The organism is Ruegeria sp. YTSC230 (genome assembly GCF_059609665.1).
Window position 1 is genome coordinate 113,418 of record NZ_JBXWMC010000008.1, and the last position, 54,233, is coordinate 167,650.

Genomic DNA, 54,233 nt, shown 5'->3' on the forward strand with positions numbered 1-54,233 from the left:
AAAACTCACCTTCGCCTGTCCCAACGAACCTTAGTTCATCTGCTTTCGACAGAAAATCCTGCAACTCGTCAGTATTCTTCTTGGTTCTGAGTATTTCATACCAACGCCTCGAAACTGCCAGCAGTTCAGGTGAGGAACGTATCATCACAAATTACTCGAGACGCTAAATGGAATGAGACTTACAAAGTCTTGCAACCGGGATCTCCATTTTCGAAAGATGCAGGTCAATGCTGCCGCTGAGGTTTGTTCAGATCAAGACTTTTGTATTTCTCCAGAACGGAGCGCATCAGACGCATATCAAAAGACGCGCGTCGGTTCAGAGCGAACTATCGACAGAGTTTCTGAGTTCGATTCCGGATCACAGGGTATCGAATCGCTTCGCTGTCTGAGAGCTACTCGACGCTGTACTGACCCGCAAAATAAGATGTATCAGTGTATCGGGCACACGCTAAGCTAGAAGGTTCCCAGAACTACGCGGTGAATTTCTAAGTGCAGCACGCTCTGTCTTGACATGGTTATGCGAACTGGTTCAGCTTTCGGTCATGACGTTAACACGCATCCACTGCCATCGAATATCGGCCTGAGGTCGATAACCCACGCAAAATCCGTGGGAGGCAGCATTGGTATGCGGGCGAGGCTTATATCCTTGTAATTGCTCCAGATTAGAGTGCACGAGTCGGTTCGATTCCGACGCCTCCTACCATCCTCAGGAGGTGTCCGACATGGCGGACGAAGTTACGAACGCAATTGATTTCAAAGACATCAAGCAATCGGTCGAGGAGAGCCTCGGACGCACACCCGAAGGCTGGTCCGGCTTGCCAGATCTCGAGAGGGGTCTTCCATCTCAACAAGACCAAGTTCTGGAGAATGTGATTGATGGATGATGTCGAAAAGAGCTGGAAGGAATTCCGAGAAAAGGTTCGAGGTGTGATCGAGGACCATGGAGCTCCAGATGACCTCCGCTCATTTGACGCCTGGTACGCCGAAGAGATGCGTTTGGTGATGGCGCACAGACCATTCTAAAACAACGAGAAAGGATCAAACGAAAGACCATCGAAACCCGGCGCTTGCTTCACCGCAAATCCGCCGCATAATCACAACAACCAGTTGAGCCAGACCCTCTCTTAGATCAGGCGGCCATCTGTCCCAAAATCCCTGACGACGGACACGACAAGGGTCTGGTGACTTTTTAGGACGACGGGACACCTTGGTTTTCGAGTAAACTGTCCGCGCCGGCAATGAGCTCGTTGTCCGGACATTCCAAGCGGATCTCTGGTCTAACTGCTGGGCACAAGGAAAACCTGATCTGGCATCGCGATCAGGTGTTCAATCCTTGAGAAACTGAAATCTATCCTTTAGCACCCGCATAAGGCGATTTACCTGCTCTTCTCTGCACTATTATCGCGAAACAATGCAAACTTATGGGCAAATCTTGCAAACTTATGGGGTGCATGAAGGTTTGTGCGCGTCCCTACAAAAATCCTAGAAATCCAGGTTCTCCACGCTCAGAGCATTTTGTTGGATAAACTCGCGGCGAGGCTCCACCACGTCGCCCATCAGTTTGGTGAATAGGTCATCCGCTTCAACCATGTCGTCCACCCGCACCTGCAAAAGCGTACGTGCGTCCGGGTCCAGCGTTGTTTCCCAGAGCTGATCCGGGTTCATCTCACCCAAACCTTTGTAGCGTTGCAGTGACAAGCCCTTTTCACCTTCTTCCAGAATGGCGCGCAACAGATCCAGCGGGCCGTGAATTGCCTGCGACCGGTCGCGACGGACCAGCGTTGCCGGGGTGTTGTAGATCTCTTGCAGACTTTGGGTAAAGCTGCCGGTCTTGCGCGCCTCGCCCGAGCGCAGCATCGGACCGTCCAAGGTACGCACCTCTTCCACGCCGCGCAAAATACGGGCAAGACGAATTCCGTGATCCTGTGTGATCCGGCCCTGCCAACCGCGTTCGTATTCCAGCGCAATCAGGTCGAGACGCGCGGCGACTTTGTCTGCAACGCCTTGCAAATCCGCATCAACCGCGCCCGGCACAAAGGCACCTGCAACGGCGGCCTGTTCCAGGATGTGGCGTGGATAATGGGTTGGGAAGGCGTCCAAGACGCGCTTCAACTGACGCGCTTCGTCGACAATGCGCGTCAGATCCTGACCCAGGATCTCTTCACCAGAACCGAGCTTCAGAACTGCCCCTTCGACACCTTGGTTGACCAGGTATTCATCCATCGCGGCCTGATCTTTCAGGTACACTTCGGATTTTCCGCGCGCCACTTTGTAAAGCGGCGGTTGGGCGATGTAGAGATAACCGCCCTCAATCAGCTCGGGCATCTGCCGGTAGAAGAACGTCAACAGCAATGTCCGGATATGCGCACCGTCGACGTCCGCATCGGTCATAATGACGATTTTATGATAGCGCAGTTTTTCGATATTGAACTCGTCTCGCCCGATCCCGGTGCCCAGCGCCATGACGAGGTTGCCGATTTCCTGAGATGACAACATCCGGTCAAACCGTGCACGTTCAACGTTCAGGATTTTACCCTTGAGAGGCAAAATTGCCTGAGTTTGCCGGTCGCGGCCCGTTTGCGCTGATCCGCCCGCGGAATCACCCTCAACCAGGAAGACTTCGGTTTTGGTCGGGTCCTTTTCCGAACAATCCTTGAGCTTACCGGCCAGAAAATTCACATCCATCGCCGTTTTGCGACGGGTCAGCTCGCGCGCCTTGCGAGCGGCTTCACGGGCCAAAGCGGCCTCGATAATTTTGCCAACGATAATCTTGGCCACGTTCGGGTTTTCTTCAAACCATTCAGCCAGCTTTTCGTTCATCAGACCTTCGACCGCAGGGCGCACTTCTGATGACACCAGCTTGTCCTTGGTCTGGGACGAGAATTTAGGGTCGGGAACTTTGACCGACAGCACACAGGTCAGACCCTCACGCGCATCGTCGCCGGTAAAGCTGACCTTTTCCTTTTTCGCGATCCCGCTGGTCTGGGCGTAATTGTTGATGGTACGGGTCAACGCACCGCGGAAACCGGCGATATGGGTTCCGCCATCGCGCTGTGGGATGTTGTTGGTGAAGGGCAGGACTGTCTCGTGATAGCTGTCGTTCCACCACATGGCGATTTCGACACCGATATCGTCGCGCTCACCCTTGATATAGATCGGTTCGGGCATCGCTGACGTTTTGGAGCGGTCCAGGTATTTGACAAATTCCTTGACGCCGCCTTCGTAAAACAACTCGGTCTCTAACCGTTCTGCCGGGCGTTCATCAATCAGGATGATCCGCACGCCCGAGTTCAGGAAGGCCAGTTCGCGCAGACGCTTTTCCAGTGTCTCGAATGAATATTCCAGGTTTGAGAACGTATCCAACGACGCCAGAAACCGCACTTCGGTTCCGGTCCGATCACCGCATTCAGCGACAACTTTCAGATGCTCGACCGTCTCACCACCTTCGAACCGCGCAACGTGCTCCTTACCATTGCGCCAGACACGCAATTCCAGCCAGTTGGACAGTGCGTTCACCACCGAAACGCCCACGCCATGCAGACCGCCGGACACCTTGTAGGAATTGCTGTCGAACTTGCCGCCAGCATGCAGCTGGGTCATGATCACTTCTGCTGCGGACACACCTTCTTCGGGGTGAATATCGACGGGAATTCCGCGGCCATTGTCGCTGACAGAAACGCTGGAATCCGCGTGGATTTTGACGGTTACATGGTCCGCGTGACCGGCCAGCGCTTCGTCAATCCCATTGTCAACGACCTCATACACCATATGGTGCAGACCCGAGCCATCGTCCGTATCCCCGATATACATGCCGGGGCGCTTTCGAACTGCCTCTAACCCTTTGAGAACTTTGATGGAATCTGCACCGTATTCCTGGGGTGCCTGTGCGTCTTCGGACATGCCGTCAGTACCTATATTATTTTGGTAACTTATACGTTTTCTGGGGGGGATTGTCACGCGCTACCCCAACATTTTGTGTCGGTCTTGCGTGATTTAGTTTCTTTCGGCAGCTGACTGCCGAATCCCTACAAACGGTCGATATCGGCCGCTATATCCGCTGCGATTTCATGGGCGTCGACATCACTGCGCTCGGCCGACAAACGCAGCCCCAAAAGGTCAGATTGATAACGCGTCGCCAGCCGGTTCGGATCGTGGCTTAGGGCGATATCCCCGGCCTCTTGCGCCTGACGGAACAGCTCTGCAAAGCAGGCCTTCATCTCGGACATGAGAACACCCGCCCGACCGGCGAGCTCGTGATCCTTGGCCTGCAATTCTGCGTAGGTCTTGGCCAACATACAAGCCTTCGCTGGCGCTCCGCTTGACTCGATAACCAAACGCGGCTGCGCCTTTAAAGCCTCGAGCGGACCTACCCGGTCAACCAATGCCCTCAGCCGCGCGACACCCTCTTGCGCGTAGCGGTCCAACGCCAGCCCGTAAAGCGCATCCTTGGACCCAAATGCCGCATAGAAACTGCCGGGTTTCAACTTCAACTCGCTCTCAAGGTCTTTCAGGGATGTGCCAGCCCAACCCTGACGCCAAAAGATATCCCTGGCTCGGGCAATCAGGTCATCTCGGTCATATTCGGGTTTGCGTGGCATAACCTTCACCAATTCTTGAACGATTGCTCAAATATATACTTGAGTGATCACTCAAGAAAGACTATTTCTGCCTTACCCCGCCAGAAAAGGAGTTCCAACATGGCCAATTTCCCGTCACATGATCTCGAATCCGCCCCCGAAGGGTCCAAACCGCTTCTGGAAAAATCGCAAGCCGCTTTTGGCCGCCTGCCCGGCCTGCACAAGGTCATGGCCGAAAGCCCCCAGCATCTGGAAGGCTATCAGGTGCTGCATGGCCTGTTCATGCAGACCGATTTCGACAATGATGAGAAAACCGTCGTCTGGCAGACCATCAATGTGGAAAACGAATGCCACTATTGCGTGCCCGCTCATACCGGCATCGCCAAGATGATGAAGGTTTCCGACGAAATCACCGAAGCCCTGCGCAATGAAACCCCGCTACCTTCGGCCAAGCTTGAAGCACTGCGCACCTTCACCCTGCAAATGATGGAAACCCGCGGCAACCCGACCGAAGCACAGCTGCAGGTATTCTTTGATGCGGGCTACTCTCACCGCGCTGTGTTGGATGTGGTGCTGGGCCTCGCGCAAAAAACCATGTCGAACTACGTGAACCACATGGCAAAAACCCCGGTCGACGAAGTCATGCGCGGCTTCCTGTGGGAACGTAAGGTCGGCGAGCCGGCCTAAGCGGACACGACCGAGCCCTCAAAGCCATCACTCACGATCAATGATTGGGCTCGGTCGCCCAGTTCCGCAAACAGCTCAGGCCCGGTGCCCGTCATCCAGGCCTGAGCACCCAGCGCACAAATCTCATCATACAGCGCCGCGCGCCGATCCGCGTCCAGATGCGCCGCCACCTCGTCCAACAACACGATCGGGGGCGCGCTGATCATACTCGCCAAGGCTCGTGCGTTCGACAGGATCAATGAGACCAATAAAGCCTTCTGCTCACCGGTCGAGCAATCTTTGGCCGGTACGCCCTTGGCAGCGAACACCCCGTACACGTCCGACCGATGCGGCCCCACCAGCGTACGTCCAGCCGCCAGATCCCGGAACCGGCTTTCACTTAGCGCTTCGCGCAGATCCGCTTCCGTTTCCGGCATCGCACCTTCGGTCTGTACCAGCTCCAATTCCGCAGATGGAAACGCAGTTTCCGCCTGATCCTGCGCCGCGCGCAGATGATCCAGCGCCGAAAGCCGCGCCGCGTGAATACGATACCCCGTCTCCGCCATCTGCGCTTCAAGTGCTGCATACCAATGCGCATCGCGTACCTGCTCTTTCAGCAGACGGTTCCGTTCGCGCATGGATTTTTCGTAAATCAAAGATGCCTCAGCATGGGCCGGATCGAAACTCAGCGCGATGCGGTCCAGAAAACGCCGGCGTCCTTCGGCCCCCTCGATCCAAATCCGGTCCATCGACGGGATCAGCCAGACAATCCGCGCCAGTTTGCCCAGATCAATCTGGCTGGACGCCTTGCCATCAATGCGAACCTGCCGCGCGACACCGCCCTCGGACCAGGTTTCTATCTCGTATTGTCGCCCCTGCGCCCGCAGCAACCCGGACAGTTTCCAACCTAGCGCCTCGGGGCGTCGGGTCATCTCGGCCGCGCTGGCCCGCCGCATTCCGCGACCGGGAGAAAACAGGGACACCGCTTCCAGGATGTTGGTCTTGCCCGCCCCGTTCGGTCCGTGAATCGCAACAGGTCGACCATCCAAAGATAGTCGCGCCAGCTTGTGGGACCGAAAATGCGAGACGGTAAGCTCGGTCAGGGCCAAACCCATGACCCCTCCCTTCATCTTTTCAAAAATACTCCTGCCGGAGGCATCGCACGTCCGTGCGATCAGACGCGCATCGGCATGACGACGTATACCGCGCTCAGATCATTGCCTTCGCGCATCAGGGTCGGATCAGCTGCTGAATTGAACAGGAACACAGCGTTCTCACGATCCACCTGAGAGGCGATTTCCAGCAGGTACTTGGCGTTGAATCCGATCTCCAGCCGCTCGTCGCCATAGGCCACGGCCAGTTCTTCCTCGGCCGCGCCGCTATCCGGGGCGTTGACGGAAAGTACCAGTTTATCGGTATCCAGCTGCAGCTTTACCGCACGAGAACGTTCAGAGGATACAGTTGCAACCCGGTCCACGGCCTTTGCGAACTCGGCCGCATCGACTTCCAGCTGGCGCGTATTGCCCTGAGGAATCACACGTGTGTAATCCGGGAACGTCCCGTCGATCACTTTTGAGGTCAGCGTGATGTCCGGGGTTGCAAAGCGCACTTTCGTTTCACTGACCGACACGGCGATATCCATCTCATCGTCGTCCAGCAGCTTGCGTAGTTCGCCTACGGTTTTGCGCGGTACGATCACACCGGGCATGTCTGCAGCGCCATCGGGCAGATCCGCGTCGATGCGTGCCAGTCGGTGGCCATCGGTGGCCACACAGCGCAGCACCTTGCCGCCTTCGGACCCGTCGGCCACATGCATATAGACGCCGTTCAGATAGTAACGCGTCTCTTCGGTCGAGATGGCGAATTTCGACTTGTCGAACAACCGGCGCAGCAGGGCTGCCGAGGCAGTAAAGTTCGATTGGTATTCCGAAGACGCCATCACAGGGAAGTCTTCCTTTGGCAGCGTCGCCAATGAGAAATTCGACCGGCCTGCTTCAACCGTCAGACGCCCTGCGGCGCTGTCGGCGGTCAGTGTCACCAACGCTCCATCCGGAAGCTTGCGCACGATCTCATGCAACGTCGTTGCGGCCACCGTTGTGGCCCCGGCCTTTTCGACCTGTGCGGGCGCTTTGTCGACAACTTCGATATCCAAGTCGGTCGCCCGGAACATGGCTTGATCGCCCTCGGCTTCGATCAAAACGTTGGCAAGTATGGGAATGGTGTTGCGACGTTCGACAACAGATTGGGCCTGGGAAACGGCCTTGAGAAGGGTGCCGCGTTCGATGCTGATCTTCATACCCTTAATTCCTCTGACTTGCGTGCCGAAATGGGCGGGACTGGCACGTTAGCGGTTCCGCCCTGAGGCACAAGGATTTTTTATGGATTTCTCGGTCGGATTGCCCAAAGCGTCAAGGGCCGCGTGGCCCTGCAAGCACAGTTCATTTCCAACCGTGGAAAATAGCGCACAAGAAAACGCCCCGGGCGTGAGGGTCCGGGGCGTTTCTCAAGTGATATGAGTAGGAGCTCAGGCTTCCAGCGCGCGCCGCAGCATTTCCACATCTTCGGCAATCTGGCCGTCCGTGGTTTTCAGCTCTTCGATGCGTTTTACGCCGTGCATGACAGTCGTGTGGTCACGTCCTCCGAACCGGCGCCCGATTTCCGGCAGGGACCGGCTGGTTAGTCGCTTGCACAGATACATCGCAACCTGACGCGGGCGGGCATAAGACCGCAGGCGTTTAGGTCCAATGATGTCGGACAGGCGGATGTTGTAATAGTCCGAAACCTTGCGCTGAATCTCTTCGACAGTGATCTTGCGCTCGGATGCGCGCAGCACATCGGCCAGACAGTCCTGCGTCAGCTCCATGTCGATCTCGCGCCCCACCAACGAGGCAAAAGCGAACAGACGGGTCAGAGCACCTTCCAGCACGCGAACATTGGTCGAGATCCGGTGCGCCAAGAATTCCAGGACACCATCGGCAATTGTCAGGTCGGGATATGTGCTGCTGTACTGCTGCACCTTGTTTTGCAGGATGCCCAGGCGCAGTTCATAGTCGGTTGGGTGCAAATCGACCACCAGACCACATTGCAGACGCGATTTCACCCGATCCTCTAGGTCCTTGATCTCACCCGGGGCGCGGTCGGCCGAGATGATGATCTGCTTGTTCTGGTCCACCAGTGCATTGAATGTGTGGAAGAACTCTTCCTGCGTCGAATCTTTGCCCGCGATGAACTGCACATCGTCCACCATCAACACGTCAACCGACCGGAACAAATGTTTGAAGTCCATCATCCGGCGCTCGCGAAGGGCCTGCACGAAACGGTACATGAACTGTTCCGCCGACAAATATAGCACGTTCAACTCGGGGTGTTTTGTTTTCAGCTCCCATGCGATGGCATGCATCAGGTGCGTCTTACCCAGACCAACGCCACCGTAAAGAACCAACGGGTTGAAGGTCACAGGACCACCTTCAGACACACGACGCGCCGCGGCATGGGCCAATTCGTTGGGTTTACCAACAACAAAACTGTCGAAGGTAAAGCGGGAATCCAATGGCGCGGCCTGCAAGGATTCAAACGCGCCATTCGCGGCTTCCATCTGCGGCGCAACAGGTGCATCCCGCACAACAGTCGGCTCGGATTCGGTGTCTACTTTAGGGCGCGCCGGTGAGTTAGCAGCGACGCGAAAGGCCAGTCGTTGAACCGTTTCCCCTGCGGTGTTCATCTCATACAGTATGAGATCCGCAAAGTTCTGACTGACATAGTTGCCCATGAAATTAGTCGGCACGGAAAACACCGCTACGCCGTCCTGCAACTCTTGGAATTCAAGAGGTTCAATCCAGGTCGTGTAGTTGTTTTTTCCGATAGCCTTGAGCAACTTGTTACGTAGTAGTCCCCATTTCTCTTGTGTCATTAAGCGCCTCACGCATCCCATTCTTTATTGGCCTGTCGGCCTTATTGCTATTTTCCGGTTGCCCGGATTATGCTTTCACACGCAAAGGGATACACGACGCCAAACCGCAGAAGTTTGGCGGGTGTGTTTTAGAAAGTCCGCACATCCCTACTTGCCGGCGCTCCATACCCGGAACGCCCTGAAAACAGGGTTGCGCAACGCAATCTCAAATTCGACAGGGCTTGGTTCCCTGGTGACCCAAGGACCGCAGCAGATTAGCAAACCAGTTGCCAACATTCGTTCCTGACCGTCCTGATGCCCGTCAGTTTAGTCGTTGGAACAGCCTGTCCCCCCAAGCGAGTGAATCGCTGTAACAGTGGTAGCAAGAGGCCAAGGCATCCGGCAACGAAACTCTGATATTGACTCGTATCTTTCACCGAAAGAATCTCTCGGTTTTGTGAAGGCGCGGCTTTCCGGCAACAGCAAAAAAAAAGCGCCGCAGGACGCGGCGCATTTTCTACCATTTCACCTTGTTTGGTTGACCCTAGGTCAACCCGGGCCTTAGCCCAGCGCTTTTACACGAGCCGACAGACGCGACATTTTACGCGACGCTGTGTTCTTGTGGAAAACGCCTTTTGTGACGCCGCGCATCAGTTCAGGCTGAGCTGCGCGCAGTGCTGCGGTTGCAGCGTCCTTGTCGCCGGATGCGATCGCTTCTTCTACCTTACGCAGGTAGGTACGGATGCGCGAACGACGTGCTTTGTTGATTGCGAAACGGCTCTCGTTCTGACGAGCGCGTTTTTTTGCTTGGGGCGAATTAGCCATGTGTGTCTCTGACCTTTGGTTCGGTACGTTGTCTAGGGTTGCGCGCCACGGAATATCCGCACCAGATCAGAAATCACGAGTGTGAGTCGGGCCAAGCGGGCCGCACGCGCATGTATGGTGGCGGTTACTACCCAAGTTGGCCGGGTTTGCCAAGGCGATTCTTTTGATGCGCATAGCTGGTATGAAAAAGGCGGGCAAAGGCCCGCCGGTTTCGATTTGATCAGGGAACCGCTTATTTGTCGCGGAATTGCGCGGCGCGTTTTTCCAGGAACGCGGCCATACCTTCTTTTTGATCCTCGGTCGCGAACATTGAATGGAACACGCGGCGTTCGAACAGCATGCCTTCGCTCAGCGGCAGCTCATAGCTGCGGTTTACCGACTCCTTGGCTGCCATAGCGGACAGTTGGGATTTTTCGGCAATCTTCTGGGCTGCGCCCATCGCCTCATCCGTCAGCTTCTTGGCGGGAACGACGCGGCTGACAAGGCCAGCGCGTTCAGCTTCTTCTGCGTCCATGAAACGGCCGGTCAGGTTCATGTCCATGGATTTGGACTTGCCAACAAACCGCGTCAGACGCTGGCTGCCCCCAAGCCCGGCAATGACGCCAAGATTGATCTCAGGTTGGCCAAATTTGGCAGTGTCCGCTGCGATGATGAAATCGCACAACATCGCAAGTTCGCACCCTCCGCCCAACGCATATCCGGCTACGGCAGCGATGATGGGCTTGCGGATCGCGCACACGCGGTCGTTCAGAGCACCAAACAGGTTCGAGCTGTAAACGTCCACAAAGCTCATCTCGGACATTTCCTTGATGTCCGCGCCCGCAGCGAACGCCTTGTCCGACCCGGTGATGACGATGCAGCGCACTTTGTCGTTGCTATCCGCATCTTCCAATGCCGAGCACAATTCCTGCGCCAGTTGTGAGTTCAGCGCGTTCAGCGCATCGGGCCTGTCGAGCTTGATAAGGGCGACGTGGTCTTCGATTTCGACGATGATCGTCTCAAAAGCCATGAGGTGAAAGCTTCCGGTTGTTCCGTTCAGGTACGATTCCTTACCACGCGCATTCGCTGGATCAAGCTATCTTTGGCATTGCGCACAGTAGAAGGATGAGCGACCGGACTGGGTGATTCTTTTGATTGGAGCCCCACAACCGTCAGTCCTGCAGGGTTCTCCCTCACGGCCATAAACGTCAAAGCTGTGCTGAAAATATCCAAGTTCTCCATCGGCTTGACGGAAATCGCGTAGGGAAGATCCACCTGCTTCGATAGCGTCCAGCAATACCTTCCTGATGATCGGAACAAGTGCTGCGACTCGGGTCGCAGAAATTTGGCCGGCTTTGCGACGTGGCGACACTCCGGCTCGAAATAGCGCCTCGCACACGTAGATATTGCCCAGGCCGGCGACGATTCCCTGATCCAGCAGCGCTGATTTGATCGGAGCGTTCTTTCCCCGAAACGCATCTATCAGATGTTGTTCGTGAAAATCATTACCCAAAGGTTCAGGCCCGAGGACAGACAGCAGCTTGTGATCGTCCGCAGTTGCTGTCTGCAACAGGTCCATCGCACCAAACCGGCGCGGATCGTTGAACGTGACACGTGCGCCATTGGCCATGTGAAAGACCACATGGTCATGTTTTTGGGTTATCGGATGTTCATGCACGAATTGCCCAAGCGGATCGCCGGATACGGTCATCCGGCCTGACATGCCCAAATGGATCAACAAGGTTTCACCACTGCTGAGATCGGCAAGAATGTACTTTGACCGACGACGCAATTGTAGAACCGTCTGCCCGGTCAACCGCTCGGCCATCCGTTCAGGGAAAGGCCAGCGCAGATCGGGGCGATTCACATCTGCCCGGTCGATCACCACGCCTTCCATCGCTGGGCTCAGGCCGCGTCTTACTGTCTCGACCTCGGGCAATTCCGGCATTACACGGCTCCTATTCCAAAGGGCCGCATTGTGCCCCGGTTCCAGAGCCCTATAACAGAGGCGAAATTCGAAAAACGGCAAGGCTAATGTCCGACAACAGCGACAAGACCACTCATTTTGGGTTCGAAACCGTACGTGAGGCTGAAAAGGCCGGGCGTGTACAGGGCGTGTTTAACTCGGTCGCCTCGAAATATGACGTGATGAACGATGTCATGTCGATGGGCATTCACCGGGTCTGGAAAGACGCGATGATGGACTGGCTTGCGCCGCGCCCAGGCCAGCGCCTGCTGGATGTCGCAGGTGGCACCGGAGATATCTCGTTCCGCTTTTTGAAACGCGCGGGCTATGGCCATGCTACCGTGCTGGACCTGACCGAACCGATGCTGGTCGAAGGCCGACAGCGCGCCGAGGCCGACCAGATGGCCGACAGCCTGAACTGGGTGGTCGGCGACGCGATGGCTCTGCCCTTCGACGACAACACATTCGACGTCTACACCATCTCGTTTGGCATCCGGAACGTGACCCGCCCGCAAGAGGCCCTGAACGAAGCATTCCGTGTGTTGAAACCCGGCGGCCGCCTGATGGTGCTGGAATTCAGCCAATTGCCTAATGACGGGCTGCAAAAGCTATACGATCTTTACAGCTTCAACGTCATCCCGCGTATGGGGAAACTCATCGCCAATGACTACGACAGCTATCAATACTTGGTCGAATCGATCCGCAATTTCCCGGATCAGGAAACGTTTCTGGGCATGGTCCGCGCGGCCGGGTTTGAAAATGCCAAGTACCGAAACCTGAGCATGGGCATCGCCGCGCTGCATTCCGGCTGGAAAATCTGATGCGCGGACCACACAACATCATTCGCCTGATCCGCACAGGCGCCACTCTTGAGCGCACAGGCGCCATGAACGTTGTGCTGGACGCGTTCGAGGCTCCGCGCGCACTGCGGTTTCTGGCGCATGCTTTGGGAAAACCGTTCCAATGGCTGGGTTACAAAGGCGATCCTGACATGCCCCCCGCCACAAGGGCGCTGACGGCGCTTGGACCGGCATACATCAAGTTTGGTCAGGTATTGTCGACCCGTCCCGATGTGGTCGGGGATGAGTTGGCCGAACAATTGCGCGTGCTGCAGGACAAGCTTCCCCCGTTTTCCCGCTCCGAAGCTATGGCCGAAGTGGAAAAAGAACTGGGTCAGCCAGTTTCTGAAATCTTCAGCGAATTCAGCGAACCCATCGCTGCTGCATCCATTGCTCAGGTCCACAAGGCCAAGCTGGTCAGCACCGGCGAAGACGTAGCGGTCAAAGTTCTGCGCCCAAACATTGAACGCGCCTTCCGCAAGGATGTAGACGCATTTTATTTCGCCGCACGCATCGTGCAGCTATTCGCCCCCGGTGCGCGCCGCCTGCGCCCGATGGAGGTGATCGAACATTTCGACGGCGTCGTACGCGGCGAGCTCGACCTGCGGCTGGAAAGCGCTGCCGCGTCGGAATATGCGGCCAACACCAAGAACGACGCAGGTTTCTGGCTGCCCCCTGTCGTCTGGTCCCTGTCAGCCCGCCGCGTGATGACGCTCAGCTGGGCCGACGGAGTTCCACTGGGCGACAATGCCGCGCTGGACGCCGCCGGGCACGACCGTGGCGATCTGGCAGAACGCGTGCTGCGCCTGTTCCTGCTGCACGCACTTCGAGACGGTTTTTTCCACGCTGACATGCATCAGGGCAACCTGAAGGTCGCGGCCAATGGGGACATCATTGCCTACGACTATGGCATCATGGGTCATATCGACGAATATACCCGCCGGGTTTATGCCGAGATCCTCTTTGGCTTTATTCGCCGCGACTACAAACGCGTGGCCGAAGTGCATTTCGAAGCTGGCTATGTCCCTGCCGACAGGGACGTCGATGAGTTTGCCCGCGCCCTGCGCGCGGTCGGAGAGCCTATCTTTGGCATGGATGCCACTCATATTTCGATGGGACGCCTACTGAATTACCTGTTCGAGGTGACAGAACGGTTCGGCATGGAAACCCGCACGGAACTGATCCTGCTGCAACGGACAATGGTGGTCGTCGAAGGCGTGGCGCGGTCACTGGACTCGCGCATCAACATCTGGGAAGTCGCCCGCCCGGTTGTCGAAGATTACATCAAGCAATCCATCGGCCCCCGCGCAGCACTACGGGATTTTGGCAAAACCGCCATGGTGCTGGCCCGCTTTGGCCCGCGCCTGCCTGCTTTGGTGGAAAATGCGCTGATCGCGCAGACGCATAAGGACGACGCCCAGAACAAAGGGCTGTCGGCGGCCATTCTTCCGGCAACCATCGGCGCCGCAGCTGGCGCCGCAATTGTCCTGCTCCTAACAGCCTTCACCTAAGGCAAATCCGCCAGCTTCATCTGGCCAAAACATCCTCGGGGGGAAACGCGCAAGCGCGATGGGGGGCAGACAGCCCCCCCTCTGCCCGATCCGGATCAGATCCGCTCGAAGGCAATGGCGATACCCTGTCCGCCACCAATGCACATCGTGACCAGGCCCTTGGACCCGCCGATGCGTTCCAGCTCATACAACGCCTTAAGGGTGATAATCGCGCCTGTAGCGCCCACCGGGTGCCCCAAAGCAATTGCCCCCCCGTTCGGATTCACCTTGGCGGCATCCAGCCCCAGTTCTTTGTTTACGGCCAAGGCTTGCGACGCGAAGGCCTCGTTGCTTTCGATCACATCGAAATCCTCGATCGACAGGCCCGTACGCGCCAATAGGTTCTGTACAGCCGGAACCGGTCCGATTCCCATGACCTCCGGACGGACACCAGCGTGGCCGTATCCCAGAATGCGCGCCTTGGGTTTCAAGCCAGCCTTTTCGGCAGCTTCTGTCGTTGCCAGAACCATCGCGGCTGCACCGTCGTTGATCCCTGATGCGTTACCAGCAGTCACCCGACCGTCCTTCTTGAACGCCGGGCGCAGACCTGCCAGCGCCTCGGCCGAGGTCTGCTTGGGGTGTTCGTCGACCGTGAAATCGACCATGTCGCGTTTGACTTTGACCTGAACCGGCGCGATCTGGCTTTCAAAATAGCCAGCCCCAATCGCAGCAGCAGCTCGCGCCTGGCTGGTCAGCGCAAATTCGTCCATTTGCTCACGCGTGATCTGATGTTCATCCGCCACGTTCTCGGCTGTCACACCCATATGACCGGTGCCAAAGGGACAATTCAGGGCACCCAGCATCATATCGAGCGAATTAACATCCCCCATCTTCGCACCCCAGCGCGCCTGAGGAACGATGTAGGGGCTGCGCGACATGCTTTCGGCACCTCCGGCCACGGCAAATTCTGCATCACCCAACATCAGAGACTGCACAGCGGACACAATCGCCTGCGCTCCCGACCCGCACAGGCGGTTCACATTCATCGCAGGTGTTTCGTTCGGAATGCCCGCTTGTTTTGCGGCGGCGCGCGACAGGTACATATCGCGTGGCTCGGTGTTGATCACGTGGCCAAAAACAACGCTGCCGATCTGGGTCGGTTCGACCCCTGAACGTTCCATCGCCGCTTCCGTCACCACGGTCGCAAGATCAATCGGCGCGGTTGATGCCAGCGCCCCGCCAAAAGTACCAATCGCGGTGCGGGCACCATCAAGAATCACGATGTCTTTCATGTCTCTACTCCTCCGGAATTTGACGGCACTATGCATCTGCGGCATCAGGCTGTCCCATGGAACGTACCGTCACAAGCAGAATTGACATATGACGGACAAACGCGCATGAGATTCCGTCATGACGGAAAACCCAGATGATATCCTGACACGCCTGCCCGCACGCCTGAAAGAGGCCCGCAGAGCCAAGGGCCTGTCGCTTGAAGCCGTGGCAAATCTTAGCGGCGTATCCAGATCGATGGTCAGTCAGATCGAGCGGGGCGAAAGCAGCCCAACGATCTCGACCCTGTGGAACCTAACCCGTGCGCTACAGGTGGATTTCGCGGGTCTTCTGGAGGAAGCGAACAGCACGAACCAGATCGAAGTCCTTAGGAAATCCGAGGTGCCCAGTATCGACAACATGGGCCAAAACTGCCGGATTCGCATTCTTTCACCGCCCGAGGAAGCAGGTGGTCACGAGGTCTACGATATTGAGTTCGACAAAGACGGCGCTCTAAACAGCCAGCCCCACGCCCGTGGAGCACGAGAGCAGCTGACCGTGCTGGAAGGTGCCGTTCGTGTGACCTCCGGTACGGCTGTCAGTGATCTGCAGATGGGTGATACCGCACGCTATGCGGCGGATGTCGCGCATTCGATTGTTGCCAACGGGGCAGCGCGGGTCTTCCTGATCGTTAAAAACGCCTGACACCTGCAAAATCCGTATTCGCGGAAATTTTTCCCGTATATTGTAATTCCCCTATTTGGGAATTATATCCGCTATGTTAGATATGCGACTCAGACAAACGGAGACCGCCATGGCTGATGCATTCCTGTCCCACATAACGGACACCCTCGCGCAGATCGAATCTGAGGGTCTGTACAAACGCGAACGAATGATCACCTCGCCTCAGGGAGGTGAGATTACGGTGGGCGGTAAGCAGGTGATCAACTTGTGCGCCAACAACTATCTGGGTCTGGCTGATCACCCCGCGTTGATCGAGGCCGCCAAGGGTGCGATGGAACCCAAGGGGTTCGGCATGGCCTCGGTCCGGTTCATCTGCGGCACGCAGGACATTCACCGAGAGTTGGAGCAGAAGCTGGCAAAGTTTCTGAACAAGGATGATTCGATCCTGTTTGCAGCGTGCTTTGACGCCAATGGCGGGCTGTTCGAGCCCTTGTTAGGGTCTGAAGACGCCATTATCTCGGACAGCCTGAATCACGCCTCGATCATCGACGGTGTGCGGCTGTGTAAAGCCAAGCGCTACCGCTACCTGAACAATGACATGAACGATTTGGAGGCCTGGCTAAAGCAGGCGCGTGAGGATGGGGCGCGGCATATCATGATCGCGACCGATGGCGTGTTCTCGATGGATGGCTATCTGGCCAACCTGCCGAAAATTCGCGAATTGGCCGATTTATATGACGCCATTGTCATGGTCGATGACTGTCACGCCACCGGCTTCATGGGACCGAGGGGTGCAGGAACACCGGATCATTTCGATGTCGACGTCGATATTCTGACGGGAACCTTGGGCAAGGCACTTGGGGGGGCAATCGGCGGCTATATCGCCGGGCCGCAGCCAGTGATTGATCTGCTACGGCAGCGGGCGCGGCCCTATCTGTTCTCGAATTCGCTGCCACCTTCCATCGTCGCCGCAGCAATTGAGGCAATCCGTCTGGTTGAAGAGGGCGACATGCTGCGTGCCCAACTGGTCGGCAATGCCAAATACTGGCGCGCGGGGCTTGAGAAGCTGGGCTTCGATCTGCTGCCCGGTGAGCATCCGATCATCCCTGTCATGCTGGGAGAAGCAACGCTGGCGCAAGAAATGGCGTCGCGACTGTTTGACGAAGGTGTCTATGTCTCGGGCTTCTTTTTTCCCGTCGTCCCGCGTGGGCAAGCAAGGATCAGAACCCAAATGAATGCGGCTCTAACAAAGGATGAATTGGACCGTGCACTGGCAGCCTTTGGTAAGGTCGGCAAGGAATTGGGAGTGATCTGATGCGACCCAACACAATGAAAGCTCTGGAAAAGTCCAAACCTGAAGAAGGTCTTTGGATGGTGCAGGCCCCTGTGCCTGAAATTAATGCGGACGAGGTTCTGATCCGCATCAACAAAACCGGCATCTGCGGGACAGATATCCACATCTGGAATTGGGATGACTGGGCCGCGGCCACAGTGCCAATTCCGATGATTACCGGCCACGAGTTTGCGGGTGAGATCGTCGAGATCGGCCGCAATGTGTCCGGTCTGGAGATCGGCCAGCGTTGTTCTGGCGAGGGCCACCTGATCACCAACGACAGCCGCCAAAGCCGAGCCGGGAAGTTTCATCTGGATCCGGGCACCCGTGGGATCGGGGTCAACGAACAAGGTGCCTTTGCCCAATACCTGAAACTACCCGCTTTTAATGTGGTACCCTTGCCCGAGGACGTGCCAGACGAGATCGGAGCCATCCTCGACCCCCTCGGCAACGCAGTGCACACCGCGCTCAGCTTTGATCTGCTGGGTGAGGATGTTCTGATCACCGGCGCGGGCCCCATCGGTATTATGGCTGCCGCAGTCGCGCGCCATGCCGGGGCGCGGCATGTGGTGATCACAGATATCAACCCGGATCGTCTGAGACTGGCCGAACACGTCGTGCCGACCCTGCGGACGGTGGATGTCAGCAAGGAAGACCTGCAGGACGTCATTGCCGAACTCGGCATGCAGCAGGGGTTCGATGTGGGCTTGGAAATGTCCGGCTCACAAGCTGCGCTGGACCAGATGGTCGAGGCTCTGGTGATGGGCGGCAAGATCGCTTTGCTGGGTATTCCGCCCGGAAAGTCTCCGGTGGACTGGTCCCGCATCGTGTTCAAAGCGATTACCATCAAAGGCGTTTATGGGCGCGAAATGTTCGAGACCTGGTACAAAATGATTGCGATGCTGCAGAACGGTCTGGATGTCAGCCGGGTCATCACGCACCACATGAAAGTCGACGATTTCGCCGAAGGCTTTGCCGCGATGAAGTCCGGCCAATCCGGCAAAGTGGTTCTGGACTGGACTTAACGCTCTGGAAGTGCGCTGATTTAGACCCTAAACAGGGGCGAACTCATGCGTTTGGAGGAGCAAATGGGCGATAAGGATCATCGGTATCTTGAGCGTGGAATCGAGGACACTCTGGTCACCGATTTCGCGGAAACCCATCGCAAGAGCTATGGCGATTTTCTGCAGCTCAAAACCCTGCTGAACTTGCAAAAGACCTTTCAGGACCCTGCGCAGCCGGATGAAATGCTGTTCATCGTCATCCATCAGGTCAGCGAGCTGTGGCTGAAACTGATGCATCACCAACTGGTCGAGGTGCGCCGGTTCCTGCAACAGGATGAATTCGGCCCCGCGATGAAGAACCTCGACCGGGTCAAGGCGATTCAGCGCCAGCTGATCTCGGCTTGGGAGACGTTGCTGACCATGACGCCGGCCGACTACATGACCTTCCGCGAGGCATTGGGCAGTTCGTCGGGCTTCCAAAGCTACGGCTATCGTCAGATCGAATTTATTCTGGGCAACAAAGATGCCTCGACCCTGAAAGTGCACGAACATGACGCCGAGGTCATGAGCTTACTGAATGCCGCGCTGACAAAACCGTCCTTGTATGACGAGGTGCTGCATATGTTGTCCCGTCAAGGTTTCGATGTGCCCGATGATTTACTGAACCGGGACTATGCGCAGCCTTATTCCGGCGACAACCGCGTGGTGAAGATATGGGGGCAGGTGTTCCGCAACACGGACCGTTATTGGGATCTTTATGCGCTAGCCGAAAAGCTGATGGACGTCGAATCCCTGTTCCAACGCTGGCGTTTTGACCATGTCACGGCTGTGGAACGTGTCATCGGCAACCAACCCGGCACGGGTGGATCCAGCGGCGTGTCCTTTCTGCGCAAGGCCCTGGATTTACGCTTCTTCCACGACCTCTACGATGTGCGCACCGAATTGATGTATGCGGGGCAGGAGTAGGCGATGCTGTATCGAGGGTTCTCTCAGGATGAGTTGGAGCGTGAATACGCCCCTAGTTCGATGATCGGTGGCGATCTGACACCCTATCTAGACAGCTATACCGCACTCAGCGCGCAGCACCGGGCGAGGATGGACGTGAAGGAAAACGTCGCCTATGGCGATTCGCCGGCGCAAGTGCTGGATTTCTTTCCCGCGAAAGGAGCAGGTGCGCCTCTGCACGTCTTTGTTCACGGCGGATATTGGCAAGCGCTCAGCCAACGCGAATCGGCGATGATGGCCCCTGCACTGATTGAGGCCGAGCAATCCTTTGCCACGTTGAATTACACGCTGGCCCCGGATGCACGGCTGGATCAGATGGTCAACGAATGCCGCGATGCCCTACTTTGGCTGGCAGAGAACGCGTTCAATTTGGGCTTTGATCCGTCGCGGATCACCCTATCGGGACACAGTGCAGGCGCGCATCTGGTGGCCATGGTCATGGCGACCTCGGCGGATGCGTTGGCCCGCGCGGGATTGCGCGTGCGCGATGTTATCCTGATCAGCGGCGTCTATGATCTGGAACCGATCAGCCTGACCTCGGTGAATGACCCACTGCAGCTGACCCCGGTCGAGGTACATGATCTGTCCCCGATCCTGCACCTGCCACCCCCCGGTCCTCGCTATCACGTGACAGTGGCGGAACGGGACACGCCGGAATTCATCCGCCAAAGTCGCGATTATGCGGAAGCCCTGCGCAAAGGCGGGCATTCGGTCAGTTTCGATTTGCTAAAGGGCATGCAGCACTTCGATATCATCATGCATCGAGGTACGTTTTTGCCGGTAAATCGGTAGTCAAAGGCATTGAAAATCAACTGATTTGGTATTTTCCCCGGAAATTAGCACGACCATTACAAACCTTACCTTTGTTGCCAAGCTTCGAACGCCCGGTTCGAGCCCAGAGTAATGAATGCTGCAGATTGTATGAATGTCCGCACCTGATGTTTCGGCTGTGCTAATTCAGATATTTACGCGCATGCCAGATTTGGTACGATCCATAGCAACAAAGGTTCGAAACTTTCGGATGTTGTCATTCGGAAAGAAGAGACGTTGTGTCAGGTCTTCATATTCGGACATGTCTCCAACAATCACGATCAAAACGAAATCTACCTCTCCGGTGACATAGTAACATTGCTGGATTTCGGGCGCTTCTTGGAAGCTGCGCTTTACTTCATCAATTCGGCCTGCAGTTTCTGCCCTCAGTTCAACCTCCACTACAATGGTTAGTGAAAGGCCGACGGCCCTTGGGTCGATCTGAGCGGTTTGAGCAGAAATGATACCATTGCTCTCCATCCGCTTGATCCGCCGTTGTACCGAAGCGGTCGAAAGATTTACAGCCTCGCCGATCTGGCGCTGGGGCAGCGTGCAATCTTGCTGCAAAAGTTTGAGAATCGCCAGATCAAAGGCGTCTAGTCCTGATGAAGAATACTCTCGTGCCATGGCTTAAATATGCAAATTTTCATCGCATAAAGCTAGAGAATAGAGCCCTTTTCACGACGCAGGTGAAGTATTTTTGCGGGCAAGCACAGAAAGGGCTTCCGATGCTCAAGCAATATGAAACCGCAAAAACCGACTTCGTAGCCGCCCAGCCAAGGTTTGGGTCTGAAGTCATTGAAACTCTTTCGCGAACCAGCTTTGACGAGGCAGAGGCCGAAATCACGGCCTGGGAGGGATACAAACCTACACCTATTTTTGACCTTACTGGACTTGCCGACATCCTGGGCCTTCAAGCTGTCTACTACAAACATGAAGGCCCACGGTTCGGACTCGGTAGCTTCAAGGCCTTGGGCGGAGCCTATGCAGTTCTGCGCTGCATTCAGCGCGAATTGTCGGATGCCGAAGGGCGCAAGATCACTGTCGAAGAAATCCGAAATGGGCACTTTGCGTCTCAGATATCTGAAATGACCATCATATCAGCAACCGATGGCAATCACGGGCGATCTGTAGCTTGGGGTGCACAACGGTTTGGGGCGAAATGCCGAATTTACATCCATGCAGAAGTAAGTGCATTCCGTGCTGACGCCATGCAGAAATTGGGGGCGGACGTCATCCGGATCAACGGAGACTATGACGCGGCGGTCGCGCAATCTCGTGTTGATGCAGAAAACTTCGGCTGGATGATTGTTTCGGATACGTCCTGGCCTGGTTATTATCACGCCCCCCTTGATGTGATGGCTGGATACGGAGTGATGGCACGAGAGATTGTGCGCAACCTGCCGGAACCGCCAACGCATGTATTCCTTCAAGGGGGCGTGGGCGGTCTTGCAGCATCGGTGATTGCATCCTTTCATCAAGAATGGGGCAAGGCCGCACCACGCAGCATCGTTGTTGAGCCTGAACTGGCACCATGCCTGCTTGCCAGCGCCAAGGTAAAGGCGCTGACATCTGTCAAAATTAAAAAAGAGACGCTGATGGCAGGGCTGTCATGCGGCGAACCATCTCAGATCGCCTGGAAAGTTCTTGAAAACTCCGTTAACGGCTTCATGACAATACCTGAATCCCTGGTCGCACCAGCTGTGCGAATGCTAGCAAGGGGGCAAAGTGGGGATTGCGGAATTGAAGTCGGCGAAAGTGCTGTTGCGGGCTTGATTGGTTTGATCTGCGGCGCAACAAACCCCTCTCTGCGAGATGAGATGAAACTCACTTCCGAGAGTCGTGTGATGATCATTGGCTCCGAAGGTGTAACAGATCCAAGCCTGTTCCAGAGTATCATGGAAGGTCAATATTGATCGCGTGTTTTGGTGAGTGCGACACAGCCGGTGTGCTGTCGATCTTTAGATAACGGTCATTGGGTTCTCAGGACACAATGGCCGTTTTGTCCGCACAGCCGACCTTCAAGGCAGACTCATCTCATAATTAGGACAGGATTATTAAACGCAACGTACTGACTTTCAGAAAATCTCATACGTACAATCAAAGGCTCGCAATCATTCGCAAAAAAAACAGCGGCCCAATTGAGCCGCTGTTTCCAAACTCTCATTCCGAACCGGATCAATCCAGCGTGCGGGTGACCTCTTCGCGCTCGAAGATTTCGATCACGTCGCCTGCACGGATATCGTCGTAGTTCTCGAACGCCATACCGCATTCCTGACCCGACTGGACCTCGGCCACTTCGTCCTTGAAGCGTTTCAGCGTCTTCAGCGTGCCTTCGTGGATCACCACGTTGTCGCGCAGCAGGCGGACGCCCGCAGAACGACGCGCCACGCCTTCGGTGACCAGACAGCCAGCAACCTTGCCGACGCCGGTAACCTTGAAGACTTCGCGGATCTCGGCGTAACCGATGAACTTTTCGCGGATCTCGGCGCTCAGCAGGCCGGATGCGGCGGCTTTCACGTCATCGACCAGATCGTAGATCACCGAGTAGTAGCGGATTTCCACACCCTTCTGGTTCGCGGTGTTCCGCGCCGACGCATTGGCACGCACGTTGAAACCTAGGATCGGCGCACCGGATGCTTCGGCCAGGCCGACATCGGTTTCGGTAATCGCACCTACGCCCGAGTGCAGCACGCGCACGCGTACCTCGTCGTTGCCGATTTTCTCCATCGCCTGAACGATGGCTTCAGCCGAGCCCTGAACGTCTGCTTTCATCAGAATTGGCAGTTCGTTGACGTTCTCGTCTTCCTTGGCCTTCTGCATCAGCTGCTCAAGGGTCGTTGCGGCGCCAGCGGCGGCACGTTTGTCCTTGGCGGCCTGTTCGCGGTATTCGGCGATCTCGCGGGCCTGTGCTTCGGTCTCGGTCACGTTCAGAACGTCGCCCGCTTCAGGCGTTCCGTTCAGACCCAAAACCTCGACAGGAACCGAGGGGCCAGCTTCCTTGACGCGTTCACCCTTGTCGTTGATCAGCGCACGGACTTTACCGTATTGCTCACCCACGACGAAGATATCGCCCTGGCGTAGCGTACCGTTCTGAACCAGAACAGTCGCGACCGGGCCGCGACCCACGTCCAGCTGCGCCTCGATCACGGCACCCTGGGCGGCGCGATTCGGGTTGGCTTTCAACTCCAGAATCTCGGATTGCAGCGCGATGGCTTCCAGCAGCTCATCCAGACCCTGACCGGTGATGGCAGAGACTTCGACGTCCTGAACCTCACCCGACATTTTCTCGACGATGACTTCGTGCTGCAGCAGATCGGTGCGCACCTTGTCCGGGTTCGCGCCCGGCTTGTCGACCTTGTTGATCGCCACGATCATCGGCACTCCGGCCGCTTTCGCGTGGTTGATCGCTTCGACCGTCTGCGGCATCACCGCGTCATCGGCGGCAACAACCAGAACCACGATATCCGTGACCTGAGCACCGCGCGAGCGCATCGAAGTAAAGGCCGCGTGACCCGGCGTATCCAGGAAAGACAGTGTGGTGCCGCTATCGGTTGTCACCTGATAGGCACCGATGTGCTGGGTGATGCCACCCGCTTCGCCTGCCACAACCCGCGCATCGCGGATCGCATCCAGCAGCGAGGTTTTGCCGTGGTCAACGTGACCCATGATGGTGATGACCGGCGGACGCGATTTCAGATCTTTGTCGTCGTCTTCGACCTCTTTGATGACGTCCTCGACATCCGAATCAGAGACACGGGTCACTTTGTGACCGAATTCTTCGATGATCAGCTCGGCGGTATCGGCATCAATGGTCTGGTTCTGCGTGACCATCATGCCCATGTTCATCAGCGATTTGACAACGTCTGCCACACGCTCGGCCATACGGTTGGCCAGCTCTGATACCGTGATCGCCTCGGGCAGCTGTACGTCGCGGATTACCTTTTCGCGCTCGACCGTACCACCCATGGCTTTCTGACGCGCCCGCTCCTGCTTGCGCTTCATCGCCGCCATAGAGCGGTGACGATTACCTTCGCCGCCCGTTGCCTGACCCAATGTCAGCTTGCCGGACCGGCGGTTGTCATCACGGCCTTTGCCACGATTTCCGCGCTGTTCACGCTCGCGATCGTTTTTCCGCGGAGTTGCAGCCGGTGCAGGCTTGTTGGCCGGGCTGCGCGGAGCGGCCGCCTTGGGCTCTGCCGGAGCAGCCGGAGCAGCAGCGCGTTGGGCCGCAATTTCAGCCTCTTTGCGCTTGCGATCTTCTTCTTCGGCCTTGGCACGTGCACGTTCTTCGGCCTCGCGCTGTTCGCGTTCCTTAGCCTCTTGCTCCGCACGACGACGGGCGCGCTCTTCTTCACGCGCTTTTTCAGCTGCCTCGCGGGCGGCGGCTTCTTCGACCTCGCGGGCCTTCGCGGCCTGCAGCGCCTTCATCCGGCGGGCCATCTCCGCATCGGAAATCCCGGCAGGGCGGCGCGACGGATCACCCGAGGGCGTTGCTCCGCCACCTGGCTTGCCGGCACCCGGCTTGGGAACCACCACGCGCTTGCGTTTGGTCTCCACCACGACATTCTTGGTACGTCCGTGGCTGAAACTTTGTTTCACATTTCCGGGGCGTGCCCCGCCACGAAGACCCAATGTCTTTTTGCCGTCATTATCGCTCATAAAGCTTCTTACCCTTCCGCGCGGCCCCTGCCGCCGTCATCCGTTTCGCGCAAGCCACGCAGGCGCTGCGCTTCCTCTACAACACGTTTGGCGAGTCCGCCAGAGGCGAGCGCCGCATGAATCACGGTTTGGCGCCCAAATGCCTGTCCCAGCTCGTCCGCCGTCAGCCAGCCGATGTATGTTCCGAAGTGCGGCGTGCTCAATTTCGACTTGCCGCGCCCTGATCCATCAGAGGCTTGTATCAGTACCTGGGCCTCTTCCCGGTCCAGCCACGTCTTGACCTTTTCGTAACCGGCGATCGCATCACCAGATTTGCGCGCAAGGCTCACCAACTCGATCACACGGCGCGCAATCTGACGCTCAACTTCATCCGCGAGATCGTTGGGCACACTGACTTGCGCCTTGAAACCACGTGCAAACAGCTTTTTGCCCACGGCCTTGTCCAGTGCGCTGCGATCCGCCGCGACATAGACGCCACGTCCCGGCAGTTTTGCCGCGACATCCGGAAAGACCTGACCATCCGGCCCCGTCACAAAGCGGATCAACCCATATTTAGGTTGAACCTCGCCCGTGGCGATGCACTTGCGTTCAGGTCCTTCGGACCGATCCTTATGGACGCCACCGCGACCCATTTGCGCCACCCGAAGCCTGAGATCAGGCCTCGGCCTCCTCTTCGGTAACTTCTTCTTCGGCCTGCTCCAACTCAGCAGGATCGACCCAGCCCAGCATGATCCGAGCTGTCATGACCAGATCCTGCGCCTCTTCCAGCGTTACACCGAAAGGTTCCAGAACACCGTCATCTTTGATTCGCTGGCCGTCGACCGTGGTCCAACCACCGGCCAGTTCCCAGTCAGCGCAGGTGGCGAAGTCTTCCAGGTTCTTCACATCGTCCTTGGCCAGCGCTTCAACCATCTGGGGTGTCAGGCCTTCGAATTCAATAAGACTGTCTTCGGCACCCAACGCGCGGGCGCTTTCCAAAGCTGCCTTGGCCTTTGCTTCCAGATATTCGCGCGCCCGTGTTTGCAGCTCTTGCGCGGTGCCTTCGTCAACGCCGTCGATCACCAGCAGTTCTTCGATTTCCACATAGGCTACCTCTTCGAGGTTGGTGAAGCCTTCGGACACCAGCAACTGGGCAAAGAACTCATCCAGATCCAGGCTGTCCATGAACAGCTGGGTGCGGGCTTCGAATTCTTTCTGACGACGCGCCGATTCTTCGGCCTCGGTCATGATGTCGATATCCAGATTGGTAAGCTGGCTGGCCAGACGCACGTTCTGACCGCGGCGACCGATGGCCAGCGAAAGCTGTTCCTCGGGAACCACAACCTCGATTTTGCCGGCTTCTTCGTCCAGAACCACCTTGGAAACCTCAGCAGGCTGCAGCGCATTCACCAGGAAGGTCGGTTGATCTTCGTTCCACGGAATGATGTCGATTTTTTCGCCCTGCAGCTCGTTCACAACGGCTTGCACGCGGCTGCCGCGCATACCAACGCAAGCACCAACCGGATCAATCGAACCGTCGTAGGAAATCACAGCGATCTTGGCACGCGAACCGGGGTCACGGGCCACGGCCTTGACCTCGATGATGCCGTCATAGATTTCCGGCACTTCCATCTTGAACAGTTCGGCCATGAATTCCGGCGCGGTGCGCGACAGGAAGATCTGGTGGCCACGAACTTCGCGACGCACTTCCTTGATATAGGCACGCACACGGTCATTCGGACGATAGCTTTCGCGACCGATCTTGTCATTGCGGCGTAGAACGGCCTCAGCACCACCCAGATCGACGATGACATTGCCAAACTCTTCGCGCTTGACCGCACCGTTGATGATGGTGCCTGCACGATCCTTGAAATCTTCGTACTGACGGTCGCGCTCGGCTTCGCGAACCTTCTGCAGGATCACCTGCTTTGCGGATTGTGCCGCGATACGGCCCATTTCAACTGGCGGCACTTCTTCAACGAAGACGTCACCAACTGAAGGCGTTTCCATATACTGCTTGGCCTGCTCGACAGTCATCTCGGCCTGGTAGTTTTCCAGCTCTTCATCTTCGACCACGGTGCGAACGCGGGTGAATGTTGCTTTGCCAGTCTTGCGATCGATGCTGACGCGGATGTCCATTTCAGCGCCGTAACGGCTCTTGGCGGCACGGGCGAGCGATTCCTCCATCGCTTCGACAACCAGACTGGGGTCGATCATCTTTTCGCGGGCCACGGCCTCGGCGGTCTGCAGCAGCTCCAGCTGGTTGGCTGAGGTGATTGCCATCAGTTCGTCTCCTCTTCGGACCCTTCGGTCTCAATCTCGTCGAAAGCGTTTTCGTTCAGGGCACCGGCGTCTTTGCGCTGGCGCAGCATTTCCTTGATCAGGTCGTCAGTCAGGACCAGCTTGGCGTCGCTCAGCCAGTCGAATTGCAGACCGATGGTGATCGTCTCGTCCCCCTCGGTGAGATTGATCAGGACCTCATCTCCCTCGATCCCGGCCAGCTCACCTTTAAAACGGCGGCGTCCGTCGATCAGTTCGGCGGTTTCGATCTTGGCCTCATACCCTTCGAACGCCTCAAAGTCCTTGAGACGGGTCAAGGGGCGGTCGATGCCGGGGCTGGACACTTCCAGCGCATAGGCGTCAAGGATCGGATCCTCAACATCCAACGTGGCGCTGACCGCGTTCGAAATCTCGGCGCAATCATCCACTTCGATACCGCCATCAGGCTTGTCAGCCATGATCTGCAGCGTGGTTTGTTTGCCGCTCATCAGGCGAATACGCACAAGTTCATACCCCAGATCCTCGATCACGGGGGTGATGATCTCGGCCAGTCGCCGGTCGATGGCTGCTTTGGCTATCAGGTCATTTGTCATCTGGTACTCTACCCTGTCAGTCGGGCACAAAAAAACGGGCGCGCGGCCCGTCGATCTTTTCCGGTGGAGCCCCGGACCGAAGCCCGACACGCCGCTGTTAACGGCCATATAGCCAAGCGACTGCAAGATTGCAAGCCCAAGCGCCAGGATGGGCAATCACAATATCAGTCTGACAGAATCCACTCGCCATTTTCACATAGGTAAGGACCAACGCGGTCCCCGTCTTCGTAGACCTCGCCGTCAAACAGGCATTGACGTCCCTGGGCATGTGCCACGCCTGACGGGGCGACGGTCACAAGTGCAATAATGGCAGCGAGAACAGCAAGTTTATTCATGGAAAGCTCCTATTCCGCCGAAGATGCAAAAAGCGCAGGCTGCGTGTTGCGCGGGTAGATAATCACCGAAAGAGTGCCCCTGCCCTGAAACTGCTCGGCATTCGCCGTCCGCGGCGGGAAGAGTTGATCAAAGGCCACCCGGTTCAGCCCCAGCTTCATTTCTGAACCCGACAAAAACTCGAACGGTGTCCGCGCGGCGCAGGCATGAAAAACAGGATCTTGCCGCACCGTGAACTGACGCATGATATTGGATGACCCGCCGGTCGGTTTGATCAGGACGGTAATCCCCGGCTTCAAAAAACTGTCGGGGCAGGTGTACACCATCGGTTTTTCGTTCCCATTTGCGTCATGCAACAACACGCCCTCGGCCGTTACCTCGTGCTTGAAGGGGCTGAACACGGTCTCTTGCTGAATGAAGTTCGTGTAAAGCGTCGCAAATAGCTGGCTGTCACCACGCGGTTCGGACTTTATACCCTCGTACAGATCAGCGATCGCCTGCCACATCCGTGAATCCGCCCCACGCAATGTTCCGGGCAGCGAAAACGGACCTTCCAGATCATACAGCACGTCGCGCAGCCCGGCCGACATGGGATCCTCCTTTTCCAGCCCTCTAATTTCGTGAACCAGATCCGAATCGTTCAACGCATAGTAACCATGCGACTTCAGCGTGCGGGTCAGAGCCCGCATATCGGACAGTTTCCGCGCTGTCGTCTCTGCACTATCTTCGGGGTTCGCCTCTACGGCCTCAAAACCCTTGTCCAGCAACTGGGTCAGCGACTGCCCTTCGCGGGCATCCAGCTCTATCGTCCCGTTTTTGCTGACTTTTACGGTAACGTCTTTACCTGATTTCAGGGCAAACACCGCAACAACCGCCAATGCTACGGACAAAATGGATATTGATATATTCTTTAAGCTTTCAACCCTCATGGGAATTCTCCCATTTTCGAAACAATTAAGCTAATACAGCGCGTACAATAGCAAAATTTTGCACAAAGTAGAAGTCAGGCGAATTTTCGGCGTTTAAATCAACCACCAACGCTCGGCAACGCGGCCATCATCCAGCGGGCGATCCGTTCCGATCTGACGGGGCATGCCGACATGCCCTGCCACAGCCAGCGCCATATCGGATTCGCTTGGGAAAAAGCGCAATCCGCGGTGCGGGCTGAACCCTTCGCGCTGCGGCTGCGCCGCGATATCCACAAAGCCGTCTCGCAGCGCCTCGGTACGCACGCGAGCGTCGGGAATCACGATAACCTCCAGGGTTTCGGCCCAGCCAGCCAATCCATCCTTGTAGTGGCCCGCCACACGGCGCCCAAGGAAATGACGATCATCCTCCGCCCGTTCAACACGGTAGCATCCGGTGCCATTCGCGGTCTGCAAAGGCGTGACACCTTGACCGTTGCGCGTAATAACGAACCTGCTGTCGGCCAAAAGGAAGGGTAGACCCGGGTTGGCCTGAGCCAACTCCAGACGCACCCGATTATCTGACAAGGCGTCGACCTGCCCGACATCGCCCAGAACAGCCATCACATCCCCTACATCAAGGACTGCGCCATCGTGAAAACGAGCGTTCTCGCGCAGATCAAAGCTCCAGATGCGGGCTTGGGAATCAGTTTGCCAACCGGTCGCAAGCTCTCCGCGCAGGGTGCCGTCGGGTGCAATCTCGGTCAGGGTGTCGAACACGGCCCCACGGGCAACCTGCTCCAAACTGTCATCGCGGGGCACGGCAAGGCGCAGCGTACCACCCACTTTGGGCGTATCGGCTAAAGACGCACCGGTCGCCGCAAGCAGAGCGGCAGCAGCACCGGAAGCAAACAAAGCACGACGGTCGATGCGGGTCATAATGCGCCCTCCGCCACTCGGTCCATGATGCGAACCAATTCCGCGCTAATTCCGGGTTCGGACAGCGCATGCCCGGCCTGACGCACCATCTTCAGCTCGGCATTGGGCCACAGCTGGGCAAGGTTCCACGCGGCCTGAGGCGGACAGATCATGTCATACCGACCCTGCACGATATGGCCGGGGATATGTGCGATTCTGTCCATCTGGTCCAGAATCTGCCCGTCGCGTTCAAGGAACGCGCGATTGATGAAATAGTGATTCTCAAGCCGCGCAAAGGCGCGCGCGTATTCCCCCGGGCTTTCCCCAGTTGCGCCATGCGAATGGATCGAAGCCAGCGCGTTTTCCCAACTGGACCAGGCGCGCGCATACAGAATCTCGGTCGCGCGATCACCCGAGAACAGGCGTTTGTTATATGCGCCGATCGTGTCGCTTAGTTCACTTTCCGACAGCAGAGCGGTGAACTTCGCCCATTGCTCGGGCCAAAACTTGCCCGCGCCGCCGCCGTAAAACCAATCCAACTCGGACTGCGTCGCTAGGAACACACCGCGCAGCACCAGACGATTGACCCGATCCGGGTGGGACTGAGCATAGACCAGCGCAAGCGTTGCCCCCCAGCTGCCGCCAAAGACAATCCAGTCGTCGATATCCAGCAGGGTTCGCAGACGTTCGATATCGTCCACCAGATGCCAAGTGGTGTTGTCCGTGACCGAGGCATGCGGGCGTGACCGTCCGCATCCGCGCTGATCAAACAGAATCACCCGGTAAACGTCAGGATCAAAATAGCGCCGCATCGCGGGGCTGCAGCCACCGCCCGGGCCTCCGTGCAGAATCACCACCGGAATGCCGTTGGGATTGCCGCATTGTTCCATATAGATACGGTGCCCGTCGCCCACATCGACCATACGCTGATCGAAAGGATCGATCGGCGGGTACAGATATTGAACTGCGCGCTTTTGGTCCGGGTACTTGTCCATTATGGCCCTATATAGTCCTTAAGCGTAAAAGAGCATACGGAGACAGGAATGCAAGCGCATCCGAACACGGTTGACCCTTCCGAGATCGCAAAATTCGAAGCGATGGCCGCAGAATGGTGGGATCCGCATGGAAAATTCAAACCACTGCACATGCTCAACCCCTGTCGGCTGGATTATATCACACAGCAGATCGCGGGCGAATTCGATCGCGATTTGAAGTCGCCAAAGCCGTTCGAGGGCCTGCGTTTGCTGGATATCGGCTGCGGCGGCGGGTTGCTGAGCGAACCGATGGCCCGCCTTGGGGCCGAAGTGGTCGGAGCGGATGCCGCCGAAGGCAACCTGCCCGTCGCGCGCATCCATGCGGAACAATCCGGGCTGGAGATCGACTACCGCCACACCACTGCCGAGGACATGGCCGCTGCAGGCGAACAGTTCGACGTGGTGCTGAACATGGAAGTGGTCGAGCATGTGGCCGACCCGTTGGGTTTTCTGACAGCCTCGCAGCACTTGCTGAAACCGGGCGGCTTGCTGATCTGTTCGACCATCAACCGAAATCCGAAATCCTATGCCATGGCCATTTTCGGGGCCGAGGTCGTCATGCGCTGGCTGCCGCGCGGCACCCATGAGTGGAATAAGTTCATCACCCCCGATGAGCTGTTCGACCTGCTGCGTCAGGCCGGGCTGGACCCAGTGGACCGCAAGGGCTTCGTGTTCAACCCAATCCTCTGGAGTTGGTCGATCTCGGACCGGGATCTGAGCGTGAATTATGTGACGGCGAGTGTGAAACCGGGGTGAGCGTAGGATGTGGTGTGAGTCCAAGCACCCCTGCTACGACAGCTCAAAAAAAGCGACATTCCTGCGCGTTAAAGCCAGTTACTCCAGCGGAATTGAACGCGGCATACAACTCGTCTGAAGCGATCAAAAAGTTACGAAGACGCTTTTCAGTCCAAAGATGGCGACCTTGTACAACGCTCTTACGCCACGTCATGCGAGGTGGTCGAACCTTAGGTAAAAAACTTTGCGTTCTACTACACTCCCATCGTCAAGTTTGCGCTTTTTGATACGCAAAGATACATCCGATTCCTCCACGACAAGCGCACCATCAAAAACGTTTTCCTTCCCGATTTGAAATCGAAAGTAGGACCTGTCGGCCACCGGATTGCCGCTTCTAGTGACAATTGTCTCGTAGAATTGATGCACGGATGGCTCCAGTTCCTCGATTAACCGACGCGCGGTCTCACCCACATAAATGTCGTTGTACAGATAGCTGGCGAATTCTGGCAAAGGCTCAGGAGCTTTGATAATATCGAGCCGGAATGGGACCAATTCCGGCGGTATATCGGTGACAAAACCCGATACACCGTGAGAATCGATGGGATTGTGACCGTTGGGGTATCCCCCGTCTAAATCCAAACGAATATTCCCGGATTTAACATCCAATATCCAAGGCATCACTTAACTTCCTGCTCGCTGGTCGTTAGCCAGAATTTTCAATTTTCTGCGTAGATCAGCTGACCAGCGATCAGCTCAAGAAGTAGCCCCTACTCCCCCTCCAACTGCAACCGCAAATCCCGCAGCACGGGCAGCGTGCTACGCACGCGTTCAAGCCCCAGCTCTCCGACCACGCGGTTGATCAGCGGCGCGATGGAGGAAATCGCCTGATCGCGCGCGCGGCGACCGGCGGGGCTGATGGCGATCATCTTGCGGCGGGCGTCGTCCCAGTCGGGGCGGATGTGGATGTATCCGGCCCATTCCAGCTTGGCCAATGTGTTGGTCATCGCCCCACGCGTGACGTGGAAGGTGCTGGCCAGTTGCGCCGGGCTGCGCTCGTCCCCGACAAAGACCAGATGATTCAGCACCGAGAAATGCGAGATTTCCATGCCTTTGGGCAGCACCCGGCTCAGCCGGTTGCGCAACAGTTGATCAGCGGTCAGGATTTCGCTGAACAGCGTGACCGCAAGGGCATTGTGTTCGTCAGTCATGGTCCGGTTCTGGATCAGGGTCCATCAAAGCGACGGACGTGAGTCAACGAGGGCACCCGACGGCGCGCCTCAGACACAGAACTATCACGCAAATCGAAAATGTGAATGCCCGGATCGGTCCCTGCGTCGATGACAACCTCTCCCCAAGGGGCAATTACCATGCTGTGGCCATAAGTATAGCGCGTCTTGCCGCGGGCCTTGGGGTGTTCGCCAGTTTGTGCGGGGGCCAGAACCCAACAGCCGGTCTCAATCGCCCGGGCGCGCAGCAACGATCCCCAATGGGCCGCGCCTGTGACCGGCGAAAACGCGGCCGGAACCGTCAGGATACGCGCACCTGCCTGCGCCAACGCCGCATAGAGCGCCGGAAACCGGACGTCATAGCAAACGGTCATGCCAACCTTGCCAAAATCGGTGTCGGCAATCACCGCCTTGTCGCCGGGGCGGTAATTTTTGGATTCGCGGAAGGTCTCGGTTTCGGTGACCTGCACGTCGAACATGTGTATCTTGTCGTACCGCGCCACGATCTGCCCCTGCGGGTCGATCATGAAGGACCGGTTGGCAAACCGACCGTCTGCATCATGGGTTTTGATCGCCAAAGACCCGATCAGCAGCCAGACACCCAGCGCAGCGGCCTTATCCCGCAGGCCGGCCAACGATTGGTCATCTTCTTCGTGCTGCAAGACTTCGCGCTGCCGCGTGGTGCTGGTGGACACGCAGTTCGTCACCTCAGGCGTCAGGATGAACCGCGCGCCTTGTGCCGCAGCCTCGGCCATCATCCTCCGCACCATGTCCAGATTTTCGGCCGGATCGTCCGACGAGGTGATCTGCAGCAGCGCGGTCTTCATCAGGCTGCGAGCAGGCGATCCAGCTTGCCCTGACGCTCCAACTCATACAGTTCGTCACAGCCGCCCACGTGCTGCGCACCGATAAAGATCTGTGGCACGGTTCGTTTGCCACCGGCGCGCTGGATCATCTCGGGCTTGCGCTTGGGGTGCATAAGCACGTCGACTTCCTTGAATTCGACGCCTTTCTGTTTCAGCAAGCGTTTGGCCGCGTGACAAAAGCCGCAGAGCGGCGAGGTGTAGATTTCTACCGGTTTCATATTCCGTACCTTCGCGTTTCGCATAATCTTGGGCGAATTAGGCATCCTTGGCAACGCGCGCTAGGGTCAACACGGAAATATGATTTGCTCCGGATGCAAGGCAGACACGCGCGCAAGCCGCCAGTGTTGCGCCGGACGTCATCACATCATCCACCAGCAGGATATCGCGGCCTCGCAAGAGGTCTTGCCGCTTTGGATGGGCGATGATCGAGCTTTTAAGGATTCCAGCCCGCTCTGCCGCTGTTTTGCCATCCAGAACAGGCGTCTTTCGGTGGCGAAGCAAAAGGTCCGGGCACACCTCAAGCCCTGCCTCTTTCCCAAGGTGCTGCGCCAGTAGGGCGGACTGGTTGTACCGGCGTTTCAACAACCGGGACCAGTGTAAAGGCACCGGCGCAAGCAGCATCCCCTCGCGGAACATCTCTTGCCCGGCCCGCGCCAGCCAGCGTGCGGCAGGGCGCGCCAGTTCGGGCCTGTCACCATGTTTCAAGGCCAGCACCAGCGACCGCGCTTTGCCATCGTACAAAAGGGCCGAACGCCCATCTTGCCAGGGGCGCGGCGCAGCCAAGCAATCGTCGCACTCAATCCGGTGACCGTCTGAACCCCCCGGTAACGGCACCCCGCAGCTTTCGCAAACAACTCCACCGATAAAGGGCGTCTCGCGCCAGCAGGGCCCACACAGCCCGAAATCCGATTCGGTCAGGTCCCCGCATCCCAGACAGCGCGGCGGATAGATCAGCGCGACAGCGGTTTGAATCCGGTGCCACATGCGATAATTGCGCCCTATGAAACTGCCTGAGTCCAATACACCCTCTTTGTTTGATCGCCAGGTCCTTACCCGGCACCGCGCCCGCGCGAAGGATGAGGCCCTGTTCCTGCATCGTGCCGCTGTGGACGAAGTGCAGGATCGGCTCTCCATGGTTAACAAAACCTTTACGGCCCCGGCGATCGTGACGCCATTTGCCCATATCTGGCAGGACGTGCTGCCCCGGACGCGGATCGTTGCGGATGATGAGGTTCTGGATCTGACCCCCGGTGCGCATGATTTGGTCATCCACGCCATGGCGCTGCATTGGGCCAATGATCCTGTTGGGCAACTGATCCAATGTCGCCGTGCTCTGCGCCCCGACGGGTTGCTGTTGGTCGTGTGTCTGGGCGGAGAAACCTTGCACGAATTGCGAGCCGCATTGGGACAGGCCGAAATCGAAGTGACAGGAGGCCTCAGCCCCCGTATCGTCCCGATGGCCGAGCTGCGCGATCTTGGCGGGTTGCTGCAACGGGCGGGGTTTGCGCTGCCGGTCGCCGACACCGCGCGCCTGACGGCGGAATACCGCGACATGCAGCACCTGATGCATGACCTGCGCGCCATGGGTGAGACCAACAGCCTGTCCGGGCGCATGAAACAACCCACCAAGCGACAGGTTTTTACGCGCGCGCAGCAGGTCTATGCCGACAACTTCTCAACGCCCGGGGGAAGGTTGGCCGCCACCTATGAATTGATCTGCCTGACCGGCTGGTCGCCCGATGACACCCAACAGAAACCATTGCGCCCCGGATCAGCCAAAGCCCGGCTTGCGGATGCGCTGGGCACAAAAGAAGGTAAACTGTCCAATTGACGACCGGGCATTTCCGGTTATCTCAGGCCAGTACAGAGAAATATCAGGAAGCATCAGATGTTTGACGCCACTCGCCCCGATCATGCCGCTGCAGACCACCCAAAGGTCAAAATGGGTCGCGTCGGCATTCTGCTGGCCAATCTCGGTACGCCGGATGACTACAGCTATTGGCCGATGCGCAGGTATCTGAATGAGTTTTTGTCGGACCAGCGCGTAATCGACTATCCCAAGTGGAAGTGGCAGCCGATTCTGCAAGGCATCATCCTGTCCAAGCGCCCGTTCAGTTCGGGTGAGGCCTACAAGTCGATCTGGAATCACGACAAGGGCGAAAGCCCGCTGATGACGATCACCAAGGAACAGACCGCCAAGATGCGCGATGCGATGCAAGAACGGTACGGCGATCGGGTGATGGTGGATTTCTGCATGCGCTACGGCAACCCCTCAACCAAATCCAAAGTACGTGAAATGGTGGCCGCGGGCTGTGATCGCATTCTGTTCTTTCCGCTCTACCCGCAATATGCAGGCGCGACGACAGCAACAGCCAATGATCAGTTCTTCCGCGCGTTGATGGACGAAGCCTGGCAACCTGCCGCGCGCACTGTTCCCGCCTATTTCGACGAGCCAGCTTATATCGACGCTTTGGCCGGGTCAGTGGAAAAAGCCTATGCCGCGCTGGAGACCAAACCGGATATCCTGGTTTGTTCTTATCACGGCATGCCAGAGCGCTATTTGCAGCAGGGCGACCCCTATCATTGCCAATGCGCGAAAACGAGCCGATTGCTGAAGGAACGGCTGGGCTGGTCGGACGATCAGCTGGTCTCAACCTTCCAATCGCGATTCGGTCCCGAGGAATGGCTGAAACCCTATACCGTGGATCATGTAGCTGATCTGGCGCGGCAGGGAAAAAAGAACATTGCCGTGATAGCGCCCGCGTTTTCCGCCGATTGCATCGAAACGCTGGAAGAGATCAACGAAGAGATCAAGAAAAGCTTTGAAGAGGCCGGCGGTCAGACCTTTACCTATATCCCCTGCCTCAATGACGATGATTCGCACATTGGCGCACTGGGCAAGGTAATCGAAGACAATCTGAAGGGCTGGCTCGACTGACCGTTTCCCATCATCAAGAAATGAAAAAAGGCGGTGGATCGCTCCACCGCCTTTTCTCTAGATTTAGCTCGTCAAATTAGCTTGCTGCAACAGCTGCGGCAACTACGACCAGCAGGATCAGCGGCAGGATGATACCCTGCGACGAACCCTGAGTTTCCTCTACAACAACCGGTGCTTCAACAACCGGCTCTTCCAGGTTACCGGCATAAGCGGTCGAAGCAGCAGCAGTCAATGCAGCGGCGAGAACGAGTTTTTTCATATTAACCTCCAGAGTTTGCACGGCTCCATCAATCGGATCCGCACACCTAAGACTTACCTCGTGGTTTTTTTCTAATCAGCTATATGACTGGAATGCAATTGCAACTTGAGCCACAAGCGGGTTCGTGCGCGAAAATGTCGTCAAATAAGCAACACTTGCGTGCCGACCTTCGCCATCGAGAACAGCTCAGCGATATCTTCGTTGAACAAGCCGATGCATCCGTTCGACGACCGGCGACCAATTTTGCGCGTGTCATGCGTTCCGTGAATCCGGTAGTATTTCCAACTCAGGTATAAAGCATGTGTTCCCAATGGGTTGTCAGGGCCCGGTGGAATATGGTCCGGCCATTCGGGATTTCGTTTCTTCATAGAAGGTGTCGGCGACCAACTGGGACCTTCAACTTTGCGGATGACGCTAGTGCGGCCCCGGCGGGTCAATTCTTCCGTCAGCGGAACGGATGAGGGGTAGAGTTTGTATACAGATTGATCATCTGACCAATAATGCAGCGCTCGGGACACCGTATCGACCAGAATGGCCCCATTTCTCGTATTCGAGAAATAAGGCTGCCAATCCAAGGCGCGGAACCCCGAGACATTGCGACGCACGTCTGGCTCGGCCTCGGGTGCGGGGCGCAGTGGGTCACCTGGAATGTACTGGGCAATCGCCGGCGATGCCAGCAGGGCCGAAGCACCGGCTAGAAATCCTCGGCGGCTTGATGAGAGAATGGGTTTCTTGACCATAGTGAACGGTCCTTTGCGAAAGATGACCTGAAATTTTCACGTATTTTATTGCCAGAATGCGTCAATCGCAAATCAAACCGGCAGAAACATGCAAGAATCAGCCATTGCAGGTTTGCCCAAGGCTGCATGGCGCGCTATGCCGTATGTCGACACAATAATCAGGTCGATCATGACGCGTATTATCACATTACTGTTTCTTTGCTTTGTTGCGCTGGCTGCATGTACCCCAAGCGGCACCCCAACTTACGGATCAGATGGCCGTCCACTGCCATCGGTCTACAAGATTCGCGGCAACCCCGAAAAGCTCCAGTTCCGTATGCTGGATTCGGTAAATGCCTTGCGCCAGGCTCAGGGTTTGCAGGCGGTGCAGCTGAACTCACAGCTGAATGCTGCGGCCGCGACCCACTCCAAGGATATGGCGCGCCAGAACCGCCCATGGCACTTCGGTTCGGACGGATCGTCGCCCATAGATCGCGCGCAACGCGTCGGTTATTACGGGACTTTCCTGGGTGAGGCGATCTCGGAAACCTATGAGACCGAAACCGAAACTTTGGCCGCCTGGATGCAGGAACCTGGCCCCCGAGCCGTGATCATGGACCCGAAAGCCTCACAAATGGGCTTTTCGTGGCATCAGGAAGGTGGCGGGAAAATCTGGTGGACGCTGGAAATGGGAGCAGGCGGGTAAGCAAAAGCCGCCTCAAAGAAAAAAAGCCCCCAGCTTTCGGGGGCTTTTTTATTTCTGCAAGGTCAGGCGGCCTGCATGGACTGCGCTTCGGTCAGAATTGCGTAGAGCTTGACCGGATCAGGGTTGGCCCGCAGCTTTGTGCAAACTGACGTGTCGCGCAGTGTACGGGACACCAGCGCAAGCGCCTTAAGGTGATCGACACCCGCCTCTTCCGGCGCAAACAGTGCAAATGCGATGTCCACCGGCTGCCGGTCGACCGATCCAAAATCAATCGGTTTTTCGAGCATAACAAATACGCCCGAGACAGAGTCCAGATCTGTCAGCCGAGCGTGCGGCAACGCGACGCCATGTCCAACCCCGGTCGGTCCAAGGCTTTCGCGCTCCAGCAAGCAATCGACGACAGTCTGCGCATCCAGATGCAAAGTTCCGGCGGCAACATCGCCAATTTCCTGAAACAACCGCTTCTTACTAGAAGCGGCGGACAACACACGTACTGCTTCGGGCTTTAATATGCTCGAAAGCTCCATCATCACGCTCCATGGCGGGGCCCCTGCAATTGCGGGGGCGTGCCTTGCTAGTCTTGCCTGTTACGGATCAATCCAGCCGATGTTACCGTCTTCGCGACGGTACACGACATTCAATCCGTCCTTGTTTTCGTTTCGGAACACAAGCACCGGCGCACCGGCAAGTTCCATCTGCATGACCGCCTCTCCAACACTCAGCGATGGGATCTTGGTTTCCATCTCAGCCACGATCATGGGCTGCAGAGTATCGGGCTCGTCAGCCGTCTCCGATTCGTCAGAGGCGAGGATATAAGACGACGCTCCGAAGAGTTCAACAGGTTCGGACCGATCCTTGTGGTGGTCTTTCAGTCGGCGCTTATAACGGCGCAGTTGCGTTTCCATCTTGTCGCAGCATCCCTCAAACGCCGCGTAAATCTCGGTTGCGTGTGCCTTGGCCTGAGCGGTCAGACCAGTGGAAAGATGCACTGTGGTTTCGCATACATATTCATGCGCTGAACGGGAAAAGACGACGTTGGCATCTGTCGGACGTTGGGCATATTTGCCCACGACCTCGCCCAGTTCGGTCTGCACATGAGTCTGCAGGGCCGCACCGATGTCGATCTGTTTTCCGCTGATTTGGTAACGCATGTGATCTCCTTCACTATTCACACCCATTTCTGACGTCACGTAATGCGACGCGCTTGTTTTTATCGGGTGGGGGACATCGGCAAATCCTGCGGTAACCGCACCGGCCCCCCTTCAAGGAAGGGGCGTCGTGATCCAGTCGGGAACCGAAGAAATGCCATAGTCCAATTGAGGCAAGAGACGGCGGGAGAGTCAATCAAAACAGGCGTGTATATACGTGATTTCCGCTATGCGCCCGGCGAAAATCTGCGCAAGCTCATGAAATACGGAAGTTTTCGCCCAGGTAAACCCGGCGCACGTTTTCATTTTCGACCACTTCATCAGGTGTGCCGGACATCAGGACCTGACCGTCATGCAGGATGTAGGCACGATCCACGATCTCTAGAGTTTCGCGCACGTTGTGATCGGTGATCAACACGCCGATTCCACGCTTTTTCAGGTCCGCAACCAGGTGGCGGATATCCCCGACGCTGATCGGGTCGACCCCCGCAAAGGGTTCATCCAACAACAGATATTTCGGATCTGCTGCCAAACAGCGCGCGATCTCGACCCTGCGGCGTTCACCGCCTGACAGGGCCAGCGCGGGTGCGCGGCGCAGGTGTTCGATCGAGAAGTCGGACAACAGCTCTTCCAGCCGCTCTTTTCGGCGGTGGGCGTGGTTGACGGTGATATCCAGAACGGCGGCGATGTTGTCCTCGACACTCATGCCACGGAAAATCGACATCTCTTGCGGCAGATATCCGATCCCAAGACGTGCGCGGCGATACATAGGCAGCGTTGTGACAACCTGACCGTCAATCGTAACAGTGCCCGCCTCAGGAAACACAAGGCCTGCGACCGAATAGAATGTGGTGGTCTTGCCTGACCCGTTCGGGCCCAAAAGTGCAACCACCTCGGATCGGCCCAAGGTCATGGAAACGTCGCGGATCACTGTCTTTTTTCGGTAAGACTTGCGAAGCTTTTCGATTTTCAGGCCAGAGGTGCCTTCGGCTACCGTCAGGTTTGGCTGAGCCATCAGTTGGCCCCCTGCTGCAGGATGGTCTTCACGTTGCCGGTCATCGTCGCTTTGCCAGTGGTCAGGTTGGCGTTCATCTGGTCGCCGCTGATCGTGCTTGGCCCCTGCAACAGCAGAACGTTGCCCTTCATGACGATCTCACCTGAATCGATGGTGTATTCCGCCCAGTCGCCTTCGGCTGCATCCGGAGGGCTGACCAGAATCACATCCTCGGTCGCTTCCATCCGCTCGATGCCTGAACGGTCTTCGTTATAGATGACAAGCACGCGTTCCGCCGTCAGACGCATTTCGCCCTGAATGACGATCACGTTTCCCAGAAACTCGGCCGAGCCGTCTTCCTGATTTACGTTCAGCTTTTCTGAGGTCACCTCGACCGGCAGGCTTGGGTCGGCATTAGCCGAACCGAAAGCAACCTGAGTTTCCTGCGCTGTCGCAGAGATCGCACCAGTTACCAGAGCAGCGCTTACAAGGGCTAATCGAAAATAGAACACAGGTTATCTTTCTGCTTTTTGAGGCTCATACACCAACTTCACGCCATCTGTAAAAATAATATGGACCGGTCCATCTTTTTTTTCAGTCCCAAATGTCATTCTGCCCGCAGTAAAATCACCAATAATACCGGTTCCGTCGACCTGACCGGGCGTGTCGCCCTGAATTTCGTCCAGCGCGGTGTTCAACAGATCCGTTGTGACGACGATGCCGTCCGTTGTTGTTATAACCACATCCCCGACAAAGGTAGCCGTATTCTTGTCCGGACGGATCATGCCAGAGTTGGAATCCAAAGTGATTACGCCGCCATTCAGCAGGCCAAAGCGGCCCCGAAATTCGGCCGCTGTTGGCGCTTCGCCCTCAGTACCCTGCGTTGCCCGGCTTGCCTCGATCTGAACGACTTCGCCTTTGCGGGTCGTTCCTTGGTAGTTGGGCTGCGTCACCACCTGATCCGCCAAACGTTCATCGATATCCTGCTGGTTGAAGGGCACGGACACATTGGTTTCGATGCTGCGCGACAGCAGGAACACAGTCGACAGCATAGCGATAGCCACCAACGGCAGCACCACCTTGAAGAACTGTACCCTGCGTGAGTGTCCGTCCACCGCACTACCCTCCGCTTAGCCCAATCCGACGCGCAGGCAGTCGTGGATATGCAACAGCCCCTCGGCTGGGCCTTGTGTCTCGGGGTCGACCACGAACAGCGAAGTGATCTTGCGGTCGTTCATGATCGCCACCGCCTCTTCCGCCATTGCGTTCGGGGAAATGGTCAGCGGATTGGTGGTCATGACCTCTTTGGTGGTCTTGTCCAGAAGGCCGTCCATGTTCCGGCGCAAGTCGCCGTCAGTCACGATGCCAATCAGGCGGCCCGTCTCATCCGTCACGCCGACAACACCAAAGCTTTTCTGGCTCATGACCAGCAGCGCCTCGCTCATGGGGGTGCCCTCAGAAACAACTGGCAGATCGGCGTGCATCAAATCCCGCACGGTTGAAAGCTGCGCCCCCAGCTTGCCGCCAGGGTGGAAGGCGCGGAAGTCCTCGGGCTTGAAATCACGGTACTTCATCAACGCAATGGCCAAGGCGTCGCCCATCGCCAACGTCAAAGTGGTCGAGATCGAGGGCACCATGCCAAAACCGCAAGCCTCGCCCAGCGACGGGATCAACAAATGCACATCCGCCTGCTTCATCAGCGTGCTTTCCGGTTTGCTGGACAAACCAATCAAGGGAATGCCAAAGCGGCGGGTAAAGGCCAGCAGATTGACCAGCTCCGGCGCTTCGCCCGAATTGGAAATCGCCAGAACCACATCGCCTTTTGACACCATGCCCAGATCGCCATGGCTGGCCTCGGCCGGGTGCACGAAATAGGCGGGCGTGCCAGTGCTGGCCAGCGTGGCGGCAATCTTGTGGCCAATATGACCAGATTTGCCGATACCGCTGATGATGATGCGGCCCGGAGCCTGCAGGATCATCTGCACGGCTTCGGCAAAATCTTCATTCAGGCTTTCGGCAAGCACGTCCAGCGCGCGGGCCTCGTCGGTGATGACCTGACGTGCGGTTCTCAGGAATGCTTCGGTATCGGTCATGAGTGCGCAAAAATATCCGTTTCGGGCCAACCGGCGAGGTCCAGTTTCGCACGCATCGGCAGGAAGTCAAAACAGGCCTGCGCCATTTCGGTGCGGCCTTCGCGGGCCAAGCGCCCGTCCAACGCCTCGCGCAGTTGATGCAGGTACAGTACGTCCGAAGCCGCATAATCCAGCTGCGCATTTGTCAATGTCTCAGCCCCCCAGTCGCTCATCTGCTGCTGTTTCGAGATATCGACGCCGATCAACTCCTGACACAGGTTCTTCAGCCCGTGTCGATCCGTATAGGTGCGCACCAGCCGACTGGCGATTTTGGTACAATAGACCGGAGCGGCCAATGCGCCAAATGCGTGGTACATCGCAGCAATGTCGAAACGGCCAAAGTGGAAAAGCTTTAGCACGTCAGGGTTTTCCAGCATCGCACACAGGTTCGGGGCCTCGGTCTGGCCTATTTCGACCTGAACAATATGGCTGTCTCCGTCGCCGCCCGACATCTGGATCACGCACAGCCGGTCCCGATGCGGGTTTAGCCCCATAGTCTCGCAGTCAATGGCCACAATAGGGCCCATATCCAACCCGTCCGGCAGGTCGTTTTTGTAAAGATGGTTTGCCACGGGGCTTGTCCTTTGTCCGGTATCGCCCCCGAGATAGGAGGTTTGGTCTCTAAACTCAACGCTATCCATGACAGTGCGGCAGGGACCCGCAGGTTACGTTGACCATATCCCCATGGGGAGGATAGGGTTATTGCATGACACAACACAAACACGAGTCGCACCCGCAGATCCATGCGCGTCTGAAACGGGCACACGGGCATCTGGCCCGGGTAATATCCATGCTCGAAGATCAAGAGCCCTGCACCGACATCGCACAGCAACTTTTTGCGGTTGAAAAGGCCATTACCAACGCCAAACGGGCTTTGATCCACGATCATATTGATCACTGCCTATCACCAACGACCGCAACCAAAGACCCGGACGTGGAAGGCTTCAAAACCATCACAAAGTACCTCTGACCGATGCTGAGCATCCTGAAGAACCGCGTCTATCGGCATTTACTGGCGGCTCAGGTAGTTGCGTTGATGGGAACCGGGCTGGCGACGGTTGCCTTGGGGTTGCTCGCCTTTGATCTGGCCGGTGACGCGGCGGGTATGGTTCTGGGAACCGCCCTGACCATCAAGATGGTGGCCTACGTGGTTGTCGCCCCGCTCGCCGCTGCGTTTGCGGAACGGCTGGACCGACGCAAAATGTTGGTGGTGCTAGATCTGGTGCGTGCCGCCGTCGCGCTTTGTCTGCCGTTCGTAACCGAGATCTGGCAGATCTATGTGTTGATCTTCCTGCTGCAATCGGCCTCTGCCGGTTTCACCCCGGCCTTTCAGGCAACGATCCCGGATGTTCTGACAGTTGAGCAGGACTATACCAAAGCCCTGTCGCTGTCCCGGCTGGCCTATGACCTCGAAAGCCTGCTCAGTCCCGCTCTGGCTGCAGCGCTGTTGTTGATCATGAGCTTCGACAACCTGTTCTGGGGCACAAGCTTTGGGTTCATTGCCTCGGCAATCCTTGTCGTGTCGGTCGCCCTGCCTTCGCCCAAACCGACGAAACGGAGGGGGATTTACGACCGGACGACCCGTGGCATCCGCCTATACCTTGGTACGACACGGTTGCGCGGTTTGCTGGCGCTGACGTGGACGGCCGCGTCAATCAGCGCGATGGTCATCGTCAACACTGTCGTAATCGTGCGCGCCGATCTTGAACTGTCGGAAAGTGCTGTGGCCGTTGCATTGGCCGGATACGGAGGTGGGTCGATGCTGGCCGCCTTTGTCCTGCCGTCTCTTCTGAACAACTACGAGGATCGCAGCGTTATGCTGTCTGGTGCAGCATTCGGGACGCTAACGATGGCCATTGCAGCGGGGTTGTTCGCCTCGACCCAGATGACTTTGTGGGGGCTCGCGGTGTTATGGGCGGGTGCTGGCTTTGGCTATTCAGCCACTCTGACACCGTCCGGCCGCCTGCTGACACGCACGGCCTGCCCGGAAGACCGACCAGCAGTTTTCGCCGCGCAGTTCACGCTGTCCCATGCCTGCTGGCTGGTGTTGTACCCGTTGGCCGGGTGGCTGATGACCACCAAAGGGACCGAACAGACATTGATCTGGATGACTATGACGGCCCTTTTGGGGCTTGGTGTTGCGCTTCTGATCTGGCCGCGCGCCAAGCAGAAAATCACGTCGGACGAACACGCTGACAAACCTTGAGCATCCCAAGGTATTTGCACTACACCTTGGCCCTATGGATCAGCTTGACCGTCGCATCATCTCGGCTCTGCAACACAACGCCCGCGAATCTACGACTAAGATCGCGGCGAAACTGGGTGTGGCTCGGACCACCGTGCACGAACGCATCCAACGGATGGAAGAACGCGGCGTGATTGCCGGGTATTCGGTGGTTCTGAGCGCCCCGGAAGACGCCCCGCGCGTTCAGGTCGTTGTCTTGCTTGAGGTTCAGCAAAAAGAGACCAAACGTATTATCAAGCGACTGGAAACTTATCCCGAAGTCAAACTTTGCCTGTCGATCAATGGGGAATTCGACCTGCTGCTGTCCGCCGAAGCCCCCAGGATCGAGGATCTGGACATACTGGTCGACGAATTGGCAAAGATCCCCGGGGTTTTGCGAACCAACACCAGCGTCGTGTTCGGCCGCAGGATCGACCGAAACTGAGTAGTCGATAACCCTCTGTAAACCCTGACACAGCTAGCTTGGCCCGGACTGATCAGAATCCCGGACCGGCAGAATGCCATATCGAACGATCTTAGGACTGACCTTGGTGACGCTGTTGGCTGCGCCGCAGGGTTTTGCCATGCCCAACACCCAAACGGCCCGCACCTGCGACCGCGCCGCCCAGCGCGCCGCCCAGTCCGAAGGTGTGCCAATGGATGTCATGCGTGCAATCGCCCGGGTTGAGACAGGCCGCACAGCTGACGGCGCGCTGCAACCCTGGCCCTGGACAATCAATGTTGAAGGAAAGGGCATTTGGTTCACCTCAGAGTTCGAGGCAAAATCATATGTGTTCGAAATCTTCAAAGCAGGCAAACGCAGCTTTGATATCGGGTGTTTCCAGATCAACTACCGCTGGCACGGCAAAGCGTTCCGCTCGATCGACGCCATGTTCGATCTAGATGAAAACGCCACATATGCCGCGCGATTTCTGAAAGATCTGTATACCGAGCTGGGCTCGTGGAACGCTGCCGCCGGGGCCTATCATTCGCGCACACCCGCTTTGGCAAACGCCTATGTGGCGCGTTTTCAAACCGTTTTGGCTCAGCTGGATCAGCAAGCTCCAAACGCATTTGCGACGCGCGATCCGTTTACCGGAGCTGCCGATCCATTAATTCCACTTCGAGCAGAACCTACCAACACTGGCGCTATGGGATCGCTGGCGCCTGTGGCCGGCGCCGCGACCGCTTTCATCCAATTCAACTAGGAGCTCTGTGTGCCCAAGATCGACGCCCGTTCGCTTTTCTCTCCGACCGTGCTGCTGGCGCTGGCGTTGATGACTGTCATCGTAATGATGATCCTGCCGATGCCCGCATGGGTACTGGATGTTGGCTTGTCCGCTTCATTTGCATTGGCGATTCTGATCTTCACACTGACGTTGTTCATCGAACGCCCGCTGGATTTCTCGTCCTTTCCAACGATCCTGCTTACCTCGCTGATGCTGCGGCTGTCGCTGAACGTGTCCTCGACCAAGCTGATCATCGGTCAGGGCCATACCGGCCCCAGTGCTGCCGGAGACGTGATTGAAGGGTTTGCGAACTTTGTTATGGGCGGCAGCATCTTTCTGGGCCTGGTTGTTTTTGGTGTTCTGCTGATCGTGAACTTCATGGTCATCACCAAGGGTGCGGCCCGCATGGCCGAGGTCGGCGCGCGATTTGCTCTGGACGGAATGCCCGGCAAACAGCTGGCCATAGACAGCGACATGTCCGCCGGGGCTATTGACCATCAGCAAGCCAAAGAGCGCCGCGAGCGTGAACAACAGGAAACCACGTTCTTCGGTTCGCTCGACGGGGCCTCGAAATTCGTCAAGGGGGACGCGGTTGCGGGGCTGTTGATCACGCTTCTGAACCTTGTGATGGGCCTGATTATGGGCGTGATCGTGCAGGGAATGCCCATCTCTGCCGCGTTTGAGACCTATGCCATCCTGACAGTCGGCGACGGGCTGGTTTCGCAAATTCCCGCTGTGATCATCTCGATCGCGTCGGCGCTATTGCTGGCGCGGGGTGGTACTCAGGGTGCAACCGACAGCGCGATTTTTTCGCAACTGGGTCGGCATCCGGCCGCATTGGGCACAGTGGCCATGCTGATGGTCTTGTTTGCGCTGGTGCCGGGTCTGCCCTTTCTGCCCTTCATCCTCGGCGCGGGCGTTCTGGGGTATGCGGCATACTCGGTTCACCGCAAACAAAAGGCCGAAACAGACGCGGAACAGGCACCTTCATCCGAGGATGACACCCCGGTTTCCCAAGCCATCGGGGACATCCTGGATCTGGACGACGTTCACCTGGAGTTCGCCCCTGATCTTGTCAGCATGGTTCTCAACCCCGGCACCGGGCTAGACGCACGAATTGCAAATATGCGCACATATGTCGCCTCAGGCTTTGGACTGATCCTGCCTGACATCCGCCTGACGGACCGGGCGGAACTGCCATTGGGAATCTATGTGATCAAGGTACAGGGGGTCGAGCAGGCACGCGGTGTTCTCAACCCCGATCTGGTATTGGCGCTGGTGCAAGACGGCCATGACAAGCTGCCCGAAGGCAATGACGTGACCGAACCTGTTTACGGCGCCCCGGCGCGCTGGATACTACCAAAGGATCAGGAAGCCGCGGCGCTGAGCGGCGCGACCATCGTTTCTCCCCCCGAGATTTTGGCGACCCATCTGCTTGAGATCATCAAACAGAACTTCGCGCGGCTGCTGACTTTGAAATCCCTGCGCCGCCTGCTGTCCGAGATGACACGGCTTAGCGATCCGGTTCGGGCCGAAGCGAACCGCAAGCTGCTGGACGAGCTGATCCCGGACAAGGTGCCAATCGACACGTTACATTCTGTATTGCGACTGCTGCTGGAGGAAAAAGTCTCGATCCGTAACATGGCCCTGATCCTTGAAACTGTGGCTGAGGCGCGCCTGACGACGACCCAACCCGAAGGGATTTGCGAACTGGTCCGGCAGAGATTGGGTTTCCAGTTGGTTGCCGACATGAAGCGGGGAGACGGTTCCATTCCGCTGATCCAGCTTGCGCCTGAATGGGAAGACACGTTTGCCTCGTACCAGATCGACGCGCCCAACGCTGGATTGGATGTCGCCCTGCCGCCGAACCTGTTCAACAAACTGGCAGATGGTGTCGTCGAAACCGTCTCGCAATCCGCTGATCACGGGGTGTTCCCGGCGGTCGTGACTTCCACCCGCCGACGTCGATTGCTGCGCACGATCATGCAGGCGCGGGGGGTGTCGAATCCGGTCCTGTCCTTTGAGGAAATCGGGCTCGAGGCCAGACCCGCATTGGTCGGAACAGTACCCGCATGATCGCCGTGCCGCCCGCATTGCTACCGGAACTGGCAGATGGTCTGTGGCACCTCTTTGCCGTCTTCCTGCGCGTGTCGGCGCTGGTATCGCTATTACCCGCCTTCGGGGAACGCAGCATTCCAACCCGCGTCAAGCTGGGGATCGCCGCGGCATTTACACTGATCGTTACGCCCGCTGTTCCTGTGCCCGACCACGGGCAAGGTGTGTTGCCTTTGGTGCGGATAATTGGCACCGAAACACTTGTCGGATTGGCAATGGGCATTGGTTTGCGTTTGTACGTGCTGGCCTTGCAAACTGCGGGGTCCATCGCGGCGCAATCGACATCGCTGTCACAGATTCTGGGCGGGGCCGCTGCCGATCCTGTTCCTGCAATGGGATATCTGTTGACAATCGCAGGTCTGACATTGGCGGTTCTGCTGGGCCTGCACATCCGCGTTGCGCAGTTCTTGATCCACAGTTACACGCTGTTTCCAATGGGCGTTGTTCCACTGGCACCGGACCTGTCGCAGTGGGGCGTGCAACATATCGCGCGCAGTTTTGGTCTGGCGTTCAGCCTGGCCATGCCCTTTGTCATCGCGTCGCTGATCTATAACCTTGCGCTTGGGGTCATAAACCGGGCGATGCCACAGTTGATGGTAGCCTTTGTCGGCGCCCCCGCGATCACCTTCGCGGGTTTGTTTCTGCTGTTTGCGGGCACCCCGTTGATCCTGTCTGTTTGGTCCGATGCCCTGTTCGCCTTCATTGTGAACCCGCTTGAGGTTGCAAGATGAGCGGTCAGGACGACGACAGTGACAAGTCCTTTGAGGCGACACCGCAAAAGCTGCAGAAGGCGCGCGAAAAAGGGGAAATCGCCAAGTCCAACGATCTGAACGTCGTGGCGGCCTATGTCGGTTTGCTGATTGTCATATTTGCTGCGGGGCAATTCGCTGTGGACCGTATGGGCACATTGTTCGTCGTGTTGATTGATCAGGCTGATGATTTTGGCCAACTGCTGACAACAGGTTCGGCTTCCAGCCCCGTGGGGGGGATGCTTCAGGCGGCTGCTTGGTCTGTTTCGGTCCTATTTGGCCTGCCTGCTGCCGCCGTCCTGCTCAGCCTGATTTCGCAACGTGCGCTTGTTTTTGCGCCCACCAAGCTGAAACCCAAGCTGTCGCGCATTTCGATACCGTCCAATGCGAAGAACAAGTTCGGACGCAGCGGCTTGTTCGAATTTGCCAAGAGCTTTGCAAAATTGGTGATTTACTGCACATGCTTGGCGCTTTTCCTGCGAGCCAACCTCAGCGAGATTCTGTCCGCAAGCGCGACCCAAGCCCAGTCTTCAGTGATGTTTATGATGAATCTGCTATTTCGGTTCATGTTCATCGTCATTGCGGTGGCTCTGGCCATCGGGGTGATCGATTTTATCTGGCAATACGCCGAACATATGCGCAAGAACCGGATGTCGCGCAAGGAAATGCAGGATGAGACCAAAGATGCCGAAGGCGACCCGCATGTAAAACAACAGCGCCGCCAGCGCGCCCAGGACATCGCAACCAATCAGATGATGGCCGAAGTGCCAAAAGCCGATGTTGTAATCGTCAACCCAACCCATTTTGCCGTCGCGCTGAAATGGTCCCGGACCGCCGGATCGGCACCGGTCTGCGTGGCAAAGGGCGTGGATTCCGTCGCAGCCGCCATTCGCGAGGCCGCCGGGCATGCCGGCGTCCCAATCCACCCGGATCCGCCGACGGCGCGTGCTCTGCATGCCACGGTCGAGATCGGGCAGCAGATCTCGGAAGAACATTACCGCCCCGTCGCCGCTGCAATCCGGTTTGCCGAGGCGATGCGCAAACGGGTGAAGGGGCAAATCTGATGAAACGCACACAGCTGCAGGATCTGGCCAAAATGACCGAAGCCTCGTTTCAGCGAGAATACCAATCCCTGCGCCCGGTGCTGGAGGCCGAGGCACGGGTACAACAACAATTGGCCCGACTTGACGCCCAAGTCCAACAAACCCTGCAAGAGACAGCATCTGCAGAAGGTTACCGTGTTACCGGCACAGATGTTCTCTGGAACGGGTGGGAATCGGCGACACGCAGGCAGCTCAACATGCAACTTGCGCGGTTACGAGCACAAAAGCTGACAGCCCTTGCGAATTTGCGCGTCGCATTCGGGCGCAAGCAGGCGGTTTCCAACTTATGCAAAAAACACCAGTAAGGGCCTGCCCGTGATCCAACCAAGGCCCACCGACCCGTCACGTATCCTGACGGTTCACACTCATGATCAAAACCTTTGAAACATCGTCCCCCAAATCCTTGCGCGCCTCATCCAGCAGCGCCCCGCGTAAGACGCCCAAATTATCCGAGCGGGTGAAGTTCCCGTCAAAGCCACCGGTATTGGCGTGGTCGAACAGCACCTGTAAAAAGCGGTCACGCAGCTTGGGTTCCGAGGCATAGAACGGCTCGGCCATTCCAGGTGTGACCTCAAGGCTTAGCGACATGGTGACGAGTGCTGCAATCCGATCAGATTCCACGATCGGAACCACGAATTGCTTGGTCAGCTTCAGATACTCATAAGAACCCGAACCTTCCTTTTTGTCCGCTTTGCCGGACTTTTTTGTCGTGGTATTCGGGTCTTTCTTCCTAGTCTTGTCTTGTTTTGACTCGACGTTCATATCTTTGGCAACGTCTGCCTTTTTGTCCGAAGGGGCCAGAAACACGCCTGCCGCGATGCCGCCACCCAAGCCCGCGAAAAGAAGGACGACCGGGATCAGTTTTTTCATCACTCTCTCCTCAGAATGGCAAAATTGAATCCAGGATTTGCTGCCCGTAACGGGGCTGCTGAACGTCAGTGATCTGACCGCGACCACCGTAGGACACACGCGCCGACGCGATCTTGTCATAGGTAATCTCATTCTGGCGCGAGATATCCTGAGGGCGCACATAGCCCGCGACCAAAAGTTCACGCAGTTCAAAGTTGACGCGCAATTCCTGCGAGCCCGAGATCGAAAGCACCCCGTTTGGCAAAACATCAATCACGGTCGCGGCCACCCGCAATGTCAGCTTTTCTTTTCGCTTCACTGATCCCTTGCCTTTGCTGGTCGACGAGGAATCGATCGACACGGCTTCGTCCAGGGATGCGCCATTTGGCAGGTGCTCGGCCGCGCGTTGCGGCAAGCCAAACAGTCCGGGCACCTCAAGACTTTCCGAACCGCTACGGGATCGGTTGGTGTCATTCGATATCTCGGCCTTTTCGTCCAGCTCGATCACGACCGTCATGATGTCCCCTTTCTTGATCGCGCGCTGATCTCCCAGCAGGGACTGCTGGCCACCGCTCCAAAGCGAGGACTTGTCAACGTTACGCGCCGGCTGCGTATGCAAGGGCAAGCCGGGCCAAAGCATCGCCACATGTTCCGGCGATTCATCATTGGGCGTAAAGCTTGGCGGTTTGCCAAGGTGATCCACGCGGCCACAGGCCGACACGGTGAGAACGGCAACCAACAGAGTTTTTGAAAGTGCAGACATCATTTTACCTCAATCTGGCCGTTCGGCCGGATACTTCCGGTGACGGTTGTGCGTGACGACAGGTTCATGACCCGGATACGATCCCCGACCGCGCCACGGCCCAATGCGCGACCCTCGGCGGTGATGGACAGGGGGCGGCGGTCAAAAACAAGAACGACAAGATCGTTTCGATCCACAATTGCAGGCGGACCGAAATCGCCCTCACGAATAGGACGCCCGGGGTAGAGGGCGACGCGCGCCTCTTGTCCGATCAGAAAGTCCGCATTGCTCACCGCGTTTGGAACCATCTGATCCTTGGTTTCCAGGTCAGTGGCTGAAATGATTTCCTTGGCCCGGATCGTGCGTTTCGACACCACAATTTCAGCCATTGCCGGGATCGGAGCCGCCAAGGCCAGAACAAAACTCAGAACCCGCATCACCGCACCTGCGTCGTTGCGCTCATCATCTGATCGACGGCGGATATGACCTTGGCATTCATTTCATATCCCCGCTGTGCCTCAATCAGTTCGGTAACCTCGCGCACCGCATCGACCGAACTGTCCTCAAGATAGCCCTGCCGCAGCGTGCCCACCCCATCCTCTCCAGGTGCGCCAACCACGGGCGCGCCCGAAGCTTCGGTTTCCTTGAACAGGTTGCTGCCAATCGCCTCGAGCCCCTTGGCGTTGGAAAAACTGGCCAGGGTGAACTCTCCCAGCAGTTGCCCCTCTGGCGCGTCGTCGAAATAGGCATAAACCTCGCCCGCTGGGTTAATCGAGATCGACCGCGCATCGTCAGGAATGGTAATTTCGGGTGCTACGGCAAACCCGTCCGAGGTTACGATCAACCCCTCAGCGGATCGATTCAGGCTGCCATCGCGGGTATAGCCGGACTGTCCGTTGGGCAGCGTCACCTCCAGATAACCACGCCCTTCGATTGCAACATCCAGATCGCTTCCGGTGGCTGACAGGGCGCCCTGCGACAGCTGCGCGGTCACCGCCGCCGGGCGGACACCCAAGCCTAATTGGATACCAGTAGGAAGCACTGTTCCGTCATTGGCATTGACCGCACCCGCCCGCGCCATCTGCTGATAGTGCAGATCGGCGAACTCAGCCCGCCGCGCGTTGTACCCCGTGGTGTTCATGTTCGCGAGGTTATTCGAGATCGTCTCGACCCGCATTTGCTGCGCCGTCATTCCCGTTGCCGCAATTTTCAAAGCTCGCATGTCAAATTCTCCTTGTTCAAATCATCGCATCAGCGCCTTGAGCGCACCGCGCACCCGTTCGTCTTCGGCTTCCAGAAAGCTCTGACCCAATTCATAGGCGCGCTGGATTTCGACCATGCGCGAGACCTGCGCGATGGCATTCACATTCGATCCTTCGAGAAAACGGTGAACGACCACCGGCTCTTCGACTGGTTCAATGTCACCCTCGGCTCGGAACTGCGTGCTGCCTTCACGCATCAGCGTTTTAGGATCGGCAACGCCGTAAACCCCGATCTGGCCCAGCAATTGCCCGTCGACACTCAGCGTGCCGTCGCTGCCGACATCAATGGATGACGCATCAGGCGGGATAAAAACGGGCGCGCCATTGCTGTCCAGAACGCGGTGCCCATCCATGGTCACCAGATCCCCGTCCACACTGGACGAGAAAGCACCAGCCCGGGTCAGCCGATTGCCCGCCGGGGTTTCGACCATAAAGAACCCATCCCCTTCGATGGCAAAGTCGAACTGCCCTCCGGTTTCGGTCAGCACGCCTTGCTGCAGCGAAGTATTGCGCACTTCGGCACGGCTCATGGACAGGGATGGATTTCCGGGCATATCGCGCACGAATTCCGAGAACACCAAACCTTGCGCGCGGTAGCCCGTGGTATTTGCGTTGGCGATGTTGTTCGCGACCAGCCGCATTTCGTTTATCAAACCCGATTGCCGGGACAGGGTGACATAGGCGGTATCCATCAGCGACCTCCTGCGATTAAAGGGATGAGTGTTCCTGAAAAAAAGGTGACCAGCGTCTGGGTCATGAAGCCCATAGAAATCCAGAACACGATGACTATGGCGATCAGTTTGGGCACAAAGGTCAGCGTCATCTCCTGCACCGAGGTCAGCGCCTGGAACAGACCAACGATCAGGCCCGAAACCAGCGCCACCGCCAGGATCGGAACCGAGGTGATGACCGCGACCCAAAGCGCCTGACGTACGATGTCATAGAACAGACCTTCGCTGAGCATTGCGTCAGACCGGCATCCGCAGGATTTCCTGATAGGCCTCGACCACCTTGTTGCGCACGATCACAGCCGTTTCCACGGCCAGTTCGGTCTGCGCCAGCGCCTGAACCAAGGCATGCGGATCCGCATGCCCGGTCATTGCGGCCTGCGACATCTGCTCGGACTGTTTCAACGTCGCCGCAAAATCCTGAAACCCAGACCGCAGCCCCTGCGCCATTCCGGCCTGGTCTGGATCA

General features: G+C 57.3%; 63 protein-coding genes and 1 tRNA gene (2 of these 64 cut by a window edge). 24 read left to right on the forward strand and 40 right to left on the reverse strand.

Annotated elements, in window-relative coordinates:
- Positions 1-145, reverse strand: partial view of an adenylate/guanylate cyclase domain-containing protein gene (locus tag AC2FD9_RS16630; RefSeq protein WP_282121534.1) — the 5' portion only. 830 nt of this gene lie to the left of the window's left edge; the window shows 145 of its 975 coding nt (coding positions 1-145); the start codon lies at positions 143-145; its stop codon lies off the left edge, out of view.
- 464 nt (positions 146-609) lie between these two features.
- Here AC2FD9_RS16630 and AC2FD9_RS16635 point away from each other — a divergent pair.
- The 3 genes from AC2FD9_RS16635 to AC2FD9_RS16645 all read left to right on the forward strand — a co-directional run bounded on the left by AC2FD9_RS16635 (position 610) and on the right by AC2FD9_RS16645 (position 1,023).
- Positions 610-703 (forward strand) — tRNA-OTHER (locus AC2FD9_RS16635).
- A gap of 19 nt (positions 704-722) precedes the next feature.
- Positions 723-884, forward strand: coding sequence for a hypothetical protein (locus AC2FD9_RS16640; protein WP_282121533.1), 162 nt, complete (start codon positions 723-725; stop codon positions 882-884).
- The gene (locus AC2FD9_RS16645; protein WP_496837942.1) at positions 877-1,023 is read left to right on the forward strand and encodes a hypothetical protein; all 147 of its coding nucleotides are present in this window, start codon (positions 877-879) and stop codon (positions 1,021-1,023) included. Before AC2FD9_RS16640 ends, AC2FD9_RS16645 begins: the two co-directional genes overlap by 8 nt.
- A gap of 459 nt (positions 1,024-1,482) precedes the next feature.
- On the opposite strand, the gene gyrB is transcribed toward AC2FD9_RS16645, so the two are convergent.
- Both gyrB and AC2FD9_RS16655 read right to left on the reverse strand, forming a co-directional pair.
- On the reverse strand, positions 1,483-3,900 hold the full coding sequence (gene gyrB, locus AC2FD9_RS16650) for a DNA topoisomerase (ATP-hydrolyzing) subunit B (RefSeq protein ID WP_058272964.1): 2,418 nt from the start codon (positions 3,898-3,900) through the stop codon (positions 1,483-1,485).
- A gap of 125 nt (positions 3,901-4,025) precedes the next feature.
- The gene (locus AC2FD9_RS16655; RefSeq protein WP_496837944.1) at positions 4,026-4,598 is read right to left on the reverse strand and encodes a TetR/AcrR family transcriptional regulator; all 573 of its coding nucleotides are present in this window, start codon (positions 4,596-4,598) and stop codon (positions 4,026-4,028) included.
- Between the two features lie 99 nt (positions 4,599-4,697).
- Here AC2FD9_RS16655 and AC2FD9_RS16660 point away from each other — a divergent pair, with 99 nt between their 5' ends.
- Positions 4,698-5,264, forward strand: coding sequence for a carboxymuconolactone decarboxylase family protein (locus AC2FD9_RS16660; RefSeq protein ID WP_496837946.1), 567 nt, complete (start codon positions 4,698-4,700; stop codon positions 5,262-5,264).
- On the opposite strand, the gene recF is transcribed toward AC2FD9_RS16660, so the two are convergent.
- The 6 genes from recF to mutM form a co-directional block, all read right to left on the reverse strand.
- On the reverse strand, positions 5,261-6,358 hold the full coding sequence (gene recF, locus AC2FD9_RS16665) for a DNA replication/repair protein RecF (protein ID WP_496838060.1): 1,098 nt from the start codon (positions 6,356-6,358) through the stop codon (positions 5,261-5,263). The two genes, AC2FD9_RS16660 and recF, sit on opposite strands and share 4 nt — an antisense overlap.
- A 59-nt stretch (positions 6,359-6,417) precedes the next feature.
- Positions 6,418-7,539, reverse strand: a complete 1,122-nt coding sequence (gene dnaN / locus AC2FD9_RS16670; RefSeq protein ID WP_058272968.1) for a DNA polymerase III subunit beta — start codon at positions 7,537-7,539, stop codon at positions 6,418-6,420.
- Between the two features lie 228 nt (positions 7,540-7,767).
- Complete coding sequence (gene dnaA / locus AC2FD9_RS16675; protein ID WP_058276502.1) at positions 7,768-9,153, reverse strand: chromosomal replication initiator protein DnaA; 1,386 nt, start codon at positions 9,151-9,153, stop codon at positions 7,768-7,770.
- Between the two features lie 540 nt (positions 9,154-9,693).
- Positions 9,694-9,957 (reverse strand): 30S ribosomal protein S20, encoded by a 264-nt coding sequence (rpsT, locus tag AC2FD9_RS16680; protein WP_058272970.1) that lies wholly within the window; start codon positions 9,955-9,957, stop codon positions 9,694-9,696.
- Between the two features lie 232 nt (positions 9,958-10,189).
- Positions 10,190-10,966, reverse strand: coding sequence for an acryloyl-CoA hydratase (acuK, locus tag AC2FD9_RS16685; protein ID WP_496837948.1), 777 nt, complete (start codon positions 10,964-10,966; stop codon positions 10,190-10,192).
- Positions 10,967-11,032: 66 nt separating this feature from the next.
- Positions 11,033-11,884: a bifunctional DNA-formamidopyrimidine glycosylase/DNA-(apurinic or apyrimidinic site) lyase gene (mutM, locus tag AC2FD9_RS16690; RefSeq protein ID WP_496837949.1), complete on the reverse strand. Its 852-nt coding sequence runs from the start codon at positions 11,882-11,884 to the stop codon at positions 11,033-11,035.
- Between the two features lie 86 nt (positions 11,885-11,970).
- Here mutM and ubiE point away from each other — a divergent pair, with 86 nt between their 5' ends.
- Positions 11,971-12,723: a bifunctional demethylmenaquinone methyltransferase/2-methoxy-6-polyprenyl-1,4-benzoquinol methylase UbiE gene (ubiE, locus tag AC2FD9_RS16695; protein WP_058272973.1), complete on the forward strand. Its 753-nt coding sequence runs from the start codon at positions 11,971-11,973 to the stop codon at positions 12,721-12,723.
- On the forward strand, positions 12,723-14,252 hold the full coding sequence (gene ubiB, locus AC2FD9_RS16700; protein WP_496837951.1) for a 2-polyprenylphenol 6-hydroxylase: 1,530 nt from the start codon (positions 12,723-12,725) through the stop codon (positions 14,250-14,252). The genes ubiE and ubiB overlap by 1 nt, the downstream gene beginning before the upstream one ends.
- A gap of 95 nt (positions 14,253-14,347) precedes the next feature.
- Here ubiB and AC2FD9_RS16705 read toward each other — a convergent pair whose 3' ends face one another.
- Positions 14,348-15,523: an acetyl-CoA C-acyltransferase family protein gene (locus tag AC2FD9_RS16705; protein ID WP_496761421.1), complete on the reverse strand. Its 1,176-nt coding sequence runs from the start codon at positions 15,521-15,523 to the stop codon at positions 14,348-14,350.
- 118 nt (positions 15,524-15,641) lie between these two features.
- Between AC2FD9_RS16705 and AC2FD9_RS16710 the strand changes: the two genes are divergently transcribed.
- The 5 genes from AC2FD9_RS16710 to AC2FD9_RS16730 all read left to right on the forward strand — a co-directional run bounded on the left by AC2FD9_RS16710 (position 15,642) and on the right by AC2FD9_RS16730 (position 20,318).
- Entirely contained in the window at positions 15,642-16,205 is a 564-nt protein-coding gene (locus tag AC2FD9_RS16710) for a helix-turn-helix domain-containing protein (protein ID WP_496761423.1), read from the forward strand.
- Between the two features lie 109 nt (positions 16,206-16,314).
- On the forward strand, positions 16,315-17,499 hold the full coding sequence (locus tag AC2FD9_RS16715; protein WP_496761425.1) for a glycine C-acetyltransferase: 1,185 nt from the start codon (positions 16,315-16,317) through the stop codon (positions 17,497-17,499).
- 14 nt (positions 17,500-17,513) lie between these two features.
- Complete coding sequence (gene tdh / locus AC2FD9_RS16720; RefSeq protein ID WP_282170894.1) at positions 17,514-18,542, forward strand: L-threonine 3-dehydrogenase; 1,029 nt, start codon at positions 17,514-17,516, stop codon at positions 18,540-18,542.
- A 63-nt stretch (positions 18,543-18,605) separates the two neighbouring features.
- Complete coding sequence (locus tag AC2FD9_RS16725) at positions 18,606-19,487, forward strand: tryptophan 2,3-dioxygenase (RefSeq protein ID WP_282120891.1); 882 nt, start codon at positions 18,606-18,608, stop codon at positions 19,485-19,487.
- A 3-nt stretch (positions 19,488-19,490) separates the two neighbouring features.
- Complete coding sequence (locus AC2FD9_RS16730) at positions 19,491-20,318, forward strand: alpha/beta hydrolase (RefSeq protein ID WP_496758032.1); 828 nt, start codon at positions 19,491-19,493, stop codon at positions 20,316-20,318.
- A 165-nt stretch (positions 20,319-20,483) separates the two neighbouring features.
- On the opposite strand, the gene AC2FD9_RS16735 is transcribed toward AC2FD9_RS16730, so the two are convergent.
- Complete coding sequence (locus tag AC2FD9_RS16735) at positions 20,484-20,963, reverse strand: Lrp/AsnC family transcriptional regulator (RefSeq protein WP_496837954.1); 480 nt, start codon at positions 20,961-20,963, stop codon at positions 20,484-20,486.
- On the opposite strand from AC2FD9_RS16735, the gene AC2FD9_RS16740 reads away from it, so the two are divergent.
- Positions 20,942-22,252, forward strand: coding sequence for a diaminopropionate ammonia-lyase (locus tag AC2FD9_RS16740; protein ID WP_496837956.1), 1,311 nt, complete (start codon positions 20,942-20,944; stop codon positions 22,250-22,252). The genes AC2FD9_RS16735 and AC2FD9_RS16740 overlap by 22 nt on opposite strands.
- A 262-nt stretch (positions 22,253-22,514) precedes the next feature.
- On the opposite strand, the gene infB is transcribed toward AC2FD9_RS16740, so the two are convergent.
- The 8 genes from infB to pip all read right to left on the reverse strand — a co-directional run bounded on the left by infB (position 22,515) and on the right by pip (position 31,001).
- A complete protein-coding gene (gene infB / locus AC2FD9_RS16745; RefSeq protein WP_058272980.1) occupies positions 22,515-24,998 on the reverse strand; it encodes a translation initiation factor IF-2 in 2,484 nt (827 codons plus the stop codon).
- Between the two features lie 8 nt (positions 24,999-25,006).
- The gene (locus tag AC2FD9_RS16750) at positions 25,007-25,630 is read right to left on the reverse strand and encodes an RNA-binding protein (protein WP_058272981.1); all 624 of its coding nucleotides are present in this window, start codon (positions 25,628-25,630) and stop codon (positions 25,007-25,009) included.
- A 22-nt stretch (positions 25,631-25,652) separates the two neighbouring features.
- Positions 25,653-27,260 (reverse strand): transcription termination factor NusA, encoded by a 1,608-nt coding sequence (gene nusA / locus AC2FD9_RS16755; RefSeq protein WP_058272982.1) that lies wholly within the window; start codon positions 27,258-27,260, stop codon positions 25,653-25,655.
- Complete coding sequence (gene rimP / locus AC2FD9_RS16760) at positions 27,260-27,850, reverse strand: ribosome maturation factor RimP (protein WP_058272983.1); 591 nt, start codon at positions 27,848-27,850, stop codon at positions 27,260-27,262. The genes nusA and rimP overlap by 1 nt, the downstream gene beginning before the upstream one ends.
- Positions 27,851-28,014: 164 nt before the next feature.
- Positions 28,015-28,185: a hypothetical protein gene (locus AC2FD9_RS16765; RefSeq protein ID WP_160116462.1), complete on the reverse strand. Its 171-nt coding sequence runs from the start codon at positions 28,183-28,185 to the stop codon at positions 28,015-28,017.
- A gap of 9 nt (positions 28,186-28,194) precedes the next feature.
- Positions 28,195-29,073, reverse strand: coding sequence for a hypothetical protein (locus tag AC2FD9_RS16770; protein ID WP_496837958.1), 879 nt, complete (start codon positions 29,071-29,073; stop codon positions 28,195-28,197).
- Positions 29,074-29,205: 132 nt separating this feature from the next.
- Positions 29,206-30,027 (reverse strand): ABC transporter substrate-binding protein, encoded by an 822-nt coding sequence (locus AC2FD9_RS16775; protein WP_496837959.1) that lies wholly within the window; start codon positions 30,025-30,027, stop codon positions 29,206-29,208.
- Complete coding sequence (pip, locus tag AC2FD9_RS16780) at positions 30,024-31,001, reverse strand: prolyl aminopeptidase (RefSeq protein ID WP_496837961.1); 978 nt, start codon at positions 30,999-31,001, stop codon at positions 30,024-30,026. The genes AC2FD9_RS16775 and pip overlap by 4 nt, the downstream gene beginning before the upstream one ends.
- Positions 31,002-31,049: 48 nt before the next feature.
- On the opposite strand from pip, the gene ubiG reads away from it, so the two are divergent.
- A complete protein-coding gene (ubiG, locus tag AC2FD9_RS16785) occupies positions 31,050-31,796 on the forward strand; it encodes a bifunctional 2-polyprenyl-6-hydroxyphenol methylase/3-demethylubiquinol 3-O-methyltransferase UbiG (RefSeq protein WP_496837963.1) in 747 nt (248 codons plus the stop codon).
- Positions 31,797-31,985: 189 nt separating this feature from the next.
- Here the strand turns inward: ubiG and AC2FD9_RS16790 are convergent, their stop codons facing one another.
- From AC2FD9_RS16790 to AC2FD9_RS16810, 5 genes are all read right to left on the reverse strand, one after another.
- Entirely contained in the window at positions 31,986-32,453 is a 468-nt protein-coding gene (locus AC2FD9_RS16790; RefSeq protein WP_496837964.1) for a hypothetical protein, read from the reverse strand.
- 89 nt (positions 32,454-32,542) lie between these two features.
- Positions 32,543-32,983 (reverse strand): MarR family winged helix-turn-helix transcriptional regulator, encoded by a 441-nt coding sequence (locus AC2FD9_RS16795; protein ID WP_496837965.1) that lies wholly within the window; start codon positions 32,981-32,983, stop codon positions 32,543-32,545.
- A 14-nt stretch (positions 32,984-32,997) separates the two neighbouring features.
- The gene (locus AC2FD9_RS16800; RefSeq protein WP_472722374.1) at positions 32,998-33,828 is read right to left on the reverse strand and encodes a carbon-nitrogen hydrolase family protein; all 831 of its coding nucleotides are present in this window, start codon (positions 33,826-33,828) and stop codon (positions 32,998-33,000) included.
- Positions 33,828-34,085, reverse strand: a complete 258-nt coding sequence (gene grxC, locus AC2FD9_RS16805; protein ID WP_108861637.1) for a glutaredoxin 3 — start codon at positions 34,083-34,085, stop codon at positions 33,828-33,830. The genes AC2FD9_RS16800 and grxC overlap by 1 nt, the downstream gene beginning before the upstream one ends.
- 37 nt (positions 34,086-34,122) lie before the next feature.
- Positions 34,123-34,851 carry a ComF family protein gene (locus AC2FD9_RS16810; protein ID WP_282120973.1) on the reverse strand — a complete coding sequence of 243 codons (729 nt, stop codon included), beginning with the start codon at positions 34,849-34,851 and terminating at the stop codon, positions 34,123-34,125.
- Positions 34,852-34,867: 16 nt separating this feature from the next.
- Between AC2FD9_RS16810 and AC2FD9_RS16815 the strand changes: the two genes are divergently transcribed.
- Both AC2FD9_RS16815 and hemH read left to right on the forward strand, forming a co-directional pair.
- Entirely contained in the window at positions 34,868-35,698 is an 831-nt protein-coding gene (locus AC2FD9_RS16815) for a methyltransferase domain-containing protein (RefSeq protein ID WP_496837967.1), read from the forward strand.
- Positions 35,699-35,755: 57 nt separating this feature from the next.
- A complete protein-coding gene (hemH, locus tag AC2FD9_RS16820) occupies positions 35,756-36,805 on the forward strand; it encodes a ferrochelatase (RefSeq protein WP_496837968.1) in 1,050 nt (349 codons plus the stop codon).
- A gap of 76 nt (positions 36,806-36,881) precedes the next feature.
- Here hemH and AC2FD9_RS16825 read toward each other — a convergent pair whose 3' ends face one another.
- Together AC2FD9_RS16825 and AC2FD9_RS16830 are read right to left on the reverse strand one after the other, a co-directional pair.
- A complete protein-coding gene (locus tag AC2FD9_RS16825; protein WP_010442520.1) occupies positions 36,882-37,064 on the reverse strand; it encodes a hypothetical protein in 183 nt (60 codons plus the stop codon).
- Between the two features lie 140 nt (positions 37,065-37,204).
- Complete coding sequence (locus tag AC2FD9_RS16830; RefSeq protein ID WP_108861642.1) at positions 37,205-37,804, reverse strand: L,D-transpeptidase; 600 nt, start codon at positions 37,802-37,804, stop codon at positions 37,205-37,207.
- Between the two features lie 169 nt (positions 37,805-37,973).
- Between AC2FD9_RS16830 and dalA the strand changes: the two genes are divergently transcribed.
- On the forward strand, positions 37,974-38,489 hold the full coding sequence (dalA, locus tag AC2FD9_RS16835) for a divisome-associated lipoprotein DalA (RefSeq protein WP_496726756.1): 516 nt from the start codon (positions 37,974-37,976) through the stop codon (positions 38,487-38,489).
- Between the two features lie 62 nt (positions 38,490-38,551).
- On the opposite strand, the gene AC2FD9_RS16840 is transcribed toward dalA, so the two are convergent.
- From AC2FD9_RS16840 to AC2FD9_RS16870, 7 genes are all read right to left on the reverse strand, one after another.
- The gene (locus AC2FD9_RS16840; RefSeq protein ID WP_058273066.1) at positions 38,552-39,016 is read right to left on the reverse strand and encodes a PTS sugar transporter subunit IIA; all 465 of its coding nucleotides are present in this window, start codon (positions 39,014-39,016) and stop codon (positions 38,552-38,554) included.
- A gap of 60 nt (positions 39,017-39,076) precedes the next feature.
- Entirely contained in the window at positions 39,077-39,640 is a 564-nt protein-coding gene (gene hpf / locus AC2FD9_RS16845; RefSeq protein ID WP_058273067.1) for a ribosome hibernation-promoting factor, HPF/YfiA family, read from the reverse strand.
- Between the two features lie 253 nt (positions 39,641-39,893).
- Positions 39,894-40,652, reverse strand: a complete 759-nt coding sequence (gene lptB / locus AC2FD9_RS16850; RefSeq protein ID WP_058276524.1) for an LPS export ABC transporter ATP-binding protein — start codon at positions 40,650-40,652, stop codon at positions 39,894-39,896.
- A complete protein-coding gene (locus AC2FD9_RS16855) occupies positions 40,652-41,143 on the reverse strand; it encodes an LptA/OstA family protein (protein ID WP_058272997.1) in 492 nt (163 codons plus the stop codon). The genes lptB and AC2FD9_RS16855 overlap by 1 nt, the downstream gene beginning before the upstream one ends.
- A gap of 3 nt (positions 41,144-41,146) precedes the next feature.
- On the reverse strand, positions 41,147-41,746 hold the full coding sequence (gene lptC / locus AC2FD9_RS16860) for an LPS export ABC transporter periplasmic protein LptC (RefSeq protein WP_496736886.1): 600 nt from the start codon (positions 41,744-41,746) through the stop codon (positions 41,147-41,149).
- A gap of 15 nt (positions 41,747-41,761) precedes the next feature.
- Positions 41,762-42,724: a KpsF/GutQ family sugar-phosphate isomerase gene (locus AC2FD9_RS16865; RefSeq protein WP_496736888.1), complete on the reverse strand. Its 963-nt coding sequence runs from the start codon at positions 42,722-42,724 to the stop codon at positions 41,762-41,764.
- A complete protein-coding gene (locus AC2FD9_RS16870; protein WP_496837971.1) occupies positions 42,721-43,335 on the reverse strand; it encodes a ribonuclease D in 615 nt (204 codons plus the stop codon). Before AC2FD9_RS16870 ends, AC2FD9_RS16865 begins: the two co-directional genes overlap by 4 nt.
- Before the next feature lie 134 nt (positions 43,336-43,469).
- On the opposite strand from AC2FD9_RS16870, the gene AC2FD9_RS16875 reads away from it, so the two are divergent.
- The 8 genes from AC2FD9_RS16875 to AC2FD9_RS16910 all read left to right on the forward strand — a co-directional run bounded on the left by AC2FD9_RS16875 (position 43,470) and on the right by AC2FD9_RS16910 (position 50,488).
- Positions 43,470-43,733, forward strand: a complete 264-nt coding sequence (locus AC2FD9_RS16875) for a metal-sensing transcriptional repressor (protein ID WP_496837973.1) — start codon at positions 43,470-43,472, stop codon at positions 43,731-43,733.
- A 3-nt stretch (positions 43,734-43,736) separates the two neighbouring features.
- Positions 43,737-44,969: an MFS transporter gene (locus AC2FD9_RS16880; protein ID WP_496837975.1), complete on the forward strand. Its 1,233-nt coding sequence runs from the start codon at positions 43,737-43,739 to the stop codon at positions 44,967-44,969.
- Positions 44,970-45,003: 34 nt separating this feature from the next.
- The gene (locus AC2FD9_RS16885) at positions 45,004-45,432 is read left to right on the forward strand and encodes an Lrp/AsnC family transcriptional regulator (RefSeq protein ID WP_496837977.1); all 429 of its coding nucleotides are present in this window, start codon (positions 45,004-45,006) and stop codon (positions 45,430-45,432) included.
- 73 nt (positions 45,433-45,505) lie between these two features.
- The gene (locus tag AC2FD9_RS16890; protein ID WP_496837979.1) at positions 45,506-46,195 is read left to right on the forward strand and encodes a transglycosylase SLT domain-containing protein; all 690 of its coding nucleotides are present in this window, start codon (positions 45,506-45,508) and stop codon (positions 46,193-46,195) included.
- A gap of 9 nt (positions 46,196-46,204) precedes the next feature.
- Complete coding sequence (flhA, locus tag AC2FD9_RS16895) at positions 46,205-48,292, forward strand: flagellar biosynthesis protein FlhA (RefSeq protein WP_496837981.1); 2,088 nt, start codon at positions 46,205-46,207, stop codon at positions 48,290-48,292.
- Positions 48,289-49,062 (forward strand): flagellar biosynthetic protein FliR, encoded by a 774-nt coding sequence (locus tag AC2FD9_RS16900; RefSeq protein ID WP_496837982.1) that lies wholly within the window; start codon positions 48,289-48,291, stop codon positions 49,060-49,062. The genes flhA and AC2FD9_RS16900 overlap by 4 nt, the downstream gene beginning before the upstream one ends.
- Positions 49,059-50,144 (forward strand): flagellar type III secretion system protein FlhB, encoded by a 1,086-nt coding sequence (gene flhB / locus AC2FD9_RS16905; protein ID WP_496837983.1) that lies wholly within the window; start codon positions 49,059-49,061, stop codon positions 50,142-50,144. The genes AC2FD9_RS16900 and flhB overlap by 4 nt, the downstream gene beginning before the upstream one ends.
- Positions 50,144-50,488 carry a hypothetical protein gene (locus AC2FD9_RS16910; RefSeq protein ID WP_496837985.1) on the forward strand — a complete coding sequence of 115 codons (345 nt, stop codon included), beginning with the start codon at positions 50,144-50,146 and terminating at the stop codon, positions 50,486-50,488. Before flhB ends, AC2FD9_RS16910 begins: the two co-directional genes overlap by 1 nt.
- 37 nt (positions 50,489-50,525) lie before the next feature.
- On the opposite strand, the gene AC2FD9_RS16915 is transcribed toward AC2FD9_RS16910, so the two are convergent.
- The 7 genes in view from AC2FD9_RS16915 to fliE are tightly spaced (at most 21 nt apart) and all read right to left on the reverse strand, a layout consistent with a single transcriptional unit that may run on beyond the window.
- A complete protein-coding gene (locus AC2FD9_RS16915) occupies positions 50,526-51,053 on the reverse strand; it encodes a flagellar basal body-associated protein FliL (RefSeq protein ID WP_496837986.1) in 528 nt (175 codons plus the stop codon).
- A gap of 10 nt (positions 51,054-51,063) precedes the next feature.
- Entirely contained in the window at positions 51,064-51,795 is a 732-nt protein-coding gene (gene flgH / locus AC2FD9_RS16920) for a flagellar basal body L-ring protein FlgH (protein ID WP_282170847.1), read from the reverse strand.
- Positions 51,795-52,211 carry a flagellar basal body P-ring formation chaperone FlgA gene (gene flgA / locus AC2FD9_RS16925; RefSeq protein ID WP_282170848.1) on the reverse strand — a complete coding sequence of 139 codons (417 nt, stop codon included), beginning with the start codon at positions 52,209-52,211 and terminating at the stop codon, positions 51,795-51,797. Before flgA ends, flgH begins: the two co-directional genes overlap by 1 nt.
- On the reverse strand, positions 52,211-52,996 hold the full coding sequence (gene flgG, locus AC2FD9_RS16930; RefSeq protein WP_496837988.1) for a flagellar basal-body rod protein FlgG: 786 nt from the start codon (positions 52,994-52,996) through the stop codon (positions 52,211-52,213). The genes flgA and flgG overlap by 1 nt, the downstream gene beginning before the upstream one ends.
- A gap of 21 nt (positions 52,997-53,017) precedes the next feature.
- On the reverse strand, positions 53,018-53,728 hold the full coding sequence (locus tag AC2FD9_RS16935; protein WP_496837990.1) for a flagellar hook-basal body complex protein: 711 nt from the start codon (positions 53,726-53,728) through the stop codon (positions 53,018-53,020).
- Positions 53,728-54,000, reverse strand: coding sequence for a flagellar biosynthetic protein FliQ (locus AC2FD9_RS16940; protein ID WP_282170851.1), 273 nt, complete (start codon positions 53,998-54,000; stop codon positions 53,728-53,730). Before AC2FD9_RS16940 ends, AC2FD9_RS16935 begins: the two co-directional genes overlap by 1 nt.
- 4 nt (positions 54,001-54,004) lie before the next feature.
- On the reverse strand, positions 54,005-54,233 hold the 3' portion of the coding sequence (gene fliE / locus AC2FD9_RS16945) for a flagellar hook-basal body complex protein FliE (protein WP_472722390.1). The gene runs 62 nt beyond the window's last position; the window shows 229 of its 291 coding nt (coding positions 63-291); the start codon falls outside the window, past its right edge — the gene reads right to left on this strand; the stop codon is at positions 54,005-54,007.

What these genes read in the sequence shown, in the direction of transcription:
- AC2FD9_RS16885 (WP_496837977.1), top strand. Translation starts at nt 45,004, where the DNA reads ATGGATCAGCTTGACCGTCGCATCATCTCGGCTCTGCAACACAACGCC.
- AC2FD9_RS16715 (WP_496761425.1), top strand. Translation starts at nt 16,315, where the DNA reads ATGGCTGATGCATTCCTGTCCCACATAACGGACACCCTCGCGCAGATC.
- AC2FD9_RS16795 (WP_496837965.1), bottom strand. Translation starts at nt 32,983, where the DNA reads ATGACTGACGAACACAATGCCCTTGCGGTCACGCTGTTCAGCGAAATC.
- AC2FD9_RS16710 (WP_496761423.1), top strand. Translation starts at nt 15,642, where the DNA reads ATGACGGAAAACCCAGATGATATCCTGACACGCCTGCCCGCACGCCTG.
- AC2FD9_RS16750 (WP_058272981.1), bottom strand. Translation starts at nt 25,630, where the DNA reads ATGGGTCGCGGTGGCGTCCATAAGGATCGGTCCGAAGGACCTGAACGC.
- ubiE (WP_058272973.1), top strand. Translation starts at nt 11,971, where the DNA reads ATGTCCGACAACAGCGACAAGACCACTCATTTTGGGTTCGAAACCGTA.
- AC2FD9_RS16890 (WP_496837979.1), top strand. Translation starts at nt 45,506, where the DNA reads ATGCCATATCGAACGATCTTAGGACTGACCTTGGTGACGCTGTTGGCT.
- dnaA (WP_058276502.1), bottom strand. Translation starts at nt 9,153, where the DNA reads ATGACACAAGAGAAATGGGGACTACTACGTAACAAGTTGCTCAAGGCT.
- ubiB (WP_496837951.1), top strand. Translation starts at nt 12,723, where the DNA reads ATGCGCGGACCACACAACATCATTCGCCTGATCCGCACAGGCGCCACT.
- AC2FD9_RS16800 (WP_472722374.1), bottom strand. Translation starts at nt 33,828, where the DNA reads ATGAAGACCGCGCTGCTGCAGATCACCTCGTCGGACGATCCGGCCGAA.
- AC2FD9_RS16900 (WP_496837982.1), top strand. Translation starts at nt 48,289, where the DNA reads ATGATCGCCGTGCCGCCCGCATTGCTACCGGAACTGGCAGATGGTCTG.
- recF (WP_496838060.1), bottom strand. Translation starts at nt 6,358, where the DNA reads ATGGGTTTGGCCCTGACCGAGCTTACCGTCTCGCATTTTCGGTCCCAC.
- lptB (WP_058276524.1), bottom strand. Translation starts at nt 40,652, where the DNA reads ATGGCTCAGCCAAACCTGACGGTAGCCGAAGGCACCTCTGGCCTGAAA.
- flgA (WP_282170848.1), bottom strand. Translation starts at nt 52,211, where the DNA reads ATGCGGGTTCTGAGTTTTGTTCTGGCCTTGGCGGCTCCGATCCCGGCA.
- hpf (WP_058273067.1), bottom strand. Translation starts at nt 39,640, where the DNA reads ATGCGTTACCAAATCAGCGGAAAACAGATCGACATCGGTGCGGCCCTG.
- rimP (WP_058272983.1), bottom strand. Translation starts at nt 27,850, where the DNA reads ATGACAAATGACCTGATAGCCAAAGCAGCCATCGACCGGCGACTGGCC.
- dnaN (WP_058272968.1), bottom strand. Translation starts at nt 7,539, where the DNA reads ATGAAGATCAGCATCGAACGCGGCACCCTTCTCAAGGCCGTTTCCCAG.
- AC2FD9_RS16725 (WP_282120891.1), top strand. Translation starts at nt 18,606, where the DNA reads ATGGGCGATAAGGATCATCGGTATCTTGAGCGTGGAATCGAGGACACT.
- AC2FD9_RS16790 (WP_496837964.1), bottom strand. Translation starts at nt 32,453, where the DNA reads ATGCCTTGGATATTGGATGTTAAATCCGGGAATATTCGTTTGGATTTA.
- rpsT (WP_058272970.1), bottom strand. Translation starts at nt 9,957, where the DNA reads ATGGCTAATTCGCCCCAAGCAAAAAAACGCGCTCGTCAGAACGAGAGC.
- AC2FD9_RS16730 (WP_496758032.1), top strand. Translation starts at nt 19,491, where the DNA reads ATGCTGTATCGAGGGTTCTCTCAGGATGAGTTGGAGCGTGAATACGCC.
- dalA (WP_496726756.1), top strand. Translation starts at nt 37,974, where the DNA reads ATGACGCGTATTATCACATTACTGTTTCTTTGCTTTGTTGCGCTGGCT.
- flgH (WP_282170847.1), bottom strand. Translation starts at nt 51,795, where the DNA reads ATGTCTGCACTTTCAAAAACTCTGTTGGTTGCCGTTCTCACCGTGTCG.
- grxC (WP_108861637.1), bottom strand. Translation starts at nt 34,085, where the DNA reads ATGAAACCGGTAGAAATCTACACCTCGCCGCTCTGCGGCTTTTGTCAC.
- AC2FD9_RS16640 (WP_282121533.1), top strand. Translation starts at nt 723, where the DNA reads ATGGCGGACGAAGTTACGAACGCAATTGATTTCAAAGACATCAAGCAA.
- AC2FD9_RS16775 (WP_496837959.1), bottom strand. Translation starts at nt 30,027, where the DNA reads ATGACCCGCATCGACCGTCGTGCTTTGTTTGCTTCCGGTGCTGCTGCC.
- ubiG (WP_496837963.1), top strand. Translation starts at nt 31,050, where the DNA reads ATGCAAGCGCATCCGAACACGGTTGACCCTTCCGAGATCGCAAAATTC.
- AC2FD9_RS16655 (WP_496837944.1), bottom strand. Translation starts at nt 4,598, where the DNA reads ATGCCACGCAAACCCGAATATGACCGAGATGACCTGATTGCCCGAGCC.
- AC2FD9_RS16815 (WP_496837967.1), top strand. Translation starts at nt 34,868, where the DNA reads ATGAAACTGCCTGAGTCCAATACACCCTCTTTGTTTGATCGCCAGGTC.
- infB (WP_058272980.1), bottom strand. Translation starts at nt 24,998, where the DNA reads ATGAGCGATAATGACGGCAAAAAGACATTGGGTCTTCGTGGCGGGGCA.
- AC2FD9_RS16940 (WP_282170851.1), bottom strand. Translation starts at nt 54,000, where the DNA reads ATGCTCAGCGAAGGTCTGTTCTATGACATCGTACGTCAGGCGCTTTGG.
- gyrB (WP_058272964.1), bottom strand. Translation starts at nt 3,900, where the DNA reads ATGTCCGAAGACGCACAGGCACCCCAGGAATACGGTGCAGATTCCATC.
- acuK (WP_496837948.1), bottom strand. Translation starts at nt 10,966, where the DNA reads ATGGCTTTTGAGACGATCATCGTCGAAATCGAAGACCACGTCGCCCTT.
- AC2FD9_RS16935 (WP_496837990.1), bottom strand. Translation starts at nt 53,728, where the DNA reads ATGGATACCGCCTATGTCACCCTGTCCCGGCAATCGGGTTTGATAAAC.
- AC2FD9_RS16840 (WP_058273066.1), bottom strand. Translation starts at nt 39,016, where the DNA reads ATGGAGCTTTCGAGCATATTAAAGCCCGAAGCAGTACGTGTGTTGTCC.
- tdh (WP_282170894.1), top strand. Translation starts at nt 17,514, where the DNA reads ATGAAAGCTCTGGAAAAGTCCAAACCTGAAGAAGGTCTTTGGATGGTG.
- pip (WP_496837961.1), bottom strand. Translation starts at nt 31,001, where the DNA reads ATGGACAAGTACCCGGACCAAAAGCGCGCAGTTCAATATCTGTACCCG.
- AC2FD9_RS16705 (WP_496761421.1), bottom strand. Translation starts at nt 15,523, where the DNA reads ATGAAAGACATCGTGATTCTTGATGGTGCCCGCACCGCGATTGGTACT.
- AC2FD9_RS16810 (WP_282120973.1), bottom strand. Translation starts at nt 34,851, where the DNA reads ATGTGGCACCGGATTCAAACCGCTGTCGCGCTGATCTATCCGCCGCGC.
- AC2FD9_RS16875 (WP_496837973.1), top strand. Translation starts at nt 43,470, where the DNA reads ATGACACAACACAAACACGAGTCGCACCCGCAGATCCATGCGCGTCTG.
- AC2FD9_RS16830 (WP_108861642.1), bottom strand. Translation starts at nt 37,804, where the DNA reads ATGGTCAAGAAACCCATTCTCTCATCAAGCCGCCGAGGATTTCTAGCC.
- mutM (WP_496837949.1), bottom strand. Translation starts at nt 11,884, where the DNA reads ATGCCGGAATTGCCCGAGGTCGAGACAGTAAGACGCGGCCTGAGCCCA.
- AC2FD9_RS16825 (WP_010442520.1), bottom strand. Translation starts at nt 37,064, where the DNA reads ATGAAAAAACTCGTTCTCGCCGCTGCATTGACTGCTGCTGCTTCGACC.
- AC2FD9_RS16910 (WP_496837985.1), top strand. Translation starts at nt 50,144, where the DNA reads ATGAAACGCACACAGCTGCAGGATCTGGCCAAAATGACCGAAGCCTCG.
- AC2FD9_RS16915 (WP_496837986.1), bottom strand. Translation starts at nt 51,053, where the DNA reads ATGAAAAAACTGATCCCGGTCGTCCTTCTTTTCGCGGGCTTGGGTGGC.
- AC2FD9_RS16880 (WP_496837975.1), top strand. Translation starts at nt 43,737, where the DNA reads ATGCTGAGCATCCTGAAGAACCGCGTCTATCGGCATTTACTGGCGGCT.
- flhB (WP_496837983.1), top strand. Translation starts at nt 49,059, where the DNA reads ATGAGCGGTCAGGACGACGACAGTGACAAGTCCTTTGAGGCGACACCG.
- AC2FD9_RS16660 (WP_496837946.1), top strand. Translation starts at nt 4,698, where the DNA reads ATGGCCAATTTCCCGTCACATGATCTCGAATCCGCCCCCGAAGGGTCC.
- AC2FD9_RS16865 (WP_496736888.1), bottom strand. Translation starts at nt 42,724, where the DNA reads ATGACCGATACCGAAGCATTCCTGAGAACCGCACGTCAGGTCATCACC.
- flgG (WP_496837988.1), bottom strand. Translation starts at nt 52,996, where the DNA reads ATGCGAGCTTTGAAAATTGCGGCAACGGGAATGACGGCGCAGCAAATG.
- AC2FD9_RS16740 (WP_496837956.1), top strand. Translation starts at nt 20,942, where the DNA reads ATGAAGAATACTCTCGTGCCATGGCTTAAATATGCAAATTTTCATCGC.
- nusA (WP_058272982.1), bottom strand. Translation starts at nt 27,260, where the DNA reads ATGGCAATCACCTCAGCCAACCAGCTGGAGCTGCTGCAGACCGCCGAG.
- AC2FD9_RS16765 (WP_160116462.1), bottom strand. Translation starts at nt 28,185, where the DNA reads ATGAATAAACTTGCTGTTCTCGCTGCCATTATTGCACTTGTGACCGTC.
- AC2FD9_RS16735 (WP_496837954.1), bottom strand. Translation starts at nt 20,963, where the DNA reads ATGGCACGAGAGTATTCTTCATCAGGACTAGACGCCTTTGATCTGGCG.
- hemH (WP_496837968.1), top strand. Translation starts at nt 35,756, where the DNA reads ATGTTTGACGCCACTCGCCCCGATCATGCCGCTGCAGACCACCCAAAG.
- AC2FD9_RS16645 (WP_496837942.1), top strand. Translation starts at nt 877, where the DNA reads ATGGATGATGTCGAAAAGAGCTGGAAGGAATTCCGAGAAAAGGTTCGA.